This window comes from Mesorhizobium sp. M0184, assembly GCF_040322215.1.
GTDB lineage: Bacteria > Pseudomonadota > Alphaproteobacteria > Rhizobiales > Rhizobiaceae > Mesorhizobium.
Genome location: NZ_JAMYSZ010000030.1, coordinates 1 through 53,811, shown reverse-complemented (window position 1 = coordinate 53,811; position 53,811 = coordinate 1). Strand labels below are relative to the sequence as shown.

58 protein-coding genes and 1 pseudogene (1 of these 59 only partly in view) are annotated in these 53,811 nt (G+C 63.3%); 30 read left to right on the top strand and 29 right to left on the bottom strand.

Annotated elements, in window-relative coordinates; translation table 11 throughout:
- Positions 1-66, bottom strand: partial view of a 16S rRNA (cytidine(1402)-2'-O)-methyltransferase gene (rsmI, locus tag NKJ23_RS27570; protein WP_352683704.1) — the 5' end (the start) only. The gene continues 861 nt to the left of window position 1, outside the view; the window shows 66 of its 927 coding nt (coding positions 1-66); its start codon is at positions 64-66; its stop codon lies beyond the left edge, outside the window.
- Positions 67-241: 175 nt separating this feature from the next.
- Here rsmI and NKJ23_RS27565 point away from each other — a divergent pair, with 175 nt between their 5' ends.
- Both NKJ23_RS27565 and NKJ23_RS27560 read left to right on the top strand, forming a co-directional pair.
- Positions 242-427: a hypothetical protein gene (locus NKJ23_RS27565; RefSeq protein ID WP_352683702.1), complete on the top strand. Its 186-nt coding sequence runs from the start codon at positions 242-244 to the stop codon at positions 425-427.
- A 7-nt stretch (positions 428-434) separates the two neighbouring features.
- Positions 435-620 carry a hypothetical protein gene (locus NKJ23_RS27560; RefSeq protein WP_023678976.1) on the top strand — a complete coding sequence of 62 codons (186 nt, stop codon included), beginning with the start codon at positions 435-437 and terminating at the stop codon, positions 618-620.
- A gap of 70 nt (positions 621-690) precedes the next feature.
- On the opposite strand, the gene NKJ23_RS27555 is transcribed toward NKJ23_RS27560, so the two are convergent.
- Genes NKJ23_RS27555 through rph form a run of 5 tightly spaced genes read right to left on the bottom strand, consistent with a single transcriptional unit; the run spans position 691 to position 4,000 of the window.
- Complete coding sequence (locus tag NKJ23_RS27555) at positions 691-1,014, bottom strand: low molecular weight protein tyrosine phosphatase family protein (RefSeq protein WP_352683700.1); 324 nt, start codon at positions 1,012-1,014, stop codon at positions 691-693.
- Between the two features lie 4 nt (positions 1,015-1,018).
- Complete coding sequence (hemW, locus tag NKJ23_RS27550; RefSeq protein WP_352683698.1) at positions 1,019-2,182, bottom strand: radical SAM family heme chaperone HemW; 1,164 nt, start codon at positions 2,180-2,182, stop codon at positions 1,019-1,021.
- On the bottom strand, positions 2,179-2,841 hold the full coding sequence (rdgB, locus tag NKJ23_RS27545) for an RdgB/HAM1 family non-canonical purine NTP pyrophosphatase (RefSeq protein WP_352683697.1): 663 nt from the start codon (positions 2,839-2,841) through the stop codon (positions 2,179-2,181). Before rdgB ends, hemW begins: the two co-directional genes overlap by 4 nt.
- Entirely contained in the window at positions 2,841-3,251 is a 411-nt protein-coding gene (locus NKJ23_RS27540) for a VOC family protein (protein WP_023678980.1), read from the bottom strand. Before NKJ23_RS27540 ends, rdgB begins: the two co-directional genes overlap by 1 nt.
- Positions 3,252-3,283: 32 nt before the next feature.
- Complete coding sequence (gene rph, locus NKJ23_RS27535; protein ID WP_023678981.1) at positions 3,284-4,000, bottom strand: ribonuclease PH; 717 nt, start codon at positions 3,998-4,000, stop codon at positions 3,284-3,286.
- A 146-nt stretch (positions 4,001-4,146) separates the two neighbouring features.
- Between rph and hrcA the strand changes: the two genes are divergently transcribed.
- From hrcA to NKJ23_RS27505, 6 genes are all read left to right on the top strand, one after another.
- Complete coding sequence (gene hrcA / locus NKJ23_RS27530) at positions 4,147-5,259, top strand: heat-inducible transcriptional repressor HrcA (protein WP_036239090.1); 1,113 nt, start codon at positions 4,147-4,149, stop codon at positions 5,257-5,259.
- Positions 5,260-5,295: 36 nt separating this feature from the next.
- The gene (locus NKJ23_RS27525) at positions 5,296-5,493 is read left to right on the top strand and encodes a hypothetical protein (RefSeq protein WP_023678983.1); all 198 of its coding nucleotides are present in this window, start codon (positions 5,296-5,298) and stop codon (positions 5,491-5,493) included.
- Between the two features lie 99 nt (positions 5,494-5,592).
- Complete coding sequence (locus tag NKJ23_RS27520) at positions 5,593-6,948, top strand: PQQ-dependent sugar dehydrogenase (protein WP_352683695.1); 1,356 nt, start codon at positions 5,593-5,595, stop codon at positions 6,946-6,948.
- A gap of 87 nt (positions 6,949-7,035) precedes the next feature.
- Complete coding sequence (locus NKJ23_RS27515) at positions 7,036-7,653, top strand: LysE family translocator (protein ID WP_352683692.1); 618 nt, start codon at positions 7,036-7,038, stop codon at positions 7,651-7,653.
- Positions 7,654-7,819: 166 nt separating this feature from the next.
- On the top strand, positions 7,820-8,800 hold the full coding sequence (gene cysK / locus NKJ23_RS27510) for a cysteine synthase A (RefSeq protein ID WP_352683689.1): 981 nt from the start codon (positions 7,820-7,822) through the stop codon (positions 8,798-8,800).
- Positions 8,801-8,975: 175 nt separating this feature from the next.
- Positions 8,976-9,599, top strand: a complete 624-nt coding sequence (locus tag NKJ23_RS27505) for a glutathione S-transferase family protein (protein ID WP_352683687.1) — start codon at positions 8,976-8,978, stop codon at positions 9,597-9,599.
- Between the two features lie 15 nt (positions 9,600-9,614).
- Here NKJ23_RS27505 and NKJ23_RS27500 read toward each other — a convergent pair whose 3' ends face one another.
- Both NKJ23_RS27500 and NKJ23_RS27495 read right to left on the bottom strand, forming a co-directional pair.
- Positions 9,615-10,871 (bottom strand): RNA polymerase sigma factor, encoded by a 1,257-nt coding sequence (locus NKJ23_RS27500; RefSeq protein ID WP_352683685.1) that lies wholly within the window; start codon positions 10,869-10,871, stop codon positions 9,615-9,617.
- Complete coding sequence (locus NKJ23_RS27495; protein WP_023718846.1) at positions 10,871-11,224, bottom strand: YciI family protein; 354 nt, start codon at positions 11,222-11,224, stop codon at positions 10,871-10,873. Before NKJ23_RS27495 ends, NKJ23_RS27500 begins: the two co-directional genes overlap by 1 nt.
- A gap of 258 nt (positions 11,225-11,482) precedes the next feature.
- On the opposite strand from NKJ23_RS27495, the gene NKJ23_RS27490 reads away from it, so the two are divergent.
- The 3 genes from NKJ23_RS27490 to NKJ23_RS27480 all read left to right on the top strand — a co-directional run bounded on the left by NKJ23_RS27490 (position 11,483) and on the right by NKJ23_RS27480 (position 15,079).
- Entirely contained in the window at positions 11,483-12,442 is a 960-nt protein-coding gene (locus tag NKJ23_RS27490) for a TAXI family TRAP transporter solute-binding subunit (RefSeq protein ID WP_352457892.1), read from the top strand.
- Between the two features lie 160 nt (positions 12,443-12,602).
- Positions 12,603-14,699: a TRAP transporter permease gene (locus NKJ23_RS27485; protein WP_352683683.1), complete on the top strand. Its 2,097-nt coding sequence runs from the start codon at positions 12,603-12,605 to the stop codon at positions 14,697-14,699.
- On the top strand, positions 14,696-15,079 hold the full coding sequence (locus tag NKJ23_RS27480) for a DUF1850 domain-containing protein (protein WP_352683682.1): 384 nt from the start codon (positions 14,696-14,698) through the stop codon (positions 15,077-15,079). Before NKJ23_RS27485 ends, NKJ23_RS27480 begins: the two co-directional genes overlap by 4 nt.
- Here the strand turns inward: NKJ23_RS27480 and NKJ23_RS27475 are convergent.
- The 3 genes from NKJ23_RS27475 to NKJ23_RS27465 form a co-directional block, all read right to left on the bottom strand.
- Complete coding sequence (locus NKJ23_RS27475) at positions 14,992-16,719, bottom strand: saccharopine dehydrogenase family protein (protein WP_352683680.1); 1,728 nt, start codon at positions 16,717-16,719, stop codon at positions 14,992-14,994. The two genes, NKJ23_RS27480 and NKJ23_RS27475, sit on opposite strands and share 88 nt — an antisense overlap.
- A 48-nt stretch (positions 16,720-16,767) precedes the next feature.
- On the bottom strand, positions 16,768-17,148 hold the full coding sequence (locus tag NKJ23_RS27470; protein ID WP_245274773.1) for a thiol-disulfide oxidoreductase DCC family protein: 381 nt from the start codon (positions 17,146-17,148) through the stop codon (positions 16,768-16,770).
- 257 nt (positions 17,149-17,405) lie between these two features.
- On the bottom strand, positions 17,406-17,552 hold the full coding sequence (locus tag NKJ23_RS27465) for a hypothetical protein (RefSeq protein ID WP_023718851.1): 147 nt from the start codon (positions 17,550-17,552) through the stop codon (positions 17,406-17,408).
- Between the two features lie 407 nt (positions 17,553-17,959).
- On the opposite strand from NKJ23_RS27465, the gene NKJ23_RS27460 reads away from it, so the two are divergent.
- The 3 genes from NKJ23_RS27460 (at position 17,960) to ligD (ending at position 21,948) form a co-directional block, all read left to right on the top strand.
- Positions 17,960-18,466: a YciE/YciF ferroxidase family protein gene (locus NKJ23_RS27460; RefSeq protein WP_352473615.1), complete on the top strand. Its 507-nt coding sequence runs from the start codon at positions 17,960-17,962 to the stop codon at positions 18,464-18,466.
- Positions 18,467-18,585: 119 nt separating this feature from the next.
- Positions 18,586-19,437: a non-homologous end joining protein Ku gene (gene ku / locus NKJ23_RS27455; protein WP_352683678.1), complete on the top strand. Its 852-nt coding sequence runs from the start codon at positions 18,586-18,588 to the stop codon at positions 19,435-19,437.
- Between the two features lie 9 nt (positions 19,438-19,446).
- Entirely contained in the window at positions 19,447-21,948 is a 2,502-nt protein-coding gene (gene ligD, locus NKJ23_RS27450; protein WP_352683676.1) for a DNA ligase D, read from the top strand.
- Positions 21,949-22,068: 120 nt separating this feature from the next.
- Here the strand turns inward: ligD and NKJ23_RS27445 are convergent, their stop codons facing one another.
- A complete protein-coding gene (locus NKJ23_RS27445; protein ID WP_352683674.1) occupies positions 22,069-22,743 on the bottom strand; it encodes an ArsR/SmtB family transcription factor in 675 nt (224 codons plus the stop codon).
- Between the two features lie 68 nt (positions 22,744-22,811).
- Between NKJ23_RS27445 and NKJ23_RS27440 the strand changes: the two genes are divergently transcribed.
- The 3 genes from NKJ23_RS27440 to NKJ23_RS27430 all read left to right on the top strand — a co-directional run bounded on the left by NKJ23_RS27440 (position 22,812) and on the right by NKJ23_RS27430 (position 23,797).
- On the top strand, positions 22,812-23,027 hold the full coding sequence (locus tag NKJ23_RS27440) for a DUF1127 domain-containing protein (RefSeq protein ID WP_352683672.1): 216 nt from the start codon (positions 22,812-22,814) through the stop codon (positions 23,025-23,027).
- Between the two features lie 96 nt (positions 23,028-23,123).
- Complete coding sequence (locus NKJ23_RS27435; protein ID WP_352683669.1) at positions 23,124-23,456, top strand: NIPSNAP family protein; 333 nt, start codon at positions 23,124-23,126, stop codon at positions 23,454-23,456.
- Positions 23,453-23,797: an antibiotic biosynthesis monooxygenase family protein gene (locus NKJ23_RS27430; RefSeq protein WP_352683667.1), complete on the top strand. Its 345-nt coding sequence runs from the start codon at positions 23,453-23,455 to the stop codon at positions 23,795-23,797. The genes NKJ23_RS27435 and NKJ23_RS27430 overlap by 4 nt, the downstream gene beginning before the upstream one ends.
- Before the next feature lie 6 nt (positions 23,798-23,803).
- On the opposite strand, the gene mbfA is transcribed toward NKJ23_RS27430, so the two are convergent.
- Complete coding sequence (gene mbfA, locus NKJ23_RS27425; RefSeq protein WP_352451856.1) at positions 23,804-24,787, bottom strand: iron exporter MbfA; 984 nt, start codon at positions 24,785-24,787, stop codon at positions 23,804-23,806.
- 181 nt (positions 24,788-24,968) lie between these two features.
- On the opposite strand from mbfA, the gene NKJ23_RS27420 reads away from it, so the two are divergent.
- The 3 genes from NKJ23_RS27420 (at position 24,969) to NKJ23_RS27410 (ending at position 27,214) form a co-directional block, all read left to right on the top strand.
- Positions 24,969-25,286 (top strand): hypothetical protein, encoded by a 318-nt coding sequence (locus NKJ23_RS27420; RefSeq protein ID WP_023679003.1) that lies wholly within the window; start codon positions 24,969-24,971, stop codon positions 25,284-25,286.
- A 204-nt stretch (positions 25,287-25,490) separates the two neighbouring features.
- On the top strand, positions 25,491-26,468 hold the full coding sequence (locus NKJ23_RS27415) for a threonine/serine dehydratase family protein (RefSeq protein WP_352683665.1): 978 nt from the start codon (positions 25,491-25,493) through the stop codon (positions 26,466-26,468).
- A 92-nt stretch (positions 26,469-26,560) separates the two neighbouring features.
- Positions 26,561-27,214 carry a glutathione S-transferase family protein gene (locus NKJ23_RS27410; protein ID WP_352683664.1) on the top strand — a complete coding sequence of 218 codons (654 nt, stop codon included), beginning with the start codon at positions 26,561-26,563 and terminating at the stop codon, positions 27,212-27,214.
- A 36-nt stretch (positions 27,215-27,250) separates the two neighbouring features.
- Here the strand turns inward: NKJ23_RS27410 and NKJ23_RS27405 are convergent, their stop codons facing one another.
- From NKJ23_RS27405 to NKJ23_RS27390, 4 genes are read right to left on the bottom strand one after another with little or no spacing between them, the layout of a single operon-like run.
- Complete coding sequence (locus NKJ23_RS27405; protein WP_352683746.1) at positions 27,251-28,387, bottom strand: ABC transporter permease; 1,137 nt, start codon at positions 28,385-28,387, stop codon at positions 27,251-27,253.
- A gap of 8 nt (positions 28,388-28,395) precedes the next feature.
- Entirely contained in the window at positions 28,396-29,316 is a 921-nt protein-coding gene (locus NKJ23_RS27400) for an ABC transporter ATP-binding protein (RefSeq protein ID WP_023679007.1), read from the bottom strand.
- Entirely contained in the window at positions 29,313-30,266 is a 954-nt protein-coding gene (locus NKJ23_RS27395) for an HlyD family secretion protein (RefSeq protein WP_352683662.1), read from the bottom strand. Before NKJ23_RS27395 ends, NKJ23_RS27400 begins: the two co-directional genes overlap by 4 nt.
- Entirely contained in the window at positions 30,263-30,979 is a 717-nt protein-coding gene (locus tag NKJ23_RS27390; protein WP_352473604.1) for a CerR family C-terminal domain-containing protein, read from the bottom strand. Before NKJ23_RS27390 ends, NKJ23_RS27395 begins: the two co-directional genes overlap by 4 nt.
- 88 nt (positions 30,980-31,067) lie before the next feature.
- Between NKJ23_RS27390 and NKJ23_RS27385 the strand changes: the two genes are divergently transcribed.
- Genes NKJ23_RS27385 through NKJ23_RS27375 form a run of 3 tightly spaced genes read left to right on the top strand, consistent with a single transcriptional unit; the run spans position 31,068 to position 33,318 of the window.
- Positions 31,068-31,541, top strand: coding sequence for a CYTH domain-containing protein (locus tag NKJ23_RS27385; protein ID WP_023679010.1), 474 nt, complete (start codon positions 31,068-31,070; stop codon positions 31,539-31,541).
- A complete protein-coding gene (locus NKJ23_RS27380) occupies positions 31,538-32,479 on the top strand; it encodes a CHAD domain-containing protein (protein WP_352683660.1) in 942 nt (313 codons plus the stop codon). Before NKJ23_RS27385 ends, NKJ23_RS27380 begins: the two co-directional genes overlap by 4 nt.
- Positions 32,480-32,520: 41 nt before the next feature.
- Positions 32,521-33,318 carry a C40 family peptidase gene (locus NKJ23_RS27375; protein ID WP_352539806.1) on the top strand — a complete coding sequence of 266 codons (798 nt, stop codon included), beginning with the start codon at positions 32,521-32,523 and terminating at the stop codon, positions 33,316-33,318.
- Positions 33,319-33,445: 127 nt separating this feature from the next.
- Here the strand turns inward: NKJ23_RS27375 and NKJ23_RS27370 are convergent, their stop codons facing one another.
- Positions 33,446-34,249 (bottom strand): helix-turn-helix domain-containing protein, encoded by an 804-nt coding sequence (locus NKJ23_RS27370; protein WP_352683659.1) that lies wholly within the window; start codon positions 34,247-34,249, stop codon positions 33,446-33,448.
- Positions 34,250-34,364: 115 nt separating this feature from the next.
- Here NKJ23_RS27370 and NKJ23_RS27365 point away from each other — a divergent pair, with 115 nt between their 5' ends.
- Complete coding sequence (locus NKJ23_RS27365) at positions 34,365-35,225, top strand: SMP-30/gluconolactonase/LRE family protein (protein ID WP_352683657.1); 861 nt, start codon at positions 34,365-34,367, stop codon at positions 35,223-35,225.
- 15 nt (positions 35,226-35,240) lie between these two features.
- Here NKJ23_RS27365 and NKJ23_RS34745 read toward each other — a convergent pair.
- From NKJ23_RS34745 to NKJ23_RS27355, 3 genes and pseudogenes are all read right to left on the bottom strand, one after another.
- Positions 35,241-35,488, bottom strand: a pseudogene (locus tag NKJ23_RS34745) (sodium-independent anion transporter); the annotation flags it as partial.
- Positions 35,489-35,747: 259 nt separating this feature from the next.
- Positions 35,748-36,449, bottom strand: a complete 702-nt coding sequence (locus NKJ23_RS27360) for a phosphatase PAP2 family protein (protein WP_352683655.1) — start codon at positions 36,447-36,449, stop codon at positions 35,748-35,750.
- A gap of 14 nt (positions 36,450-36,463) precedes the next feature.
- A complete protein-coding gene (locus NKJ23_RS27355; RefSeq protein ID WP_023679017.1) occupies positions 36,464-36,802 on the bottom strand; it encodes a hypothetical protein in 339 nt (112 codons plus the stop codon).
- A 201-nt stretch (positions 36,803-37,003) separates the two neighbouring features.
- Here NKJ23_RS27355 and NKJ23_RS27350 point away from each other — a divergent pair, with 201 nt between their 5' ends.
- Positions 37,004-38,995: a PhoX family protein gene (locus NKJ23_RS27350; protein WP_352683653.1), complete on the top strand. Its 1,992-nt coding sequence runs from the start codon at positions 37,004-37,006 to the stop codon at positions 38,993-38,995.
- A 101-nt stretch (positions 38,996-39,096) separates the two neighbouring features.
- Here NKJ23_RS27350 and NKJ23_RS27345 read toward each other — a convergent pair whose 3' ends face one another.
- The 4 genes from NKJ23_RS27345 to NKJ23_RS27330 form a co-directional block, all read right to left on the bottom strand.
- Positions 39,097-39,777: a GNAT family N-acetyltransferase gene (locus NKJ23_RS27345; protein ID WP_352683651.1), complete on the bottom strand. Its 681-nt coding sequence runs from the start codon at positions 39,775-39,777 to the stop codon at positions 39,097-39,099.
- Positions 39,774-40,265: a MarR family winged helix-turn-helix transcriptional regulator gene (locus NKJ23_RS27340; protein WP_352683649.1), complete on the bottom strand. Its 492-nt coding sequence runs from the start codon at positions 40,263-40,265 to the stop codon at positions 39,774-39,776. The genes NKJ23_RS27345 and NKJ23_RS27340 overlap by 4 nt, the downstream gene beginning before the upstream one ends.
- 166 nt (positions 40,266-40,431) lie before the next feature.
- Positions 40,432-41,193: an ABC transporter permease gene (locus tag NKJ23_RS27335; RefSeq protein WP_352472853.1), complete on the bottom strand. Its 762-nt coding sequence runs from the start codon at positions 41,191-41,193 to the stop codon at positions 40,432-40,434.
- A gap of 14 nt (positions 41,194-41,207) precedes the next feature.
- Positions 41,208-42,134, bottom strand: coding sequence for an ABC transporter ATP-binding protein (locus tag NKJ23_RS27330; RefSeq protein WP_352472842.1), 927 nt, complete (start codon positions 42,132-42,134; stop codon positions 41,208-41,210).
- Between the two features lie 262 nt (positions 42,135-42,396).
- On the opposite strand from NKJ23_RS27330, the gene NKJ23_RS27325 reads away from it, so the two are divergent.
- From NKJ23_RS27325 to NKJ23_RS27315, 3 genes are all read left to right on the top strand, one after another.
- Positions 42,397-43,770 carry a cytochrome ubiquinol oxidase subunit I gene (locus NKJ23_RS27325; protein WP_352683648.1) on the top strand — a complete coding sequence of 458 codons (1,374 nt, stop codon included), beginning with the start codon at positions 42,397-42,399 and terminating at the stop codon, positions 43,768-43,770.
- Positions 43,767-44,771, top strand: coding sequence for a cytochrome d ubiquinol oxidase subunit II (locus NKJ23_RS27320; RefSeq protein WP_352683647.1), 1,005 nt, complete (start codon positions 43,767-43,769; stop codon positions 44,769-44,771). Before NKJ23_RS27325 ends, NKJ23_RS27320 begins: the two co-directional genes overlap by 4 nt.
- Before the next feature lie 102 nt (positions 44,772-44,873).
- Entirely contained in the window at positions 44,874-47,408 is a 2,535-nt protein-coding gene (locus NKJ23_RS27315; protein WP_352683645.1) for a mechanosensitive ion channel family protein, read from the top strand.
- 196 nt (positions 47,409-47,604) lie between these two features.
- On the opposite strand, the gene msrA is transcribed toward NKJ23_RS27315, so the two are convergent.
- The 4 genes from msrA to NKJ23_RS27295 form a co-directional block, all read right to left on the bottom strand.
- Positions 47,605-48,333, bottom strand: coding sequence for a peptide-methionine (S)-S-oxide reductase MsrA (gene msrA, locus NKJ23_RS27310; protein WP_352683643.1), 729 nt, complete (start codon positions 48,331-48,333; stop codon positions 47,605-47,607).
- A gap of 77 nt (positions 48,334-48,410) precedes the next feature.
- Positions 48,411-48,725: a hypothetical protein gene (locus tag NKJ23_RS27305; protein ID WP_352683642.1), complete on the bottom strand. Its 315-nt coding sequence runs from the start codon at positions 48,723-48,725 to the stop codon at positions 48,411-48,413.
- 78 nt (positions 48,726-48,803) lie between these two features.
- Positions 48,804-49,520: a DUF1223 domain-containing protein gene (locus tag NKJ23_RS27300; protein WP_502898865.1), complete on the bottom strand. Its 717-nt coding sequence runs from the start codon at positions 49,518-49,520 to the stop codon at positions 48,804-48,806.
- A gap of 352 nt (positions 49,521-49,872) precedes the next feature.
- Positions 49,873-50,937: a TadE/TadG family type IV pilus assembly protein gene (locus NKJ23_RS27295; protein WP_352683640.1), complete on the bottom strand. Its 1,065-nt coding sequence runs from the start codon at positions 50,935-50,937 to the stop codon at positions 49,873-49,875.
- A gap of 158 nt (positions 50,938-51,095) precedes the next feature.
- Between NKJ23_RS27295 and lepA the strand changes: the two genes are divergently transcribed.
- Positions 51,096-52,901 (top strand): translation elongation factor 4, encoded by a 1,806-nt coding sequence (gene lepA, locus NKJ23_RS27290; protein WP_352683638.1) that lies wholly within the window; start codon positions 51,096-51,098, stop codon positions 52,899-52,901.
- Positions 52,902-53,158: 257 nt separating this feature from the next.
- Entirely contained in the window at positions 53,159-53,806 is a 648-nt protein-coding gene (locus NKJ23_RS27285; RefSeq protein ID WP_352683636.1) for a hypothetical protein, read from the top strand.
- Positions 53,807-53,811: the final 5 nt, after the last annotated feature.

The window sequence follows — 53,811 nt, the reverse complement described above, 5'->3', positions numbered from 1 at the left end:
GAGCGGCCGGGCGGCGATTTCGGTCTGCCCGACCACATAACTGCGTTTGGCCGATTCGCCGGTCACCTGCACAACTCCGTTCGACCCTGTTTGGCACGGCTCACGCTTGGTTGCAAAAGCCTGGGTTGCAAAGGCCTTGGTTCCAAAGGGATGCCGACGTGAACCGGCCGCCATGCCTTCGCCACAGTAGGGAACGAAACCGTTGCCGGCGAATTTTACCCCTGATCTCGGGAGGAGCAGGATGAACAGCCTGACGATACAGGACGTTTTCGAACCCTACTATGCCGGCCGCAAACGCTTCGCCGCGCCATGCGACAAGAGCCGGCCTGCCGACGCCGCAGATGGCAGAGCCAAGAAGCCGCTTGCACGCCAGCGATCGGCAGAGAGCAAGCCCGCAAACGAAACCGACCGCACGATGGAGCACTGACCGGACGATGCCCAATCGCTTCGACATTTTCATCACCCGCCTCGAAACAAAAAGCGCCCGCGATGGCGCAGCGTCACATTCCACAGACGACCAGCACCACGCCTCACGCGACAAAAGCGAGATCAAGCCGGCCCGTTCCGGAGAGACCAGCGAAAAAGATCGCGCCAAACACCGCCACAAGCACGAGGCTTGACCCCGCAAACCTTAGCGATCGGTCGAGACAGTTCTCGAAGCGCGGTTGCGAATGCTCCGCGATGTATCATTCAACCCAGATACTTCGAGACACGCGCCTCCAGCAGGCCCACCAGAGCCGGGTCCATGAATGCATAGTCGTCGGGAATATCGAGGCAGATTACTCGAGCCTTTTTCAGGCTTGTCTTGAATTTCTGCTGCAGTTTGGCGCGGTGCGTTTTTCCCATCACGAAGATGATGTCGGCCCAGGCGACGAGTTCATGCGTCAACGGAATGTCGGCATCGTGATTAGTGCCGGCCGAAGCGACCTCGATGTCCCGCCGCTTGGAAAACACCTGCTCCGCCGTCGGGCTGCGCAAGCGATTCTGGCTGCAGACGAAGAGAACGTTCTTCAACGTGCTATCTGGCCAAATCCGCCACGACCGCATCGAGCACGATCATGCCGGCCGGCGTGGCGCGCAGGCGGGCATTGCCGATCGGCGCCACCAGGCCTTCGTCCTGCAGCACCGACAGCCGTGCCGTCGACAGGCCGCGCCCTGAAAATGCCTCGTAGCGGGAAAGGTCGATGCCTTCCGCCAGCCTCAGCCCCATCAGCAGGAACTCGTCGGCCTCTTCCGACCGCGTCAGGACCTCGCCGCCGGTAATGCCATGGCCCTTGGCCTCGACCAGATTGGCCCAGGTCTCCGGCATTTTCTCGGCGATCGTCACCACGCGGCGGCCATTTTCGACGAACCGGCCATGCGCGCCGGGACCGACGCCGACATATTCGCCATAACGCCAGTAGGTGAGATTGTGCCGGCTTTCGGCGCCGGGCCTGGCGTGGTTGGAAATCTCGTAGGCCGGCAGTCCGCGCGCGGTGGTGATCTCCTGCGTCAACGCGTAGAGATCGGCGGCAAGCTCATTGTCTGGAATGATGAATTTCCTTGCCGCATGCAGTGCATGGAACGGCGTGCCTTCCTCGATGGTCAGCTGATAGAGCGACAGATGGTCTGCGGCGTGGCCGATCGCCTGCTCGAGCTCCGCCTGCCACGCTTCCGGCGTCTGACCGGGCCGCGCGTAGATCAGGTCGAACGACAGCCGTGGGAATATCTCGCGCGCCAGGCCGATCGCATGCAGTGCCTCATCGACATTGTGCAAACGGCCGAGGAAGCGCAGATCCTTGTCGTGCAGCGCCTGCACGCCAAGCGATACCCGGTTGACGCCGGCCGCGCGATAGCCGCGAAAGCGCTCGGCCTCAACGGAGGAGGGATTGGCCTCCAGCGTCACCTCGATGCCATCAGGCACCGTCCAGTTCTTCGCCACTGCATCCAGCACCGCCGCCACGGTCTGCGGTTTCATCAGCGATGGCGTGCCGCCGCCAAGAAAGATACTGGTCACCTCGCGCGGCCCAGTGCGGCCGCGCATCGTCGCCAGCTCGGTCTCGAAGGCGCGGGCAAAACGCTCCTGGTCGACCGGCTGGTGGCGGACATGGCTGTTGAAGTCGCAATAGGGGCATTTGGCCGCGCAGAATGGCCAGTGGACATAGACGCCGAAACCGGGGCTGCGGTCGAGCAGCATGGTCATGCGCCGGCCAATCGGGCTTGCGCGAATTTCTGGAAGGCGCGGGCACGGTGCGACAATGCGGTTGGCTGGCCGGGCTTCCAGCCATGCTTTTCCTCCGCGCTCATCTCGCCGAAGGTCTTTTCGAACCCATCGGGCAAGAACACCGGATCGTAGCCGAAGCCGAGCTCGCCGCGCGGCGGCCATACCAGCGTGCCCTCGACCTCACCGCGAAAATATTCCGCCTGGCCATCGGGGAAGGCCAGGCAGATGACCGCGACAAAGCGGCCCTTGCGCTGGGCAGGCGTGATCGCGCCAACTTCTTGCAAGGCCACTTCCGTGCGCTGCATGGCCATGCCGAAGTCGCGGGAGCCGTCCGGCGTCTCGGCCCAGTTGGCGGTGTAGACGCCGGGTGCGCCGTCGAGCGCATCGACACACAGGCCGGAATCGTCCGACAGCGCCGGCAATCCAGTGGCCTTGGCGGCGGCCAAGGCTTTTATGAGGGCGTTCTGCTCGAAAGTGGTGCCGGTCTCGTCCGGCTCCGGCAAGCCGTATTCCTTTGCAGACTTCGCTTCTATGCCGAATGGCGCCATCAGATCGGCGAATTCCCGCAATTTACCGGCGTTATGGCTGGCGACGACGATCTTGTGCCCGTCAAGCGAATGAACAGTTGGCGAATGCATCAGATGCCCCAGATTCTTGGCTCGGCGAATTCGATCGAATTGCCCGATGGGTCGCGAATATAGATCGAGCGGCCGCCCTGCGGCCATTCGAACTCGCTTTCGATGGCGATTTTCTTCGCCTCAAGATGCGCTTTCCAGCGTGGGATTTCATCCGCGCTTGCGGCGAAGCAAAGATGGCCCTGGCCGACCGCGCCATGCGGCGGTACTTTGAGCTTGGCGTCGGCCGGCGGCGGCACTTTGGTCGCCTCGGCATTGAACATAAGCAGCACGCTGTCGCCGCAGCGGAAGAAGAGATGCCTGCCATCGACCTTGCCGAGCAGATCGAGCCCGAGCACGCCCGAATAGAACCGTTCCGCGGCAGCAAGGTCCGTCACGTAGAGTGCTGATTCCAGGATTGCAGAAGGAGTCACAGGATCGCCAATCTCATCAATATTGACCGCAGCTAAGCCACCGCCATTTGCTGCAAGCTGACCAGGCGCTGAATACCTTTCTTGGCGAGCCCCATCAGCGCCGCGAACTGCTCTTCCGAGAACGGCTCGCCCTCGGCCGTGCCTTGGATCTCGACGATGCCGCCCTTGCCGGTCATGACGAAATTGGCGTCGGTGCCGGCCGAGGAATCCTCGATATAGTCGAGGTCGATGACCGGCTGGCCATCATGGATGCCGCAGGAGATCGCCGCAACGTGATCCTTCAGCACCTTGCCCAGGCTCGCCATCTGGCGGGTTTCCATCCAGCGCAGGCAGTCGTAGAGCGCCACCCAGCCGCCGGTGATCGAAGCGGTGCGCGTGCCGCCGTCGGCCTGGATCACGTCGCAGTCGACGGTGATCTGCTGCTCGCCGAGCGCCTGCAGATCGACCACGGCGCGCAGGGAGCGGCCGATCAGCCGCTGGATTTCCAGCGTGCGGCCGCCTTGTTTGCCGGCCGAAGCCTCGCGGCGCATGCGCTCGCCGGTCGAACGCGGCAGCATGCCGTATTCCGCCGTCACCCAGCCCTTGCCGGAGTTGCGCATCCAGCCCGGCACCTTTTCCTCCAGGCTGGCCGTACACAGCACATGCGTGTCGCCGAACTTCACCAGGCACGAGCCTTCCGCATGCTTGGAGACGCCGCGCTCGAAGGAGATGGGGCGCATTTCGTCGAATTGGCGTTTGGAAGGGCGCATTCAGGCTTCTTTCTTTCTTCGGAATCTTGGCCGGGGAATCTTGGCCGGCTTGTAGCCGCACGGGGCGTGAGGCGCAAAGGAAAATGGACCGGTTGCGCCGACACCGCGGAAGTCTATATCTTCGGGGCGGAGGTTTTTGGCTCGAAATGACAAAGGCAGTCGATCCCGGTTTGCAGTCGCACGTGCTCCCGTCGCACGCGCTGCAATCGCCCGCGCTTCAATCGCTCGACATGCGTTCGCGCGACATCTTCCGGCGCATCGTCGATTCCTATCTGAGGGATGGCGAGCCGGTCGGTTCGCGCAGCCTGTCGCGCATCCTGCCGTCGTCGCTGTCGCCGGCCACCATCCGCAACGTGATGAGCGACCTTGAGCATCTCGGCCTGATCTATGCGCCGCACATTTCGGCTGGCCGGCTGCCGACCCAGGCAGGCCTGCGCTTCTTCGTCGATGCTTTCATGGAACTTGGTGACCTCTCCGACGAGGAGCGCCGCACCATCGAGGCCCAGGTGCGCGCCTCCGGCTCGGGCGCGACGCTGGAGCATATGCTGACCGAGGCCAGCCAGATGCTGTCCGGCATGTCGCGCGGCGCCGGCCTCGTGCTCGCCGCCAAGAATGAGGTGGCGCTTAAGCACATCGAATTCATCCAGCTCGAGCCGACCAAGGCGCTGGCAGTGCTGGTCTCGCAGAACGGCGACGTCGAAAATCGCGTCATCGATCTGCCCGCCGGCATCACCATCTCGCAATTGCACGAAGCCTCCAACTTCCTCAACGCCCATATCCGCGGTCGCACCCTGGCCGAGGCGCGGGTCGAGATCGCCCGCATCAAGGAAGAGACCAGGGCAGCCCTCGACACGCTGTCGCAGGATCTGGTCGAGAAGGGCCTGGCGGTCTGGGCAGGCGCTGAAAGCGGCGTGCCTGGGCGGCTTATCGTGCGCGGCCGCGCCAATCTCCTCGAAAACGTCACTGCCCAGGCCGACATAGAATTGCTGCGGCATCTGTTTGAGGATCTGGAGACGCAGGATGGGCTGATCCAGCTTCTCGACCTCGCCGAGGCAGGCCCAGGCGTGCGCATATTCATCGGTTCGGAAAACAAGCTGTTTTCGCTGTCTGGCTCCTCGCTGGTGGTGGCACCCTATCGCGACAAGGACGCGCGCGTCGTCGGTGCGCTCGGCGTCATCGGGCCGACGCGGCTGAATTATGCGCGCATAGTACCGATGGTCGACTATACCGCGCAGCTGATTTCGCGCATGCTGAGCTAGGAGCCGCCGCGGGCCTGCCGCAAGGAGGAGAAAAGAATGGCGCTGGAATCGTTCAAGGCCCAGATCAGTCTGCTGCTCGAAGAAATGATCAACCAGCCAGAGGATCAGCACGAGGTGCAAGAGCAGTTGCGCGAGAAGCTGCAAGAGATGCGGGCGATGGGTTTGCCGCTGCCGGCCGATCTGGTCGCGCTGGAAAAGCGCCTCGACGACGACTTTTACGCCTCTGGCAACTGAACGGGTTCGGCTTCAAATCCTCGTGTGCTGGACGGCCGCTTGGAACGATCAATACCTGATGCCGTTTGCCCTGTTCGAGGCGAATCCCGGAGGACGTTGATGATCCGATCTGGCGGCTTTGCGGCCGTTGCCGCTGCCCTCCTTGTTGCGACACCGGCAGCCGCCCAGCAGGCGGACCAGAATGTGCTCAAAGGCGAAGCCGCGTTTGGCGATTGGCACGCCGACAGGCCTGGCGTCCGACGCCTGATTGGGCCGCGAGACATGCCGGCAGCCGACCCCGCCCAATCCGCTTCGAACGGCGCCGGCGTGGCGGAACGGCCCGAAAGCGCCAAGCCAGAATTGCCGTCGGGCTTTTCGGCTGAAATGATCGCATCCGGCATCGTCAATCCACGTGTCGTGCGCGTCGCTCCGAATGGCGACCTGTTTGTTGCCAACAGCCATGCCGACCAAATACGCGTCTATCGTCTCGCCGAGGGCAGCGCCAAGCCCATCGAGAAAGCGATCTTCGCCAAGGGGCTCAATTATCCCTACGGCATCGCCTTCTATCCGCCAGGAGACAAACCGCAATGGGTTTATGTCGCGAACAGCGACAGCATCGTCCGCTTCCCCTATCGCGATGGCGACCTGAAGACATCCGGCAAACCAGAAACCATTGTCGCCCAAATCCCGTCGGGTGGTCACACGACCCGCGACATCGCCTTCTCGCAGGACGGCAAAACGCTTTATTTGTCGGTTGGCTCCGCCTCGAACGTCGCCGAGGATATAGGCAAGGAGCCGGATAGCGGCCTCGACGCCTGGGCCAAATCAAAGCCGCTCGGGGCGGCCTGGGGCTCCGAGGACGGCCGTGCCGATGTGCTCGCCTTTGACCCGGATGGGAAAAATCCCCGAACTGTCGCCACCGGCCTGCGCAACTGTACGGGCATGACCGTGCAGCCCGCCACCGGCGCATTGTGGTGCGTCGTCAATGAGCGCGACGAACTCGGCGACAATGTGCCGTTCGAATTTGCAACAGCGGTCAAGGACGGCGGATTCTATGGTTGGCCTTGGTACTACATCGGCAATAACGAGGATCCGCGCCATCAGGGCGAGCGGCCAGACCTCGCCGGCAAGGCCACTGTCCCCGATGTATTGATGCAGGCGCATTCGGCGCCGATGAATATAGCCTTCTACGACGGCAAGAACTTCCCGGCGGATTACCAGGGTGACGCCTTCGTCACCATGCATGGTTCGTGGAACCGTGGCGCCAGGACCGGCTACAAGGTGGTGAGGCTCAAATTCAGGGATGGCAAGCCGACAGGCGAATATGAGGACTTCATGACCGGCTTCGTCATCTCGAACGACGCCGTCTGGGGCCGCCCGGTCGGTGTCGCGATGGCCAGGGACGGCTCGCTGATCGTCACCGAGGACGGCAACGGCACCATCTGGCGCATTACCTACGAAGACGGCCGCTCCTGAACGGCGGTGTCGCCTGCTGCGCTGGCGCAATCGAATCCGGGCCGAGGGAATTCACCCAACGTCAACATTGTGCGACAAGCGCGAATCATGACACTCACCGGATTTCTCGCCTATAGCGCCGCCCTCGGCATCGCCGCGGCCATCCCCGGCCCCGGCGTCACCGCGCTCGTTGCGCGTGCGCTGGGTTCCGGCTTCCGCTCGTCGCTGGCCATGTCGTTCGGGCTGATGCTCGGCGACCTGACCTATCTCACTGCCGTGGTGCTCGGCCTGGCTTTCGTCGCACAAACTTTCGGCATAGTCTTCCTGGCCATCAAATGGCTGGGCGTCGCCTACCTCGCCTTTCTTGGCTGGCGTTTCTGGACGAGCGGCATCACGCCGGAGGCGGTGGAGGCGAAGAAAGGCAAGGGTGGCTTGGCATCCAGCTTTGTAGCCGGCCTTGCCGTCACGCTCGGCAATCCGAAGACGATGATCTTCTATCTTGCCATCACCCCGACCATCGTCGATCTGAAGACGATCACGCTGGCCGATTACGGCATCCTCGTCGCGCTCACCATCGTCGTCCTGCTCGTGGTGCTGGTGCCCTATCTGGCGCTGGCGGCCAAGGCGCGCTGGTTCCTGAAGTCGCCGCGGGCGCTGAGGGTACTCAACCGCACCGCCGCGGGCTTCATGGTCGGTGCGGCGGCGGCAATTGCCGCCCGCCAATAGATCTCTTTCGCCAATCCGCCCAAGGATTGCCACGCCTTGCAAGGGCGGGGGTACTCAGCACGAACTTCACTCGGATATTTTTCGGTCGACAGCCTATCTTGCGCGGCGGATGGCTCTATCCTAGGCCCCGCCCGACTCTTGCCGCTTGACCTCTGGGAGGAAATCAATGAACAAGCCCGCCACCCCCGCACACGTGCCCGGCCGCGGCCGCATCTACAATTCGATCACCGAGACGATCGGCGACACGCCGTTGGTGCGGCTCGACAAATTCGCCAGGGAGAAGGGTGTCGTCGCCAATCTCCTGGCCAAGCTGGAATTCTTCAATCCGATCGCCTCGGTCAAGGACCGCATCGGCGTGTCGATGATCGAGGCGCTGGAGGCTTCGGGGAGGATCACACCCGGCAAAACCACGCTGATCGAGCCGACCTCGGGCAATACCGGCATTGCCCTCGCCTTTGCCGCCGCTGCCAAGGGCTACAAGCTGATCCTGACCATGCCGGAAACCATGTCGGTCGAGCGCCGCAAGATGCTGGCGCTGCTCGGTGCCGAACTGGTGCTGACCGAAGGGCCGAAAGGCATGAAAGGCGCCATCGCCAAGGCCGACGAGCTGGCGGCAACGCTGCCCGACGCCGTCATCCCGCAACAATTCGAGAACCCTGCCAATCCGGAAATCCATCGCCGCACCACGGCCGAGGAAATCTGGAACGACACCCATGGCGAAGTCGATATCTTCGTTGCCGGCATCGGGACCGGCGGCACCATCACCGGCGTCGGCCAGGTGCTGAAGAAGCGTAAGCCCTCGGTGCATGTCGTCGCCGTCGAACCGGAAGCCTCGCCGGTGCTGTCGGGCGGCCAGCCAGGCCCGCACAAGATCCAGGGCATTGGCGCCGGCTTCGCGCCAAAAATCCTCGACACGACGATCTATGACGAGATCGTCAAGGTCTCGAACGAGGATTCGGTTGCCAATGCACGGCTCGTCGCTCGGCTCGAAGGTGTGCCGGTCGGCATCTCGTCGGGGGCCGCCCTGCAAGCGGCGATCGTCGTCGGCTCGCGGCCCGAGAACAAGGGCAAGAACCTCGTCGTCGTCATCCCCTCCTTCGCCGAGCGCTATCTCTCGACGATCCTGTTCGAGGGATTGGGCGCTTAGACACGAGCGTTTTTGACCGGTCAGTAGCGATCCTTCGCGATGCCCCTCCGACATCAAATGCTCTGTATCACGCGTCGGCATGGACCGCTGAAAAACCACCTGTGGCGGGCGTCGTTCGCTTGAGCGGCGGGTCACTTCCGTATCAATCGTCGCTGCCCGGCAGGTGGAGGACCTTATGTACAAGCTCTATACGCGTGCCAATACTGGCGGCTTTGTCGTCGAGGCGGCGCTCGCTTTGGCGGGCGTGCCTTTCGACCAGATCGACGTTCCGAAGGGCCGACCCGACCAGGCCTTTCTTGATATCAGCCCCTTGAACCAGGTGCCGGTCCTGATCTTGCCGGACGGACGCTCGATGACCGAATCGGCGGCGATCTGCATCCTGCTGGCCGAGCGCCACCCCGAAGCAGGACTGGCGCCCGCAGCAAGTTCGGCTGACCGTGCCGACTTCCTGCGCTGGATGTTTTTCATGTCCTCCGTCATCTATTCGGCTGACCTGCGGTTCTTCTACGCTCATCGCTACACGACCGATCCCCGCGGCGTGGACGCTGTCAAACAGGCGGCGGTCTCGGAAATGGATCGCAGCTTCGCCATTCTCGATGCCGCCCTCGCAGGCCATGACTGGCTGGCCGGCGACCGGCTCTCGCTGGCCGACATCTATCTCGTCATGTTGGTGGCCTGGCATCCGGAGGTCGCGAAGGTTCCAACCGCTTGGCCGAATATCGAACGCCTGTGGGCCAATTTGCGGGAACATCGGGTGATAAAGAGGCTGAATGCTTCCCACGACATGTGGCCGGCCTAAGCACTCCGCCTTGTCTCAGTGTCTTTCCGCGCGGCCGAGCCCTGCCCGTCGTTCCTGCAGGAACCGGCGCACGGCCGGATCGCGTTCGAGGCCGATAGCCCGGTCATAGGCCTCGCTCGCTTGTGGAACTTTGCCGAGTCTGGCCAGCAGGCCCGCGCGGGCGGCCCAGTAAGGTTGATAGTCATACAGCCGCTTGTCGTCGCCAAGCTCATCAAGTGCACTCAATCCTGCCGAAGCGCCTTCGGCCTCGGCAATAGCCACCGCGCGGTTGATCGAAACCACCGGCGAGCCGGCAATCACCGACAGCGCGTCATAGAGCTCCTTGATCGCGACCCAGTCGGTACAACCGGTCAGCCGTCGTGTCGTATGGGCGGACTGCACGGCGGCCTCGAGTTGGTAGCGGCCGACAACGCTCTTGGCCGCGGCGTGCCTGAGCAGCGTCTCCGCTTCATCGATCATTGTATCGTCCCACAGTACAAGATCCTGCTCGGCCAGCGGTACATAATCGCCCGCCGCGTTGCGCCGCGCTGCACGCCGCGCCTCGGCGAACAGCATCAGCGCCAGCAGGCCGAGCGCTTCCGGTTCGTCTGGCATTAACGTGGCCAGCAGACGGCCGAGCCAGATGCCTTCGGTCGCGAGATTGCGGCGCCGCGTTTCGGTGCCGGCCGGGTCGGACCAGCCTTCGGCAAATGCCGCGTAGATCGCTTCCAGAACGGTGCCCAGCCGCTCGCCGAGCTCGGCCCGCTCCGGCACGCGGAACGGAATGCCTGTCTCGCGTATTCGCGTCTTGGCGCGCACCAGGCGCTGGCTCATCGTGGCTGGCGAGACAAGAAAAGCCGAGGCGATGGTCGCTGCGTCGAAGCCCAGGACCGTCTGCAGGATCAGCGGTGCTCGCACGCCGGCCTCAATCGCGGGATGGGCGCAGGCAAACATGAGCCTGAGCCGCTCGTCCGGCAGGTCTTCCTCGGCCATGCGCGCCTCCATCTCCTCGGCGATCAGTCTGAGGTGGTCGCGGCCCGCCTCGCGTGTCAGCCGCCGTCTGACCGCGTCGACACGGCGCTTGCGTGCCACCGCCAGCAGCCAGGCTTCCGGCTTGTCGGGCACGCCGGCCTGTGGCCAACGCTCGAGCGCCGCTGCAAAGGCATCGGCCAATGCGTCCTCGGCAGCGGCCACGTCGCGCGTGCGTGCGGCGAGATAGGCGACCAGCTTGCCATAGCTTTGCCGGGCGGCCGCTTCCGCCGCCGCCCGCGCAGTATCGGGCAATTCCGGCATCACATGGTGAGTTCCCAGATCGGCCGCACCTCTACCGTGCCGGTGCTGGCGCCCGGGCAGCGCGCCGCCCAGGCAATGGCGGCGTCGACGTCCTCCGCTTCGATCATATAGAAGCCGGCAAGCTGCTCCTTGGTGTCGGCATAGGGGCCGTCGAGCACGTTGGTCTTGCCATTGGCCATCCGCACCGAGGTAGCGGATTGCGTCGGCTTCAGCCGGTCGCCGGCGAGCCAGGCGCCGGATTTCTTCAACGCTTCGGTGTAGGCGACGTACGCGCTCGACATCTGTGTCACCGCATCTGCTGGCGCGGCTGCCATCCCCGCTTCGTTTCCATAGATCAAAAGCATGTATCGCATGGTCTTCTCCCGTTTCTCGAAGGCCGCATCGTTGCGAGCCGGACTTATGTCGCGCGGCCCTGCCGGATTTCGACGAGCGCTGGAAAAATCTTTCTGCCGCGATGCGACCTCGCGCAAGCGCCAACGTGTTGCGGTACTGCTTAGCCGTTCGTCTAATCGCTGCTATTGCGGGTTGGCATTTCCCGCCCGCTGTCTAAACTCGCTTCGCTTCGTGCCGCCGAGGAGGGCACGGCGGCGAATTTTCAGGGAGGAAATCGCATGCTCAATTTCAGGACGAAATTTGTTGCAGCCGGCGTGCTGGCGCTGTCGCTTGGCCTTGGCGCGGTATCGGTCAAGGCGCAGGAATTCATCAACGTGCTGACTGGCGGCACGTCGGGCGTCTACTATCCGCTCGGCGTCGCGCTGTCGGAAATCTATGGCAAGGGCATCGAAGGCGCGCGCACCCAGGTACAGGCGACGAAGGCGTCGGTCGAAAATCTCAATCTCTTGCAACAGGGCAAGGGCGAGATTGCTTTCGCGCTGGGCGATTCCGTAAAGCTGGCCGCTGAAGGCAATACCGAAGCCGGCTTCCCAGGCAAGCTCGACAAGCTGCGCGGCATTGCCGCCATCTATCCCAACTACATCCAGATCGTCGCCAGCAAGGAATCCGGCATCAAGACGCTTGCCGACCTCAAGGGCAAGAGCCTGTCGGTCGGCGCGCCGGCCTCGGGCACCGAGCTCAACGCCCGCACGATATTCGCCGCTGCCGGGCTGAAATACGAAGACCTCGGGCGGATCGAATATCTGCCCTTCGCCGAATCGGTGGAGCTGATCAAGAACCGCCAGCTTGACGCCACGCTGCAATCGGCTGGCCTTGGGGTCGCGTCGATCCGTGACCTCGCCACCTCGGTGCCGGTCAACATCGTTGCCGTGCCGGCGGAGGACGTCGCCAAGATCGGCTCGCCCTATCTTTCCGTGGTCATCCCCAAGGGCACCTACGAGGGCCAGACCGAGGATGTTGCGACCGCCGCCGTCGGCAATTTCCTGATCACCAGCGCCGATGTCTCCGACGAGACCGCCTACCAGATGACGAAACTGCTGTTCGAGCATCTCGACCAGCTCACCGCTGCCCACGCCGCCGCCAAGGCGATCGACCCGGCCAAGGCGCTCGACGGCATGCCGGTGCCGCTGCATCCAGGCGCCGAGAGGTATTACAAGGAAAAGGGATTGGTGAAGTAAGGAGCCATCCCTCCCCTTGAGGAGAAGGTGAACAGCTGCCGAAGGCGAATGGACGGGTAGGGTCGGTTGAGGCCGCGCACTGCCGCACCGACCCCACCCGCCTCGCTTCGCTCGGCACCCTCCCCTCGAGGAGGGGACCGCCCCGCCAGGAACCCCGCTAATGACCGTAATCCCGACCGTTCTTTCCCCCACAGCGGAAGCTCCTGTCGAAGGATTGCCGCCTGGCTTCGGCGAAGGCATCGGCGGCAAGGCGGCTTTTTTTATCGCCATCGCCTTCTCCATCTTCCAAATCTACATCGCCGCCTATGGCAGCCTGCCGAGCCAGGTCATACGCGCCATGCATGTCGGCTTCCTGCTGCTGCTCGGCTTTGCCCTAATCGCCAATCTGCGCGCCAAAAGCGTCCCGGCGAAAGCAGTGTTCTGGACGCTCGGCCTGCTTGGTTTCGCCACCGGTCTGTACAATTGGGTGTTCTATGCCGACCTCATCCGCCGCTCCGGCTTTCTCACCACGCCTGACCTGATCGTCGGCGCGGTGCTGGTCGTGCTGGTCTTCGAGGCGGCGCGGCGGTTAATGGGGCTGCCGCTTGCCGTCATTGCCTTCATCTTTCTCGCCTACGCATTTGCCGGCAATCATCTGCCGCCGCCGTTCATCCATCGCGGTTATGATTTCGCCCAGCTCGTCGACACCTTCGCCTATGGCACCGAAGGCATCTACGGCACGCCGATCTATGTCTCGGCCGCCTACATCTTCATCTTCGTCGTTTTCGCCGCCTTTCTTGAGCGCGCCGGCATGATCGCGCTGTTCAACGATTTTGCGCTTGGCCTGGTTGGCTCATGGCGCGGCGGCCCGGCGCAGGTCTGCGTGTTGTCCTCGGCGCTGATGGGCACCATTTCCGGCTCCGGTGTTGCCAATGTGGTGGCCAGCGGCCAGTTCACCATCCCGCTGATGAAGCGCTTCGGCTTCCGCTCGGCCTTCGCCGGCGCCGTCGAGGCGACCTCGTCGATGGGCGGCCAGATCATGCCGCCGGTGATGGGAGCGGTTGCCTTTATCATGGCCGAGACGCTGAACATCCCCTATGCCGCGGTGGTCAAGGCGGCGATTATCCCGGCGCTGCTCTATTTCGGCGCCTGTTTCTGGCAGGTGCACCTGGAGGCCGGCAAGGCCGGCCTGCACGGCATGGCCAAGGCCGACCTGCCCAATCCGTGGGATGCGGTGAGACAACATTGGCCGCTGGTACTGCCTCTCGCAGCACTGATCTACCTGCTGTTTGCCGGCTACACACCGGTCTTCGCCGGCACCATGGGCCTGGCGCTGACCATTGTGCTTATCCTCGGCACGCCGCTGGCGGCATCGATCGGGCCGCTCGCCTTCCGTGTCGTCTTCTGGCTGGCGCTCGGGCTTGCCGCGGCTTCCTTCATGAAATTCGGCGTCAACATCCTCAGCCTGGTCATCGCCGTGCTGGTCGCCGCCTGCCTCACCTTCAAGGGCGGGCGCGAGACGCTGCGCATATGCGTGGATTCCCTTGCCGAAGGAGCAAAGAACGCGCTGCCGGTCGGCATTGCCTGCGCCATTGTCGGCATCGTCATCGGCACGTTGACGCTTACCGGCATCGCCTCGACCTTCATCGGCTGGATCATCTCGATCGGCGAGAACAATCTGTTCCTGTCGCTGCTTTTGACCATGCTCACCTGCCTGGTGCTCGGCATGGGCATACCGACCATTCCCAACTACATCATCACTTCGTCGCTGGCCGGGCCAGCGCTGCTGTCGCTCGGCGTGCCGTTGGTGGTCAGCCATATGTTCGTCTTCTATTTCGGCATCATGGCCGATCTCACCCCGCCTGTGGCGCTGGCCGCCTTCGCCGCCGCGCCGATGGCCAAGGAAAGCGGCCTCAAGATCGGCATCCAGGCCACCAAGCTTGCCATTGCCGGCTTCGTTGTGCCGTTCATGGCGGTCTATACCCCGGCGCTGATGCTGCAGGACCCCGGCCCGATCGCCGCCCAGTTCGGCTATCCCGTCGAGGTCGCCTATATCGTCATCAAAGCCTGCATGGGTATCGTCCTGTGGGGCGCCGCGGCCGTCGGATTTCTCGCCCGGCGCATGGCCTGGTGGGAACGCCTCGTCGCCTTCGCCGCCGGCGTGCTGCTGGTTGCGGCGCTGCCGCTCACCGACGAGACGGGCTGGGCGCTGTCCCTTGCCTGGATCGGCTGGCACTGCTGGCGCGCGCGGCAGGCTTCGCTGGCTAATTCAGCATGAGCCTCTGCATCGTCGCGGCCGGCAAGACGGTGACGCTCGCGGTCGCTGCCTTCACGCTCTCCTGGGTGCATTCGGTGGAGAAGACCCAGTGGCAGGAAGACTGGAAGGTGCTGCCGTCCGGCCTGCAGCTGGTCGAGGCCCGCATCAAGGGATCGGGCGCCGGCATGGAGCCGCCGCAAGGCTCGGTGCTGCGCGACGGTTGGTGGGTCTATGCGCCCCAGGTCGGGCCACAGCGACGCCTGGTGCTCGCCGCCTCGGGCGCGACGGGTCAAGGCTGGACGCTGTGCACGGCTCAGGACTGCCGCGAACTTGGCAAGGTGGCAGGCGGCACGATCTCGCTTGAGCCGTGCGGGCCGGAGGGCTCCAGCCAGCCGCGGTAACAGGCGATCATACCGGCAAGCGGATGCGATATCTCGACATGGAAGCGGAAGCGGCCATCCTCCACCGTTTCGTAAGAAGTCGAGCGTGGACAGAGCCACATCGGCAGCGGCAGGCCGAAAAAGCTCCAGCGGCGCAAGACCAGCGCCAGCCGGCCGTCTTCGGCAACCAGCGCCATCGCGAAGGTCAGCGGGCCGAAGCGTTCGCACAGCAAGCGCTGCGATCGACCCCGGCCTGCGGACTGTAGGCTCGAAAAACTGTGCTTGCCGAATGTCCGGGTCCAGGTCTCGCCGTCCTTGTCGGTGTCGAAGCGGACATGAACCGGGATGTCCTCGCTTGCCCCGGGGAAGCCGACCGTCCAGGCCATTAGCCGGCCAAGAACATTGCGCCCGCGTTCGACGCGCGCGCGGCCTGCGGCCGTGATCGTACGGTCATGCATTGACCGAATTGCCTCGGGAAGGCCTTGCCAGGCGGCACCGAGCAGCTCGGCATAAAGCGGCTTGTCCTCGTCCGCCGCCCCGTTCCTGAAGCCGGTGTAGATTGTCCGCCCGGCGGACAGGGCTTCATAATCCCGGAGCTCCAAATCGCGCACCCCCGCTCGTGCGCCCGGCGCGGGCTGATGTCCGGCCAGCGCTTTGCGGGCCAGTGCTTCGACCGCCATCGACGGGATCAGCGGCCCGTCATTGCCCTCGGCCAAGAGATGCCACGAGCGCTTGACGATGGCGCCCGCCCGGTCCGATCCCTCCACCTCGACGAACATGCCGCCGCGATGCTCGCCCCAGCGCAGCCGGTTCGTTGCCTGATGCATCAGCGGCGCCAGTGGCGAAAGCGAACCGATCAATCCGGCGCGCACCAGCCAGGCGAGGCCGATCAGGGCGCGGTGCAGCACCTCGGGTACCGGCCCGGCTCCCATCCAGATGGTCCTCGCCTCCGGCCAAAGCGCGGCCAAGGCGCGCAGGTCCGGAACGTCGACCAGAGAAAACAGCGCGTTTCGAAGCGGCAGCCGGCCCGGCGGCGCGATAGTGTAGCGCAGCTGCTCGGTAAACGGACGGCCTTGTTCGGGACGGCCATTGCGAACAAGCCGCACCGGCCGACCGGCATAACCGGCGATAGCCCGGATGACGTTCCCGCCGACGCCGGCAAAGGGCGAAGGCGCGATGCCGCCGCGAATGCCGTCGACCCGCGTCAGGTCCGAAGACAGGCGACGCACCACCGCCGCCGTCAGCACCGGAAAGCTCGAGACGCCGGACAGCACGAAGACGCCGGCGTTTCGCGCCGCCTCGTCGAACGCAGAGACACCGGCGACGAAATCCGAGCCGTCGGCTAGATCGAGATAGTTGATGCGCCGGGCGATGCAGGCCTCGATCAGGCGATAGCGTCCCTCGCCATAGGCCTGGAACGGACCGCTCGCGTCGACTACAATATCAGGCTCAAATGCAGCGAGTTGCGCGGCGAGATCGCCGTCACGGTCGAACAGTGCCGGCACCAGCTTGGCTGCTGTCGGGGCGCGCTTCTTGCAATACGCGTCAGCCTTGGCGAGCGAGCGCCCGGCGACAAAGAGGATCAGATGCGGCTCGCCCTCCAAAAGCTCGACGGTGCGACCGCCAAAGGTGCCATAGCCGCCGACGACAAGAACCTTCATCCGTAGTCCCCCAGAATGCCCCTCCCGCTCCCGGCCACGGCAACGAATCTAGCCGATCAATCTTGCCCTCACCTCGGCAGAAGGGATTTCGCAATTGTCCTTCTTGCCGAACAGGGCGTAGCGGTTCTTTGCGATGCGGTCGTAGAGCCAGTCGCGAAGCGGGCGCGGCAACAGCAGCAGTATCCGCGCCGCCCGCCACGGCCAGCCGAGTTCGGCCATGACGGCAACGAAACTGTCCAGGCGGGTGAAAGCCGCGCCATCGACGATGACGAGATTGGTCTCGTAGCGATCCGTCCGCAGCCCGTATTTCTTGAACAGCATCTCGCCGAAAGGCGACTGCGCCGTTACAAAATGGAAGCGGCCCTTGCGGTCGAGCTTCACCACCATGCGCACAAAGCCCGAGCACAACACGCAAATACCGTCGAACACGATCAACGGGCGACTTGCACCGAATTTTGGCGGCTCAGGAGAATGGTTCGGCTTGACGATCACGTGACGCCCGGCAGCTGGTGTCAGGCGACACTAGGCCTGCCGGCGGCTGGATCAAAGCCCGGAATGCTAGAGGCTTGGCGTTGTCGCACGCCGTCTGTCGGTCAGCGCAGGGCGCTCGGCGCGATAGGTCGTTGACCGATTGTCGGCGTCGGGCCGGCAGATACGGCTGTCGTGACGGCTCTCCGTGGTCATCATCAGTGCACGCTGATCCCAAGCGTGTTGCCACGGCGCGCGCAGGCGGGGCCTGGGCCGCGCATATAATAGCGCTCAGGCCGATAGGTCGGCGCGACGAATTCGCGGATGGCGGCGGCATAGCCGGCGATTTGATTCCAGAAGCTCATTTTACTCGGTCCCTGTCCCGTTTCGGATGTCCCTTCCGAATTGCGGGGATCATAGCGTCCAGGCGTGAATAGTCGGTGAACGCGATGTTAATCTCTGGTCGAAAATGCCTTTGTTCATGGCTGGAATGCGGCTGATTCGCGGTGTTTCCATGCAGTCCGTCGGCATTTCGTCCAGTGTGACTTTTGCATCACATATGTTTCGCCTGAATGTCGCAGAGGCGCGGTTTTGTTTCAGGTTTTGCCGGACCGCGAAATTTCCGTGCACGCGGCCGGAAAACCAGGAACCGGCCCGTCAGCCGCACGTTGATTTCCCAGTGCCGGGACGAACCGGCTCCGCAGGCTGTGGTGCTCGGGTGGGCCGCAGCCAAAAAATCCGAAACTGCAAGAGCAATGGAAAGGCAAAGGCCATGGGTTTCTTTTCGAAGGATATCAAAACCCTCGACGACCTCTTCGTGCACACGCTGCGCGACATCTATTACGCTGAAAAACAGATCGAGAAATCGCTGCCGAAGATGATCGACAAGGCGAGTGATCCACAGCTGAAAGCCGGCTTTGAGAAACATCTCGCTCAGACCAAGGGTCATATCCAGCGTGTCGAGCAGGTGTTCGAATTGCACGGCGTGAAGGCCAAGCAGGTCGACTGCCCGGCCATCGACGGCATTCTCGAAGAAGCCGACGACGTCAGCGGCGACATCGCCGACAAGGAGGTCCTCGACGCTGCGCTGATCGCCTCCGCCCAGGCGGTCGAGCATTATGAGATGACCCGTTACGGCACCCTGATTGCTTGGGCCAAGCAACTGGGCCGCAGCGACTGCGCCAATGTGTTGGCCAACAACCTCAAGGAGGAGCAGGCAACCGACCGCAAGCTTACCGAAATAGCGGAAAGCAAGGTCAACCTGCAAGCCGCCGAGTAGGGCAGTGAGCGAGAACAAGGCAAGGCTGGGTTGAAAGCCCGGACTTGCCTTTTGCGCCGCCGGAACCGGAACGGACTTTGCCCGTTCTCGGTTGAACATTGTCGCGCAGGGAGTTTGTCATGGCGCCGCGCCCGGCCTGGAGAGGGTATCTCAAGCTTTCGCTGGTCACTTGCGCCGTCGAACTGACCAATGTCGTCACCCAGGCCGAGAAAGTCTCGTTCCGCGTGCTCAACCGCAAGACCGGCAATACCGTCAAGCGCGTCTATGTCGATTCGGCAAGCGGCAAGCCGCTCGATGAAGGCGACGAGATCAAGGGCTACGAGATCGGCGACGGCGACTTCGTCCAAATCGAGGAGGAGGAGATCGAAGCCGTGCAGATCGAATCCTCGCATACGATGAGCCTCGATGGTTTCATCGAAAAATCCTCGATCCAGCAGATCTATCTCGATGCGCCCTATTATGTGACGCCTGCGGACGAGGTCTCGGAAGAGGCCTTCGCCGTCATCCGCGACGCCATGGCCGCCAAGAAGACGGCGGGGCTAGCCCGCATTGTGCTCTATCGCCGCGAACGTCCGGTGGTCATCGAGCCGTTGGGCAAGGGTCTGCTGCTGACGACCCTGCGCTATGGCGATACGGTTCGCGGGCCCGAGATAGTGTTCGGCGACATCAAGACGGTGAAGACCGACGCCGAGATGATCAGGCTGGCCGAACACATCGTCGATGAGAAACAGGCGACGTTCGATCCTTCCGAATTCGAGGACAAATACGAAAATGCCCTGATCGAGCTGGTCCGCGCCAAGAAGGCCGGCAAGAAGGCACCGAAGACCAAGGCGGAACCACGGCCCTCCAACGTCGTCAACCTCTTCGATGCGCTGAAGAAGAGCCTTTCGTCGGAAGCCGGTGCGCCGGCAAAGACCGGACGCCCGGCAAAAGGCGCCAAGTCCAAAGCCGCCCGGCGCAAATCTGCTTAGGATCCGCCCATGGCCAGCCTCGAGCAGTATCACGCCAAGCGCAATTTCAAGAAGACGGCCGAACCAGCCGGCAAGGTTACGCGCGGCAAGAAAGCCGTGCCGGGTGGCATCTTCGTCATCCACAAGCATGCCGCCACCAGGCTCCACTACGACCTTCGTCTCGAGCATGGTGGCGTGCTGTGGAGCTGGGCCGTGACGCGAGGCCCGAGCCTCGACCCGCACGAAAAGCGGCTCGCCGTGCATGTCGAGGACCACCCGATCGACTATGCGCCGTTTGAAGGCACCATCCCGAAGGACCAATATGGCGGCGGCTCGGTCATTGTCTGGGATGAGGGAACTTGGGTCCCCGATGGCGACCCGGCAAAGGCGATGAAGAAAGGCCATATCAGTTTCGAACTGCATGGCCACAAATTGCATGGCGCATGGCATCTGGTGCGGCTGAAGCCGCGTCCGGGCGAAAAGCGTGACAACTGGTTGCTGATCAAATCCGACGATGCCGCCGCGCGTCCGGGCGAGGACATTTTGCAGGAGGCGCCGCAATCGGTGAAATCCGGCCTGACCATCGAGGAGGTCGGCGAAGGCAAGACCGCCGACGGCAAGAAGCCAAGGGTCTGGCAGTCCGACAGGCCGGCTACCGGCAAGAAGGCAGTCGCGGCAAGGCGGCTCGAATTCATCGAACCGGCGCTCGCAACGCTGGAGCGGGACGCGCCGCCCGGCAAGGACTGGCTGCATGAGGTGAAGTTCGACGGCTATCGCATGCAGTCGCAGCTTGCCGGCACCGAGGTGCGGCTTTTGACGCGCGCCGGCCTCGACTGGACCGACAAATTCGGTGGCGCAATTGTCGCGGCACTTGGCGGCCTGAAATGTACCGATGCGATCATCGACGGCGAAATCGTCGTGCTGGCGGATAACGGCGTCTCGTCATTCTCGCTGCTGCAGCAAGATCTGTCGGCGGGCCGCACGGATCGTTTCATCTACTACGTTTTCGACCTGTTGCGTCTCAACGGTGAGGATATCCGTTCCGAGCCGCTGGTCGAGCGCAAGGAAAGGCTGCGCACTTTGCTCGCCGGACAGGCCGAGGATCAGGCCGTGCGCTTCAGCGACCACTTTGCCGAGCCCGGCAAGATCATGCTGGAGCATGCTTGCCGGCTGGGGCTCGAAGGCGTCGTCTCCAAGCGTGCCGATGCGCCCTACCGCAGCGGTCGTGTTCCCTCGTGGGTGAAGTCGAAATGCACGGCGCGCCAGGAATTCGTCATCGGCGGCTATATGCCGTCGGACAAGACCGGGCGCGGCCTGCGCTCGCTGCTGGTCGGCTATCACGAGGGCGGCAAGCTGCGCTATGCCGGCCGCGTCGGCACCGGCTTCACGGCCAAAAGCACCAACGAGTTGAAGAAGAGGCTTGATGCGCTAAAGACGACGTCCTCGCCCTTCGACAGGGCGGTGCCAAGGGGCAAGGGGCTGGTCTGGGTCAAGCCCGAACTTGTCGGCGAGGTGGAGTTTCGCAGTTGGACGTCGGACCGTATAATACGCCACGCGTCGTTCCAGGGACTGCGCGAGGACAAGCCGGCGGAGGAAGTCGTGCAGGAGAAACCGAAAGCACACTCAGCGCCGGCAGAGCAGCCCAAGGCAAAGCCCGCCAAACCCGCCGGGACGGCGAAAACGTCGGTTACGCTGTCTCGCCCGGACAAGCTTCTGTGGCCGCAGGAGAAGGTATCGAAGCAGGATCTGGTCGATCATTATGCGCTTGTCTGGCCGCGCATGAAGCAGTTCATCGTCAATCGGCCGCTCAGCTTGGTGCGGGCGCCGGACGGCGTCGGCGGCCCACGCTTTTTCCAGAAGCATGCCTCAGCGGGCATGAGTGAAAAAATAGCCGTGATGAAGGATCCGACGGACGGCGAGGAAATCCTGTTCATCCGCGATTTCGACGGTGTCGTGGCCCTGGTGCAGCTCGGCGTCGTCGAGATCCACATCTGGGGCTCGACCACGGACGAACTGGAAAAACCCGACCAGATCATCTTCGATCTCGATCCCGACGAGGGCGTCGACGTGAAGGCGGTGCGTGCCGCGGCGCTCGATATCCGCAGCCGGCTCGACGAACTGTCCCTGCCGAATTTCGTCAAGACCTCGGGCGGCAAGGGCTATCATGTCGTCGTGCCGCTGAAGCCGTCGGGGGATTGGGACGAGGTCAAAGGCTTCGCCCATGAGTTCGCCCGAGCGCTCGAACAGGCCGCGCCCGACCGCTACACGGCGACGCTGTCGAAGAGGGCGCGCACCGGCAAGATTTTCGTCGATTATCTGCGCAACGGCCGCGGCGCCACCACGGTTGCGCCCTATTCGTCGCGCGCCAAAAAGGGAGCCACGGTATCGATGCCAGTGACCTGGGCGGAGATCGAGGCCGGATTGCCGCCGAACGCCTTTCCGATCGGCGACAAGACGACGCTGAAGCGGCTCGGGCAAGCCGATCCCTGGGCGGATTTTTTCAAGCAGGCCAAGCCGCTCAAGCGCGGCTAATGCATGTCGCGCAAAAATGTGCAGCGGTTTGCGACAACGACATGCTTCAAAACAAAAAAGATAGAGCGGTTCGGCGTTTCCGTGAAACGACGAGCCGTTCTAGTGCGTCGAAGCGAGCCGTCAGGCGAGAAACGTCTTCTCGAACGCCTGCTTGCCTGTCGGCGAGAAAATCACCGCACGGCTGTCCTTCTCGCGCCGCGCCCATTTCTCGGCGAGGATCTTGTCGAGAATGGCGGCGCCCAGCGTGCCGGCGAGGTGCGAGCGCCTCACGCTCCAGTCGAGGCAGGCGCGGCACACCGGTCGCCGCGCTTTGGTATGGATGTCGATGCCGATCGCGGCGAAATGCGAGTCGGCCGACGGCCCAAGCTGGATCACCTTGTCATCGCGCACGAGCACTTGTCGAGCCACAAGACGGTCCAGCATCGCCACCGCCTGCTCGCCGGCGAGGTGATCGTAGCAGACCCGCGCCACGCGCATGGCCGCGTCGCGTGGGCCAGGCCGCACTCGTTGCGGCCCGACCGCAGCGGCAACACCTGTGATCGCCTCGATCATGCCTGCTACCTGCGGACCGGCGAGGCCGTAGTAGCGATGCCGTCCCTGGCTTGCCAGCGTCAGCAGCCCGCCTTCCATCAGCTTCGACAGATGCGAGCTCGCTGTCGGAAGCGACACGCCGGCCTCGAGTGCCAGTTCGCTCGCCGTCAGTGCCGTGCCGCCCATCAGTGCGGACAGCATGTTTGCCCGCGCCGGATCGCCCACCAGGCTGGCAATGCGGGCTATGTCAGGTCCTTCGCGCATGGTTCGTTCCTCATCGAAGCATCCTCGTCAGAAAAGCATTAGTCTCGATGCAAATCAAGGAGACAACGATGCCTGCAAGGACCATTCTCGGCGCCGCGCCTGCTCGCCGGCCGTTCCCGTTCATTGTCTTGCGCCGCTTGCGGCTGCGGCTCCTGAAGCGGTGGTACGACCGTCATTTGCAGCGTCTCGACCTCGCCGAAATCGACGATCATCTGCTGCGTGACCTTGGCCTGACACCTGAAGACGTCCGCCGCGAATGCGCGAAATCGTTCTGGCAGGCATGATCAGCGAGGGATTTGCCTAGCATATCGATCTTCGGAACGTTTCGATCCGGCTCGAACTGTGACCGCAAGAAAACATCGACCGCCAAGGAGGCGAAAATGACCATCACCTGCTTCATCCGCTACGAGATCGATCCGTTCGGCAAGGCGGCGTTCGAGGAATATGCACGCAATTGGGGGCAGGCGATCCCGCGTTGCGGCGCCGATCTGATCGGCTATTTCGCGCCGCACGAAGGCTCGGCCACCAGGGCTTATGCCGCCTACAACATCGACAGTCTTGCGGCCTACGAAGCCTACCGCGCCCGGCTCGCCGCCGATCCCGCCGGCAAGGCGAACTACGAGTTCGCCCGACGGGAAAAATTCATTCTGAAGGAGGACCGCATCTTCCTCAAGCTGGCCTCCGGGCCGCATGCTCCTTTGGTGAAGCCATGATCGCCGTCATCTTCGAGGTCGAGCCGGCGGCGGGCAAGCGCGATGCCTATCTCGGCATCGCCGCCGACCTGCGCCCACTGCTCGACGGCATCGACGGTTTCCTGTCGATCGAGCGCTTCCAGAGCCTTGCCGATCCGAACCGCATCCTGTCGCTGTCCTTCTGGCGCGACGAGGACGCGGTGAAGACCTGGCGCAACACGCAGGAACATCGGCAGGCGCAGAAGGCCGGGCGCGGCGGTATCTTTGCGGACTATCGTTTGCGCATCGCCCATGTCGTGCGCGATTACTGCCTGACCGAACGCGCCGAGGCGCCTCAGGACAGCCAGGCGATGAATGGTTAAGGACTGTTAAGCATTCCCGATCAGCACCCCTGCCGCAAACACCAGCGCGCCGCCCAGCACCACCTGGAAGGCGGCGCGCCAGAATGGCGTCTGCATGTAGCGGTTCTGCACGAAGGCGATCGCCCACAGCTCGAAGAAAACCACCACGGCGGCGACAATGGTCGCCGTCCAAAAAAGCGGGATTAGATAGGGCAGCGCATGGCCGAGCCCGCCCAGCGTCGTCATGACGCCGACGGTCAGCCCGCGTTTTGCCGGCGAGCCGCGGCCCGATAATTTGCCGTCGTCGGAAGCCACCTCGGTGAAACCCATCGAGATGCCAGCGCCGATCGAGGCGGCAAGCCCGACCAGAAAGGTCTGGAACGTATCATGCGTGGCAAAGGCGGCGGCAAAGATCGGCGCCAGCGTCGACACCGAGCCATCCATCAGCCCGGCCAGCCCCGGTTGGACATAGGTCAGGATGAACTGGCGCTGCTCGGCTGCCGTTTCTTCGTCCTTGACCGCGCCCGGCACATGCTTTTGCTCCAGCCGCTGCGCCAGTGTCTCGTGGCCCTGTTCTGCGATCGCCAGGTCGTCGAGCAGCTTTCGCGTCGACGCATCGCCTGTGCGTTTGGCCGCCTCGATATAGAACAGGTAGGCCTGCCGCTCCATGGCCTCGGCTTGGCTGCGCACATGATCGATGCCGAGCGGCCTCACCAGCCAGTCCGGCTTGCGTTCGTAATAGCCCTTCACATGTTCGCGCCGGATCAGCGGTATGCGCTCGCCGAAACGCTTGCGGTAAAGCTCGATCAGCGAATCGCGATGGCCGTCCTCCTCCTCCGCCATCTCCTCGAACACCTTGGCCGATTGCGGAAAGCTCTCCGCCAGCCCGTCGGCATAGGCGCGATAGATGCGCCCGTCATCCTCCTCGGAGGAGATGGCGAGCGCCAGGATCTCCTGTTCCGAGAGCGATTCAAAGGGACGGCGGCCGAAGCCGAAAACGCGGGAAAGCATGAGAAATTCACCCTAGTTTAGAATAGTTCTAAACTATGACCTCGCACGTCGCCGGTCAATCGTGTGCGCTCCACTCATGCTCAAAAGGTACAGGCTTCAAAATCCCGAACACATCGCCGTTGCTATCGGCAAACGTTCACTTATATAACCGAATCTCAACCAAGACAAAGGAACGCCGCAGATGCCGGAAAAACAGCAGCTGTTTGATCCCAAACCGGTTCTCGACCTTATCGCTAATATTGAGGCGGATCTGCAGCGCCTGAAAGGCCTGGTCGAGCAGCAGGTCGAAAAATTTGATCCCGCCAATCCGCACAACAAGGCTCCCGACGGCAAGTTGACCGAGGAGGGCGTCGAGTGCTGCTATCGGCTGTTCGACGAGGGCAAGTCGCGCTATTCGGTCGCCCAACAGATGAAGATCTCCTTCGCCGCCGCCACCCACCGCTTCAACACCTGGCGCAAGATGGGCGGCCCCAAACGGCAAAAGACGCTGTTGGGGTGAAGAGCGGCAGGCTATGCCGGTCAATCGACAACGATTTGTCGACTGAAGCGACGAATGCATGGCAGAGGGCCGAGGAGGCGGTGGGACAGTCACGCCCCACTCTCCTGCCTCCAAGGACGAATTGTAACGGTCACATTTTTTCATTGGTGCGCCGCCTCCCTTTCCGTGCAGCATAGGCGGTCTCATCTCTTGCAGGACCTAGCCATGACCATCCCTCCCGGCATCGCCGATATTCACAGCGCAGCAGTGCGATTGTCCGGACTGATCGTCGAAACGCCGCTGATCGAATCGCCGGAGTTGAACAATCGCTTCGGCGCCAGGATCCTGTTCAAGCCGGAGACGTTGCAGCGCACCGGCTCGTTCAAGTTCCGCGGTGCATACAACAAGCTCTCCTCGCTCTCGGCGGAAGAACGCGCCCGCGGCGTCGTCGCCTTCTCGTCGGGTAATCACGCGCAAGGCGTCGCCGCCGCGGCGGCGATGTTCGGCGTCAAGGCCGTAATCGCCATGCCTACCGACGCGCCGGCGATGAAGGTCGGCAATGTCAGGAAGATGGGCGCCGAAGTGATCACCTTCGACCGGGTCCGCGACGATCGCACTGCCGTCGTCCGTTCTTACGTGGAAAAGGGCATGGTCCTGGTGCCGCCTTACGACGATCCGGCCATCATCGCCGGCCAGGGCACGGTCGGCCTCGAATTGATGCGCCAAGCAAGAGCACTTGGCGTCAGCCTCGATGCGGTAGTGGTTCCCTGCGGCGGCGGCGGGTTGAGCAGCGGCATTTCGATCGCGGCCAAGGACGCCTCGCCGGGCACCGCCGTCTGGGCCGTGGAACCCGAGCATTTCGACGACAGACGCCGGTCGCTGATCAAAGGCGCCAGGGTGTCGAACGCGCCCGGCCACACCTCGATCTGCGATGCCCTTCTCGTCGCCGAGCCGGGTGCGATCACTTTCGAGATTAACCGCGAGAATCTCGCGGGCGCCATCGCCGTTTCCGACAAGGCGGTGGCACAGGCGATGCGCGATGCGATGGCTTGCTTGAAGCTGGTGGTCGAACCTGGCGGTTGCGTCGGCTTGGCCGCGCTGTCGTCAGGCGAGATCGACCTTGCCGGCAAATGCATTGCCGTGGTGCTCTCCGGCGGCAATGTCGATCTCAGCACCTATGCCGAGATCATTGCTGCCGGCTAGGATAGCAACCAGTTCCAGCTCATGTGCCGATTCGAGGTGCTCAAGCGTCCGTTGTACCCGGTCGAACCGGTACCCTTCAAAGACTGAGATCAATGAAACTGTTCTTCAGCCGCAATCCCAATCCTCGCCTCGCGGTCGCGGTGGCACGGTATCTCAACGCCAAGGTCGAGTTTGAATTCGCCTCTCCCTTCGCTCCGGGCCAGGCCGAGCGATTTCGCCCGCTCAATCCAAATCTTTCATTGCCCATCCTTATAGGTTCGGGAAAAAGCCTCTGGGAGGCCGACGCCATAGCCTGTCGGCTTTCGCGCGATATGCATTCGGATTTCTGGCGCGCTGGCGACGACGAGCCCGAGATGATCCGATGGCTGAGTTGGGGGAAAGAGAACTTCGCAAGAGCCTGCGATGTCGTGCATTTCGAACGCGGGACCAAACAGCGCTATGGGCTCGGCCCGATAGATCAGGCGCGGGTTGAGGAGGGCCTGAGCGACTTCCGCACGGCCGCTGCCATACTTGATGCCGAGCTTTCTGAGCGCGAATGGCTGGTCGGCGCTTCGGTTTCCTATCCCGACTTTCGAATGGCGACGTTTCTGCCCTTCAACGATGTCGCCCGATTGCCGCTCGATGACTATCCCTCTGTCAGTCGCTGGTATCTTCAACTCGAAGAAATCGACGCCTGGCGCGATCCCTTCGAAGGGCTCAATGCGCCTGAGTTGACACCGGTCCCGGGCCAGGCCAAGTCCGTGTGAATCTCGATCATTTGCAAAAGCGGATCGAGTTCGACCCTAATCCAGCGTCCGGCGGAACCGCACCAGCGCAATACCGGCGAACAGGGCCACGAACACCACCAGCCAGCCGATTTCCGTTGCCACCGCCGGCAGTTCGGCGCCCTTCAGCATCACCGCGCGGATGATGCGCAGGAAATGCGTCAGCGGCAGCACCTCGCCAAAGACCTGCGCCCAGTCCGGCATGCCGCGATAGGGGAACATGAAGCCGGACAGCATGATCGACGGCAAGAAGAAGAAGAAGGTGAGCTGCAGGGCCTGCATTTCCGTGCGGGCGATCGTCGAGATCGTGTAGCCGAGCAGCACCAGCGCCAAGACGAAGATAAGGACCGCCGTCAACAGCAGCGACATCGACCCGGTGAAGGGGATGGCAAACAGAAGCTTCGAGGCTGCCAGCACCACCAGCACCTGCACGGCGCCGACCGCCAGATAGGGCAGCACCTTGCCCAGCATGATCTCGAGCGGACTTGACGGCATCGCCAGAAGGTTCTCCATCGTGCCGCGCTCGGTCTCGCGCGTCAGCGCGATCGAGGTCATCATCACCATCGTCATCTGCAGGATGACGCCGAGCAGGCCGGGCACGATGTTGTATTGGGAGACGGCTTCCGGATTGTAGCGCCGGTGCACCACCACCTGGAGCTGGCCCCGGGCAGCTTCGGCCGCCGTCTCCTGCATGCCGCGTGCCCTGAGCAGCGCCTGGTTGGCAACGGTGCCGAGCGTCGAGATGGCGCCGCTGGCGACGGCCGGGTCGGTCGCATCCGCCTCGATCAGAATCTGCGGGCTGTCGCCGCGCTCGACCCGCCGGGCAAAATCGGCGGGAATGGTGACGACGAAGGCGACGTCGCCGCGCGCCATCAGGAATTCGGCTTCGACGGCACTTTGCGCGACGTGGTCGAAGCGGTAATAGCCGGTGGTCTGCAGTGCCGAAACCATGGCTCGTGTGTAAGGATCGCTGCTCATCGCCACCAGCGCTGCCGGCAGGCTCTTCGGATCGTTGTTGATGGCATAGCCGAACAGCACCAGCTGCATCAACGGCACGCCGAGCATCATGGCGAAGGTGATGCGGTCGCGCCGCATCTGGATGAACTCCTTGATCAGCAGCGCGCCTAGCCTGGCGAACGAAAAGATGCTGTTTATCCCATTTTTCATCCCATGTTGTCCTTCGAACCGGACATGAACTGGATGAACACATCCTCCAGGCTGGTCTCGCCGGGCGTCACCGTAACGCCCTCGTGCTCTTTCTCGACATCGGCGAGCGCTGCCTGAAGTGCCGTCCTGTCGGAGCCGACGACATGCAGCGTCGCGCCGAACGGCGCCACCTGGTCGACGCCGGGGCGGCCATGAAGTGCGGCAGCGACCTGATCGAGCCGCGGCCCTTGCAGGACGAAGGTGGTCAACCCGGCATTCCTCACCACGTCCTCGACCGTGCCGGTGGCCAGCATCTTGCCGTAGGAGATGTAGCTGATGCGATGGCAGCGCTCGGCCTCATCCATGTAATGGGTGGAGACCAGCACGGTCAGGCCGCCGCTCGCCAGCCGGTGGATCTCGTCCCAGAATTCGCGTCGCGCTTTCGGGTCGACGCCCGCCGTCGGTTCATCGAGCAGCAGCAGTTTCGGCTTGTGCATGATGCAGGCGGCCAGCGCCAGCCGCTGCTTCCAGCCGCCGGACAGGGTACCGGCCAACTGGTTCCTGCGCGATGTCAGGCCGAGCTCCTCAAGCGTCTTAGCCACGTGCTCGTCGAGCGGCTTCAGCCGGTACAGCCGTGCCACGAATTCGAGATTCTCGCCGATCGTCAGATCTTCGTAGAACGAGAATCTCTGCGTCATGTAGCCGACTTCGCGTTTGATCCGCAGGCTGTCGGTGCGGATGTCGAAGCCCAGAACCGTGCCTTCGCCCTCATCCGGCGTCAGCAAGCCGCACATGATGCGGATGGTCGTCGTCTTGCCCGAGCCGTTCGGCCCGAGGAAGCCGACGATCTCGCCCTCGGCCACAGCCATAGTCACATGGTCGACGACGGTCTTGTCGCCGAAGCGCTTGACCAGGCCGTGCACGTCGATGACGTTCATTTTCCGATGTCCGCCAGATCGACGTCGACGATCTGCCCGGGCTGCAATGCGCTGGCGTCGCCCTCCGGCCGCGCTTCGACCAGATAGACCAGCTTTTGCCGGGTCTCGAGCGAGTAGATCACCGGCGGCGTGAATTCCGGATCCGGCGACACGTAGCTGACGCGAGCCTTCACGCCCGATCCGCAACCGTCGCAATGGACGTTGAGCAGCGTGCCGACATCGACCGAGGAGAACGCGCTTTCCGGCACATAGACGCTGAGCTTCACCGCGCCATCCGGCAGTATCGAGATGACCGGCGCGGTCGGCCCGGCCGTGTCGCCGGGATAGCGGATGACATCGTTGACCCGGCCGGGCGAGGGCGCCGTCAGCACGCGCTTCGACAGCCGCCACTGCGCTTGCTCCAGCGCCGATTGCGCCTGCCTGACCTGATTGTCGGCGGCCTTGATCGTCTCGGGCCGTGCCGGCAGGCCACCGACGGCGAGATTGGCCTCCGCCTGGCCGACCTGTGCGTTGGCCGTCTCCAGCGTCGCGGAAGCCGTGTCGTAGTCGGCCTGTGTGCCGGTGCCGCGTTTGAACAGATCGCTGGCGCGGATGTAACGGCGTTTGGCGTCGGCGGCTTGCGCCTTGGCCATGTCGACCTGCGCCTTAAGCACCGCGATCTCTTCCGGCCGCTTGCCGACCTGCAGGTCGGCGAGTTGCGCCTGGGCCTGCGCAAGGGCCGCCTCGGCTTGCGCGATGGCGATCTTGGCGTCGGCGTTTTCCAGCGTCACCACCGGCGTGCCGGGCGCGACGCGGTCGCCGCGCTTGACCACAATCGTCTCGACCTGCGCCACCTCGATCGGCGCGAGCAGGACGTAGTCGCCCTCGACGTAGCCGACGGCGAGCGGTGCTCCCGGCGCGCAGGCGCTGAAAAGCTGGGCGGCAAGCGGCAAAGAACAGAGCAGGCTCATGATCCACGATCCTTTCGGGCAGCCAAATCGCGCCGAGCCAAAATCGCGCTGAGATTATCCGTCACCACCGCCGCGATCTTTCCGGCCTCGTCATTGCCGATCTCGCGCCAGCCCATGCGGCGCATAACCGCCTCGCGGCCGATGCGGAAATAGACGACCTGGCCAATCAGCGTGAACACGGTGAGTTTTGTGCGCTCGCTCTCGGCCGGCTCGCCCGTCGCCTGTTCCCAGATCAGGCAGAGCCGGTTATGCGCCGGTTCGAACACGCCGTCATAGATACGGTCGAGCGCCGCGGTAGGATGCGACAGCTCGCGCAGGACGAACTGTACAATCTCGCCGGCTTCCGGCCTTGCCGCGATGAAGGCGACCATCCGCTCCAGTGCGACGGCTAAATGTGCCCGCGCGGCCTCGGTGTCCGCCAATGCCGCGACCGGCGCCTGCAGATTGCCGATCGCCTGGCCGGCAACGGTCTGGATGGTGTCGACGATGTAGTCGGCCGCCGCGTTGCGGAGCCCTTCCTTGCCGCCGAAATGATAGGCGATCGAGCCGATATTGGCCTTGGCCTCCGCCGCGATCTGGCGCGTCGAGGTGCCGTCGAAACCTTGCCGTCCGAACAGTTTCAACGCCGCGCGGACAAGTGCCGCCCGCGTCATATCGGCGGCGGTCTTGGGCGCCTCATGAGGAAGGCCGCTGGCGCTGGGCGATTTGATCATGGCCAATAATTTAATCAATCGAATGATTAAAGTCAAGTGCGGTCAAGCGGCTTGCCAACTCTGGCCGTGCGCGCTTTAGTGCCTAGCCATGGGCAAGGAAATCGAGCGTAAGTTCCTGGTCTCAGGTGAGGAATGGCGGGCAATGGTCGAGGCGGACATTCATATCCGTCAATTCTATCTAGTCGCCGAACCCAGCCGCACGGTGCGTGTGCGCATCAGCAACGATGCGGCCGCCAAGCTGACGCTCAAGTTCGGCAGCCAGGCACGCGAGCGCGATGAATTCGAATATCCGGTACCTTTGGCGGAGGCGCAGGAGATGCAGGCCTTTGCCATCGGACATGTCATCGAGAAGACACGCCACCATGTTAGACACCGCGGCTATCGCTACGAAGTCGATGTCTTCGGCGGGACGCTTGCGGGGTTGGTGATCGCCGAGCTCGAGACGCCGGATGATGTACAGGACGAAATGCTGCCACATTGGCTCGGCCGTGAAGTCACCGGCGAGCCAAGATTTTACAACGCGTCGCTCGCCCTTGGGGGGATTCCGGAGATCGTCGCATGAGCTTTCGTATCGATCCGCGCATGTCGCTGACCGGAGAGGTCAGGCGCATCCTCGCCGAGGAGATCGGCAAGGCGCTTGTCCATCTGGACGCCGCGCGTGACAGGCCCGAACAGGGGCTGCACAAATGCCGCAAACGGCTGAAGAACGTCCGCGCCTTGCTGCGCCTTGTCCGTTCCGGAGACGAAACATTCTGCGTGACGGAGAATCAGTGCTACCGCCAGGTGGCGGCCCTGCTTGCCGGCCCGCGCGAGGCGACCGCACTGGTGGAAACAATCGACCGGCTGGCGGCAAGCTTTTCCGAGCAAAGTGCCGGCGATGGCCTCGGTGCCGTGCGTGACAGGCTCGTCGCGCGCCAGCATGAACTGCATGGCGGAGCAGGCCTCGATGCTGCGATAGGCGCGGCGATTTCCGTTTGCGAGAAAGGTGTCGCCCGGATCGACAAGCTCGCTCTGCCCGACCAGCCGGAGCAGGCTGCCGACGTGCTCGCCGAAGGCGCGCGCACCACTTTGCGTCGCGCCAGGAAAGCGCTGGATAAGGCGGCTTCGCGCGGCGAAGCCGATGACTTTCACGATCTGCGCAAGGCGGCCAAGACGCATGGCATGCACCTGTCGCTGCTCGGCAGGCTGTGGCCGACGCCGATCAAGACGCGGCGCAAGGCCGTCGACGAGTTGGGCGAGCGGCTTGGCGAGCTGCACGATGTGTTCGTCATGCGCGCGCTTCTAGATGCCGAGGACCAGCCGCTCGGTCCTGCTGAAGAGACGCGGTTGCTTGCCAAGCTGCTGAAGCGTTCGGAAAAGAGCCTGAAAAAGACCTGCCTCGCCGAGGCGGTCGAGCTTTTCGGCGACAGCCCGAAGCGCTCGACGAGGAAGCTCGCCCGTAAGGCGCGCGAAGATCTCACAGTTGCGCACGAAGACGCCGGCACGCCTGGCGTGGGCTGATCATGGTCTAACTTGCCGCCCTGTGGTAATCGCCGTCTGGCATGACCGAGCCCGGCGACACGCTTCTGGACCGACTTGGCCGCTGGCTTGCCGGCCGGCTGCAGGAGGAATCGTCCGGCTACGAGCCTTACACGCCGTCGGACGCCGAAACGTTGCGCCGCACGCTCGAGCCCGGCGACATCCTGCTCATCGAAGGCAACCAGAAGATCTCGGCGGCGATCAAATACCTCACCCAGTCGACCTGGTCGCATGCCGCCTTCTATATCGGCGATGCATTGCCGGAGCCGGAGGACGGATCGGAGCGGCGGCGCCTGATCGAGGTCACGCTCGGCGATGGCTGCATCGCCGTGCCGCTGTCGCGCTATCGCAGCTACAACACCCGCATCTGCCGGGCGAGTGGCCTGGCTCCGGACGATCGCGAAGCGGTCGTCGCGTTCATGATCGGCAGGCTCGGTCTCAGATACGATCTCAGGAACATATTCGACATGCTGCGCTACTTCTTGCCGACGCCGCCGGTGCCGGTGCGCTGGCGCCGCCGCATGCTGGCTTTCGGTTCCGGCGACCCGACGCGCGCCATCTGCTCGTCGCTGATCGCCGAGGCGTACGGCCTGATCCGCTACCCGATCCTGCCGGAGATTACCCGGGCGCCTGGCCGTGCCTCGGCCCAGTCGAGCTATTCGCGCAGGGAAATCCTGCACATCCGCCATCACTCGCTCTACACGCCGCGCGATTTCGACCTGTCGCCCTATTTCCGTATTGTCAAGCCGACGCTGGAATACGGCTTCGACTACCGGCAGATGGTCTGGGATGACAAGGTGGCGAACAAGACCGCCGAATAGCCGCTCGATCTTGTGTTTGAGCAGGGGACCCTCTGAGAACCGGTTTGCGGCCGATACTCAGGGGGTAAGAAGCTCAGTCAGACTGGCTGCCGCCAACAGCCCGGACTCGGTCGTTCTGCATTTTGACCTAGGCCGGCAGACGTCGTCCGTTTGCGGCAGCCGCAACTCGATCGTCGGTCCGTGCGCCTGCGTCGCGCGGATGCGGCCCGATCGGCATGATCACCGGGAACGGCGTTGCGCCGAACGCAAACGTCCATTTGTAGCCGACCAGTCGGTCTTCAGGCGTCGTGTGCTGGTCGTGATGAGCAAGCAATTTGGCGCGCTCCGCCAATTCCTCCGCCTCGCGCCTGACCATTTCCGCCGTTTCCGGCCGCATCCGCCTGGAGAAGCTGACGAACGTCGACTCGCGCTCAAGATGGGTGATGGCCCAGCCGATGAAATTCTTGTTGGTCGTCTCGAACAGCGGCCGCAATGGCCCCTCGAAATTCCACTGGATCGGCGCCTCGATCAGCAGCCTTGCCGACAGGCCGCGACCGAGCGCGACCAGGCCGAGTTCCTCGAGCTCGCGCAGATAGAGGAACATCGAAGCCTCGCTCAGCCCTTGTGAGCGCATGATGCCTTCGGGCGTGAATTTCTCGGAAAGCATGACAAAGACGAACAGCAGTGCCGACCGCCCGGCGAGCTTGCGCTCGATCTCCGGCGCGATCTGGTTGGCGGGTCCTGGTCCTCTGTTCATAGAGCCGAGCACGTTCTCCAACTCTACGCCGGCGGCAGTGCAGATCTCCATCAGCCGGTCGAGCTTGCAGTTGCGCTCGTGGAAGATGCGCTTCACCGTCGGCTCGGAAACACCCATCCGCTCGGCAAGGACGCGATAGGTGATGCCCTTTGCCTTAAGCGTCCGCTTCAGCGCTTCGAAGATCAGGCCGTTCATGGGATGCACCTCTTTCGCACGATTTGGTATCAGCCTTCGGTACTAGTCCTGATAGCTCTTCCCGAAAAGTATCGAAAAGCCTAGCTCTCCGCCAGTCCATTACAGGAGACTAGCCATGAAGAGCCTCTTCACCTCGATACTTCTCGCCCTGGTCGGCATCACCGCCGCGCCGGCAGTTCAGGCCGCTGAACTGTGGCGCACCGGCGGCCTCGAGCAGCCTGAATCGGCGCTGTTCGACGCCGCCGGCCAGCGCGTTATCGTCTCGAACATCGTCGGCAATCCCGGCGAAGCCGACGGCAACGGCTATCTGTCGATCCTGTCGATGGACGGCAAGCTCGTCACGCAACACTGGACCGACGGCATGGACGCGCCCAAGGGCATGGCGATTGTCGGCGGCAAACTCTACGTCGCCGACCTCACCCATGTGCGCGTCGTCGACCTCGCAAGCGGCAAGCTAACATCGACGATCGACGTGCCGAACGCGGTCTTTCTCAACGACATGACCGCCGACGCGTCCGGCAAGATCTACGTCACGGATATGCTTGCCGATACGATCTATCGCATCGACCGCGACCGGCCCGAACTGTTCGTCAGGGATGCGGCGCTTGCTTCGCCGAATGGCATCTTCGCCGATGGCGGCCGGCTGATCGTCGCTTCCTGGGGCAAGGGCATCAAGCCCGACTTCAGCACCGCGGAGCCGGGCGGCCTGCTCTCGGTCGATCTTGCTACCAAGGCCGTTTCGCCACTGCCTGGCGCGGAAAAGTTTGCCAACCTCGATGGCGTCGTTGCCATCGGCGGCAGCATCTACGCCACTGCCTATATGACCGGCACGCTCTACCGCTACAAAGCCGGCGGCACGCCGCAAGCGGTTGCGACGTTCAAGCCGGGCAGCGCCGACATCGGCACCGACGGCAGGTCGACAATCTTCGTGCCGCTGATGAACGAGGGCGAGGTCTCAGCGTTAGGCCTCGACTAAGCCGGCGTTGCCAGCTCAGGCGACGGGCGCGGCTCTCCTCAGCTGCGCCCGCGCATCCGTGGTCGAGGCGCGTAAGTCACCAGCGGCCGCTTGACGCCGTGGTTGATCAGCATGCGGCGTATCCTGGGCTGAAGCGCCTGATATAATGAAGCGAACGCCGGCGCGGCTCGCTTGTGGGCCGCGCCCCCGATGACATTGGCTGCCGTCGAATCGAAGATCGGCACCGCCGAACAGTCGAGGATGAAGTTCCTGCGCTGGCGTGGTCGGCGACGTCTTCCTGTACCAAGGATTGATGGTCTGCCTCCAAACATGCAGCACTCTTTGCCAGCCGATGCGCTGTCATGCTACAAACCTCGGCATCGTTTGGCGGGACATCCACTGCGATCCCGATTGCACAGGCACGACTTCAAAAGGATGAGCGGGTGAAGATATTCAAAGCGTTGGCGACCTCGACAGCCTTGCTGTCGATGGTTTTCCTGCTGGCAGGCTGCGGTCATGGCCTGATCAACAGGCTGATTTGAGTCAGGTGCCGTCGGCCCGCCCAAGCCATCGCTGCAGGAACCGTGCCGCAAGCCAGCACAGCATCGCCCAGGCAAAGCCGGCGCACCAGCCGGCCAATACGTCGGACGGCCAGTGGACGCCGAGATAGATGCGGCTGATGCCGACCACCACCGTCGTCAGCACCGCCAGCCCGAGTACATAGATTTTCGTTGTGCGCCCGGGCAAAAACCGCGCCGCCATGCTGCCCAGCGTCAAATACGTCACCGCCGATAGCATGGCGTGGCCGCTCGGAAACGAAAGCGATGCCACATCGGCGAGATGCGAGACCAGATCAGGGCGCGGCCGGTCGATATCGAATTTCAGCACGCTTGACAGGAGCTGGCCGCCCGCTACCGCGACGAACATGAGAAGCGCCGCGCCTGGCCTGCGGATAAGAAGCAGATAGACGATCATTGCTGCCGTGATCAGCAGCAGTACGCTGGCGCTGCCGAGGCTGGTGATGTCGCGCATCGTCCCTTCCAGCCACGCCGGTCCGATCGGATTGTCGGGCTGGCCGGCCTTGCGGAAGGCAAGCAGGATTTCGGTGTCGAAGGCATGCGGCGTGGTGGCCCGCGCCAGCTCCATCAGCTCCTCGAACCCCCACAGCCCGCCGGCAATGACCAGCCCGGCCAGCAGAACCGGGAACTCCAGCCAGTTGGGCAGTCTGCTTGCAATCTTCTTCATCGGCCCGATCGCAGTTACAGCCTTTGCAGATAGGGCCCGAGCGTGATCAGCGCCACAGCTGCGATGGCAAGCACGATGCCGGTTGCCTGCAAGGCATTGACGCGCTCGCCGAAGAAGACCAGCGCCACCACATTCACCGACACCAGCTGGATCACCGCCGACAGGCTGAACGACACCGACATGCCGAATTCACGGATCAGCCTCAGCATGATCAGATTGCCCAGCGAGTAGAGCGCCAACGTCAGCACGATCTTGCCGAGGCTCGGCGCCAGCCCCCACTGTTTTGCGGCCATCGCCGCCAGCAGGAAGATCACCGTCGAGACGCAGAGCTGCCCAAGTCCCCAGAAACTCACTTTTGTTCCTCCCGATGCGGTCCCTACCGCCTGCCGCAGCTCTTGTTTCCGAAGCGCCGGTCGCGGTCAAGCGGGGCCGATGTTGGATACGAAATCGCAGGTGGCAATTTAGCCGGCATGTCATCAAACTGTGACCTGCCGGTAATACCGGATTGGCCAGGCAACACGCTCCAGCAATCCATCCAGCCAGAGGCAGGCCCTATGACCGAACATCGCACCCCTGACGCCCATTTCCGCACCAGCCTGCTCGAGGAAAACGATGGGCCAGGAGCCAATCTCACCGGCAACCGCACCATGGGTGAGATCATCGCCGCGCGGTTCTCACGCCGCGGCTTCCTCAAGGGTTCGCTTGCCGTCTCGGCCATAGCCGCTACCGTCAGCCCGCTGGCGCTGATCACCTCCGACAACGCCCGCGCCGCCGAAGGCTCCGCCTTCGCTTTCGACGAGCTCGAGGCCGGCATCGACGACAAGCATCACGTCGCACCTGGCTATGACGCCGACGTGCTGCTGCGCTGGGGCGATCCGCTGTTCGCCGATTCGCCGGGATTCGATCCGACAAAACAGTCGGCGGAAGCCCAGGCCAGACAATTCGGCTACAACAACGACTATGTCGGTTATATCCCGATCGACGGCTCGGCCGAGCACGGCCTGCTGGTCGTCAATCACGAATACACCAATCCGCACCTGATGTTTCCGGGCCTCGTCACCATCGTCGATGGCAAAGCCAAGCAGGCGCCCCTCAGCAAGGAGCAAGTCGATGTCGAGATGGCCGCGCATGGCGGCACTATCGTCGAGATACGCAAGGTATCAGGCAAATGGCAGGTCGTTCGCGACGGCAAGCTCAACCGCCGCATCACCTCCAACACCGAGATCGCGCTCTCCGGCCCGGTCGCCGGCCACGACCGCGTCAAGACCAGCGCCGATCCGACCGGCACGAAGGTCATCGGCACCATCAACAATTGCGCCGGCGGCGTCACGCCGTGGGGCACCTATGTCATGGCCGAGGAGAACATCCACGGCTATTTCTCGGGCGAGCTGCCGCAGGGCCACAAGGAGGCGGCCAATTACAAGCGCCTCGGCATTCCCGAAGGTGCCTATGAATGGGCAGCGCATTACGACCGTTTCGACATCGGCAAGGAGCCTAACGAGCCGAACCGCTTCGGCTGGATCGTCGAGGTCGACGTCCAGGATCCGACTTCGGTGCCGAGGAAGCGCACCGCCATGGGCCGCTTGAAGCATGAGGGCGCCGAATCGATCGTCGCCCAGGATGGCCGTGTCGTCTTCTATCTCGGCGACGACGAGCGCTTCGACTATGTCTATAAGTTCGTCGCCACAGGCAAGTTCGATCCGGACAACCGCGCCGCCAACATGGATTTGCTCGACGACGGCACCTTGCATGTCGCCAAGTTTGCCGACGACGGTTCGGTCGAATGGCTGCCGATCGTCTTCGGCCAAGGGCCGCTGACGGCGGAGAACGGCTTTGCCAGCCAGGCCGACGTGCTGATCGAGACGCGCCGCGCCGCCGACCTGCTCGGCGCCACCAAGATGGACCGCCCGGAAGACATCCAGCCCAATGCCGCCAACGGCAAGGTCTATGTCATGCTGACCAACAATTCGAAGCGCAAGGCCGACCAGGTCGACGCTGCCAACCCGCGTGCCGAAAATGCCTTTGGCCACATCATCGAGATCGTCGAGGACGGCGGTGATTTCACCGCGACAAAGGGCAGGTGGGAAATCCTGCTGAAATGCGGCGATCCCGCTGTGGCCGACGTCGGCGCCACCTTCTCGACCGCAACCACCGCCAATGGCTGGTTCGGCATGCCGGACAATTGCACGGTAGATACGGCTGGCCGCCTCTGGGTCGCCACCGACGGCCAAGGCCCGAAAGCCACCGGCCGCACCGATGGTTTGTGGGCTGTCGATACGGAGGGGACGGCACGGGCGACATCAAAGCTGTTCTTCCGCGTGCCGATCGGCGCCGAAATGTGCGGTCCCCTGTTTGCGCCGGACGACCAGACCGCCTTCGTTGCGGTCCAGCATCCGGGCGACGGCGGCGAGGACTGGGAGGCTTTCGGCCGTCCGTCCTACTATGAGGATTTGTCGACGCGCTGGCCCGACTTCAAGCCGGACATGCCGGTGCGCCCGGCGGTCGTTGCCATCACCAGGCAAGGCGGCGGCAAGATCGCGGTCTGACACGCAGCAAGGTCTTGCAGTCTCAAGGAAGGATTTCGGCGGTACGAAATCCTTCCTTCCGATACGGGATGCATCCATGCTGCGCATCATGCGCCGACTAATCATTCGGTGCGCTGAACCACGGCCACATTCATTGTGCTTCGCAACCTGAAGCCGATGGACTCGTATAACGCTATGGCCGCGGCGTTGCTGGCATAGGCGTGGAGATAGGGAACTTCGCCGCGCGCCACTATCCGGTTTGCCACGAATAGGGACAGCAGCTTTCCTAGGCCACCGCCGCGAAATTCCGGATGTGAGCACACCCCGCTGAGTTCAGTATAGCCAGGTCGCTTCATGCGCTCGCCGGCCATTGCCGCAAGCCTGCCCTCGATCTTCACACCCCAAAAATCGCCCAGGCTCAAGGCTTCGAGCGTGAATGGGCCAGGCTTGGTGAGCAATGCCAGGGCGAGCATCTCAGCAGCATCGTCTCGGGTCAGACGATGCACGCGCGGGTCGGAGACGATCTGCAATGGCTGCTCGGCGATCATCTGAACCCCGGCTGCGGTCGAAGTCGCGGAAAGCCCCGTGGGCAGAGCAATCGCGTCCGCTTGAAGCAGGATCACACTCTCGCCCGGGGGGACAAGGTTTTCGAGCGCCCGCAGGCTTTCCGGGTCGTCCGCACCAGTGGCGGCGAAAGGGACGATCGACGGCCGATATCGCATGGCGAGGTTGTCACCCTCCGCGAAGGCCCGATGTCGCGTCTGAAGCGCGCTCCAGATAGGGCGGTCGAGCAGATGTCTCATTGCGCGGCACCCTCAGGCTTATTTACACGACGGTCGAGAGGGGCAGCGGCGAGGCCGTCCTCGATGGCAGCCAGCTGCTCAAGAAGCGGCCCCGAAAAACCTGCGCACAAATCCGCGACCACGTTCTCGATGCAAGGCCAGACGTCGCGCTTTGCGACATCGACCAGCCGCCGCCCGTCCCGAGTAAGCGAGACGATCCTGCGCCGCTGGTCATCGGTCGACGGACTGACTTCGAGCAGTCCCAATGCGGCCAGAAGCGAGACGCTTCGCGTTACGCCTGGCTGCGCGATGCCAAGGGATTGCGCCAGTTCCCCGACCGACAGCGGACCCAGCCTGTCGAGCGCGGCCAGCAGCGGGTATTGGCTCGCCTGAACCGGGACATCCAGCCTGTCGAGCAGGCGCTGCGCCTCCGCTTGCAGTTGCTCGCCTATACGCTTCAGCCTGCTGCCCAGGCACAGAAAGCCAAGCGATCGTATGACGTCTTCCATAGGCCAATTCATCCCCATGAACATCGATAACATGATATATAACAATGCATGAAAAGCAAGATCGAGGCATTCAAGCGCGGGCTCCAGGCATCGGGCGCAGGCCTATCGCCTTCGGCAAGGAAAGGTCGATCGGTCAGGCTGCTTCGCCTGGACGAGGCCCGTTCGATCAGTTGCGCAGCCGGTAGCCGGTCCTGAAGATCCAGGCGACGATCGTTATGCAGATGAGCAGGAAGACCACCGTCATGCCGAGGCTGACGCCGACCGAAACGTCGGACTTGCCGTAGAAGCTCCAGCGGAACCCACTGACCAGGTAGACCACCGGGTTGAACAGCGTCACCGTGCGCCAGATGCCGGGCAGCATGTTGATCGAATAGAAGCTGCCGCCGAGGAAGGTCAGCGGCGTGATGATCAGCAGCGGCACCAGCTGCAGCTGCTCGAAGCTCTTCGCCCAGATGCCGATGATAAAGCCGAACAGGCTGAAGGTCACCGCCGTCAGCACCAGGAAGGCGAGCATCCAGAACGGATGCTCGATCGTCAGCGGCACGAACAGGGAGGCCGTCGCCAGGATGATCAGGCCAAGCACGATCGACTTTGTCGCCGCGCCCCCGACATAGGCGATGACGATCTCCAGATAGGACACCGGCGCGGACAGCAATTCGTAGATCGAGCCGACGAATTTCGGAAAATAGATGGCGAAAGAGGCGTTGGAGATCGATTGCGTCAGCAGCGACAGCATGATCAGCCCCGGTACGATGAAGGCGCCGTAGCTGATGCCGTCGATCTCGGTGATGCGCGAGCCGATGGCCGAACCGAAGACGACGAAATAGAGCGACGTCGAAATCACCGGCGAAACGATGCTCTGCAGCACAGTGCGAAGGGCGCGCGCCATCTCCACCCGATAGATCGCCCATACCGCATGAAGATTCATGGCCGCGCGCAGGTTCATGCCGGTTTCCTCACCAGATTGACGAAGATCTCCTCGAGCGAGCTGTTTTCGGTATCGATGTCGCGGAACTGGATGCCGGCCGCCTCGAGCTCGCGGATCAGCGAGGCGACGCCCGGCCGTTCGCTCTGGTTGTCATAAGTATAGGTCAGCTGTCCGCCATCCGGCGAAAGCTCCAGCGCGTAGTGCGAAAAAGCATCGGGAACGGTGGCCAGGGGACTGCGCAGTTCCAGCACAAGCCGTTTGCGGCCAAGCTTGCGCATCAGCTCGGCCTTGTCCTCCACCAGCACGATCTCGCCGCGGTTGATGACGCCGACGCGGTCGGCCATCGCCTCGGCTTCTTCGATGTAATGCGTGGTCAGGATGATGGTGACGCCGTCTTCGCGCAGCCGGCGCACCATCGCCCACATGTCCTGGCGCAGCTCGACGTCGACGCCTGCCGTCGGTTCGTCGAGGAACAGGATGCGCGGTTCGTGCGACAGCGCCTTGGCAATCATCAGCCGGCGCTTCATGCCGCCGGACAGCGTGATCGCCTTGGCGTCCTTCTTGTCCCAGAGCGACAGGTCGCGCAGCACCTTTTCGACGAACGCCTTGTCCGCCGGCTTGCCGAACAGGCCGCGGCTGTAGTTGACCGTCGCCCACACGCTCTCGAAGGCGTCGATGGTCAGTTCCTGCGGCACCAGCCCGATCAGACTGCGCGCGGCGCGGTAGTCGCGGTTGATGTCATGGCCGTCGACGGTGACGGAACCCGACGAGCGGTTGACGATGCCGCAGACGATCGAGATCAGCGTTGTCTTGCCGGCGCCATTCGGCCCGAGCAGCGCAAAGATCTCGCCGCGCACGATGTCGAGATTGATCTCCTTCAGCGCCTTGAAGCCGGTGGCGTAGGTCTTGGTGACCCCGGAAATCGAGATGATCGGCTGCATGGCTGAAAACGACTGCTTGAAACAGAGTTGTTGATTTAATCCGCTGAATGTCGGTCCGCAAATCCGGATGTCAATGGCGCTCCCGACAGTTCTGGACATCGAGGTTCGCCGGAATAGGCAACACCTGCCCGGTCGTCCAGCCAAATTCCACGCAAAAGCAGATTAACCGCACTGCGGCGTTCCGCCTCGCGGCGGGACGCCGCTTTGACCGTCCGGTGCATCAAGCCTATCCTTCAACAAACAAGCAGCAGCCGGAGCCGCCATGGACCCGCTCATTCTGTCGCGCATACAGTTCGGCGCGAACATCTCGTTCCACATCCTGTTCCCGGCGATCACCATCGCGCTCGGCTGGGTGCTGCTGTTCTTCAAGCTCCGCTACAACGCGACAAACGATTCCGCCTGGATGCGCGCGTATTTCACCTGGGTTAAGGTATTCGCGCTGTCCTTCGCCATGGGCGTGGTTTCCGGCGTCACCATGAGTTTTCAGTTCGGCACCAACTGGCCGGGCTATATGGAGACGGTCGGCAACATTGCCGGCCCGCTGCTGGCCTACGAAATCCTGACCGCCTTCTTCCTCGAGGCGGCGTTCCTCGGCATCATGCTGTTCGGCTTCCGCCGCGTCTCGAACCGTGTCCATACACTGGCGACGGTGCTGGTGGCCGGCGGCACCACCTTGTCCGCCTTCTGGATCATCGCGCTCAATTCGTGGATGCAGACACCGGCCGGTTTCGAGATGCGCGATGGTGTTGCGCATGCCACCGACTGGTGGGCCGTTGTCTTCAACCCGTCCATGCCCTACCGGCTCGTCCATATGCTGCTTGCTTCGGGGCTGACCGTCTCGTTCCTGATCGCCGGCCTGTCGGCGCTGCGCTATCTCTACGGCGATCGCTCGGAATCGATGTGGAAGGCCTTGCGCACCGGCGTCTTCACCGCCGCTATCCTGATTCCCATCCAGATCTTTGCCGGCGACCAGCACGGCCTCAACACGCTGGAACACCAGCCGCAGAAGATCGCCGCCATGGAAGCCAACTGGAACACCGGTCCCAACGTGCCGTTGGTGCTGTTTGCTCTTCCCGATGAAGCGGCCAAGGAGAACAAGTTCGAGCTCACCATTCCGGATGGCGCCAGCCTCATCCTCAGGCACAGCGCCGGCGGCATCGTGCCGGGTCTGAACGATTATGCCGGCAACCATCCGCCGGTATTTCCGGTGTTCTGGGGCTTTCGCATCATGGTCGGCACCGGCCTCCTGATGCTCGCCGTCTCCTGGTCGGCGGCCTTCTTCCTCAAGCGCCGCCACGGCCTGCCCAAGCCGCTGGCGCTTGTCATGGTGCCGATGGCGCTGTCCGGCTGGCTGGCGACGCTGGCCGGCTGGTACACCACCGAGATCGGCCGCCAGCCCTGGCTGGTCACCGGCGTGCTGCGTACCGCCGATGCTGTCGGGCCGGTCGCCGGCAGCCATGTCGCGCTGTCGCTCGCGGTCTATCTCATCCTCTACGTGCTGCTCTTGATCGCCTATCTCGGCGTGTTGGTGCATCTGGCATTGAAGGCGGCGAAGGATGGTGACACCTCGCCGCTACCGGGCGTCATGAACAGGCCGCTGTCGCAGCCGGTTGCGCAACCAGGAGAAACATCATGAGCGTCGACTGGCCGACCCTGCTGCCTCTGATCTTCGCCGGGCTGATGGGCCTCGCCATCCTGATCTACGTCATCCTCGACGGCTTCGATCTCGGCATCGGCATCCTGTTCGCCGCAGCCGAAGACACCGAACAGGATACGATGATCGCCGCCATCGGCCCGTTCTGGGACGCCAACGAGACCTGGCTGGTGCTGGCGGTCGGCCTGCTGCTGGTCGCCTTTCCATTGGCGCACGGCACCATCCTGACGGCGCTCTACATTCCGGTCTTCGTGCTGCTGGTCGGCTTGATCCTGCGCGGCGTCGCATTTGATTTCCGCGCCAAGGTGCCGGCCGGCAGGAAGCACCGCTGGAACCGCATCTTTTTCCTCGGCTCGGTCATCGCGTCGCTGGCGCAAGGTTATATGCTCGGCGTCTATGTGCTCGGCCTCGACGTCGGCCCTGGCGGCGTCGCTTTCGGCGCGCTGGTGGCGCTCTGCCTTGCCGCGGCCTACACGGCGATGGGAGCGGCCTGGGTCATCTATAAGACCGAAGGCGATCTGCAGAAGAAGGCGGTGCTGTGGCTGCGCACGGCGTTGGTGCTGACCGCGCTCGGCATGGTCGCGGTATCGCTGGCCACGCCCTTTGCCAGCGCGCGCATCTTCGACAAATGGTTCGTCTGGCCGGCCATGCTCTATTTGTCGCCACTGCCGATCCTGTCGGCAGTGCTGTTCCTGTGGCTGTGGCGCCAGACCTTCCATCTACCGAAACCCGGCGACCGCCACGCGCTGCTCCCGTTCCTGACATTGGCCGCGATCTTCACGCTCGGCTTTGCCGGCCTCGCCTGGTCGTTCTACCCCTTCGTGGTTCCCGACCGGCTGACCATCTGGCAGGCTGCTTCGGCACCCGAAAGCCTGGCCGTCATCCTGGTCGGGACGGTCGTCGTGCTGCCGATCATCATCTTCTATTCGTTCTTTGCCTACCGGGTGTTCGCCGGCAAGGCGACGGATCTGACCTATGACTGACCGGCATCGCCGTCGCAGCCTGAAACAGAATATTCATCTTCAAGCGGAATAACCTTCTCTGGCCGGCCCAGCAGAATCGCCGGCAAGAAGAAGGGCAACAGAATGACCCCCTTTTCTGCGGCAGGACAGGATCGGCTGCTGCTTTTGCTGATCCGGACGGTCGCGCTGATCGGCGCACTCGCGCTTGCTGGCCTGCTGCCGTCCATGCCGCAGGCGCATGCCCAGGACGCGGCCAACTGGACGGGCGTGTGGGACACGAAGTGGCGCGGCGGCGGCGCCCAGATCAAGTTCGAGCAGACGGGCACTGACGTAAAGGGCGTGTACCCGCTTTATAACGGCCGTATCGAGGCCAAGGCCGAAGGCGACAAGCTTGTCGGCCACTGGTTCGAAGGCGACCGCCAGGGCGCCTTCACCTTCGTCCAATCGCCTGACGGCGGCAGCTTCATGGGCCGCTTCGATGCCGCCACCGCCGAATGGTGGACAGGCGTGCGCGTCAGCGCCGTCGAGGATGTCCGTGTCGACCAGTCGAGCCCGATGAGCACCATGCGCTCGTTCCTGCAGACGATGAACGAGAGCGGCGCCGACAACGTGCCGCGCGCCACCGGCGGCGGCATGGGTCTTGCCGGTCTGGCAGCGGGTCTCGTCGACGTCACCGAGGCCGACCGCGGCGGCCTCAACATGCCCGATTACACCAAGCTTCTGTTCACCGTCATCGACAACGCGACGTTCCGTCTGTGGAGCCTGCCGCATGATGCGATTTCCGGAGACGAGGTGACGGCGACGCTGCCGCAATACGGCACCAGGATCTCCTTCGCCGTCACTTTTCGTCGCAAGAATGGCGGCTGGTTCATCGTCGGGCCGCCACTTGCCCAGCTCCAGGCCAAGCTCGCCGAATTCCAGGAAGCGCGTGGCGAAGCCGTCGACATGGTCGACGATCCGAGCAGGCTCGCCTCGCCGCGCGACACGTTCAAGGTGCTGTTGAGCGGCCTCACCGAAGCCGGCGACCCGGCCCAGGCGGCGCTCGACCTGCGCAACTACAGTCAGGCGGTGCGTGGCGACGAGGCGTTCCTGCTCGAGCGCTATCTCAAAAAGGTCATCGACCGCATCGGCTACGTCTATTGGCAGGAGATCCCCGACGATCCGAAGAGCAACACCCCCTTCGTCTATTTCGAGCATGCCGCCGGCAACATCGTCATCGGCCCGGTCGAGACTGAGAAGGGCAAGATCTGGCAGTTCACGCCCGAGACGCTCGCCCACATCCGCGCGCTCTACGCCGATGTCGAAGACGTGCCGGTGGCCCCGGAATTCGCCGCCTTCGCCAGCACCGACCCGTTCTTCATCGCCCGTGGCCTCGCCCGCGAGATCAGCCCCGGCCTGCTCACCCGCGCCGGCCCGATGGAGCGCTGGCAATGGTCGATGCTCGGCCTTGCCGCACTGGCCGGCATCATCTTCGGCTTCATCGCCAATGCGCTGATTTACTTGTTTGTGCGAAGGACGGACAGCCCGGCCTTCTTCCGCATTGTCGAATGGGCGGTGCGCTCGATCGTGCTTGGCTTCTTCCTGCTGTTGACGCTGCGCCCGCTCGGTCTGCCGCAAGTGGTCGCCGCCCCGGTCAAGGCAATCGCCTGGAGCCTGGTCGTGATTGGCGCCGTGCCGGTGGTCTGGCACCTGATCGGCAAGGTCGCCGACCATTACCGTGGACTGTGGCAGGTGCCCGGCTATCACGACACGCTGATTTCGCTGTCCACCGGCGTGGCGCGCGTCGCCGTGCTGGTCGTCGCCTTCCTGCTGCTGGCCGAAGTGCTCGCCATCCCCTACGAAGGCGTCATTGCCGGTCTCGGTATCGGCGGTCTGGCGGTGGCGCTGGCCGCGCAGCCGACGCTGCAGAACTTCCTCTCCGGCCTGACGCTCTATGCCGATCGGCCGGTCAGCGTCGGCGACTTCTGCAAGTTCGGCGACCAGTCCGGCACGATCGAGCATATCGGCATGCGCTCCACCCGCATCCGGTCGCTCGACCGCACGATCATCTCGGTGCCAAACTCGGATTTCGCCGGCATGCAGATCGAGAACTACGCGCATCGCGACCGCACCCGGTTCGCGACGACGCTGCAGCTGCGCTACGAAACGACGCCCGATCAGCTACGTTACGTCCTGGCCGAGCTGCGCAAGCTGCTGATTGCCCATCCGCGCGTCATCGATGAGCCGTGCCGAGTGCGCTTTGCCGGCTTTGGCGCCTATTCGCTCGACATCGACGTGTTCACCTACGTCAAAACCGCCGACGTGGCCGAGTTCCAAGCCATCCGCGAGGACATCCTGCTGTCCATGATCAACATCATGGACGATGCCGGCGCGCAGTTCGCCTTCCCTTCGTCACTGGAATACAGAGCCACCGACCTTCCGGTCGACGACGAAAAACGCATCGCCGCGGAGAAAAGGGTCAGCGATTGGCGCGAGACGGAAAACCTGCCTTTCCCCGACTTCAGCCAGATCGACAAATTCGCCCTCAACAACACACTTGCCTACCCGCCTGAGGGCTCGGCGCATTATCGCGAGACAGAGCCCGATCCGGACTCGGCCGAGGCAAAGGCGACGCTGGAGAAGGTGCGCTGGAGCCTGCCTTGGAAAAAGGGGGACTAGTGCGAAGCGCGGAAACTGCTGATCTCCCCCCTTGAGGGGGAGATGTCGCTGAAAGCGACAGAGGGGGGTCGCCGCGCGTGGAGTGCCAACTTCGTCTTCCTCGATATGCCGGACCGCGTCGCGCCAACCGAACCGACCCCCTCTGGCCTGCCGGCCATCTCCCCCTCAAGGGGGGAGATCAGCAGGCCCCAAAAGCTCAGCTCTTGTTGGCGGCCAGCACCAGCACCGGCTTTTCGCGGTAGAGGTTGGGGAACAGCCGCTTCAGGTTCTCGACCTTGGGCAAATCGTTGTAGACGATATAGGGGTAGGTCGGGTTGAGCGTCAGAAAGTCCTGGTGATAGTCCTCGGCCGGATAGAAGGTCTTGCCGGTCTCCAGCGTCGTCACGATCGGCTTGGGAAACACCTTGGCCTTGTCGAGCTGGGCGATGTAGCTTTCGGCGATCTTTTTCTGCGTGTCGTTTTCGGCAAAGATCGTCGAACGGTACTGGGTGCCGCTGTCCGGACCCTGGTAGTTCAATTGCGTCGGGTTGTGCGCCACCGAGAAATACACCTGCAGCAGATGGCCGTAGGTCACCTTGGACGGCTCGTAGGTGATCTCGACGGATTCGGCATGGCCCGTCCGGCTGGTGCCGACCATTTCATAGACGGCCGTGTCCTTGTCGCCGCCGGCATAGCCGGAAACGGCGCTGGTGACGCCCTTGACGTGCTGGTACACGCCTTGCACACCCCAGAAGCAGCCGCCGGCGAAGACCGCCTTTTCGGTGCCGGCGGTGGCCTTCTCGTCCATTGCCGGCGGCGGGATCACCACCGCGTCTTCGGCCGAGACTGCCGGCGTCTGCCAGAATACGGCCGCGGCGGCCGTGAGGATGAGCGCGGCAAGTGCTGCTTTTGCGAAAATCGACGATCGTTTCACGACTCCGGTCATGTCTGATCTCCCATGATGCTGGTTTGGATTATACGACGGATAGGTCCGCCGGGCTCTCACATTGCTGTGCGCATCGCCTATTTGGCCGGAGCCATGGCATCGCAGGCCTTGGTCGCCTCTGTCTTCTTCATGGCGTCCGTCTCGGCGGCGGCCTTGTTCATGCAGTCGACCTTCATCGGATCGTCCGCCTTCATCGCAGTCGTGGCCATCGCGTCAGCCGCCATGGCGCCGGCCGGCTTCATGGCGTCCGTTGCCGGCTTCATGGCGTTTGTCGCCATCGCCGGCTTCATCGCATCTTCGGCCCGCGCCGGGCCTCCGGCGAACAGCGCCGTCGAGCAAAGTGCGAAGGCGAGTGCCGCCAGGGTCGGGCGATTGGTCAAACGATTGGTCATGATGATCTCCTAGGGTTCTGGCAGGGTTGATCGCATGCGGCGGCGCCGCTGCGCGTTGTGAAAATTTCGGCAGGGTTTCTAGTTGGTAGCGGCAGCAAGGATCGGCCCGCCGCCCGGCACCTGCACCAGCACCGCTGTGCTGAGGCCGCCCGTCGCCGCCGGCAGCGGCAGTGCGGTGGCGTCGCCGGTCCAACTGCCCAGCCTGGTCAGCGAATGCACGACATTGGCGTGCGGCAGCGTGCGGCCGGTGTTTTCGCCGCGCGCCACCGGCACCTCGACGATGCCCTTGCCGTAACGCACCAGCCAGACGTCGGCCTTGCCGCCGGGCACCGGACCGGCGCCGATGCTGACCTTTCCGCCGGCGAGCGACAGCGAAGGTCCGTCACCGTGGCCGCCGCTCGAAATCAGCTGCTCGATCTCGCCCGGCCTGGCGCCGACGGCATCGGCCCTGCCATTGACCACCACTTGCGGCGTGAACGGGCCGGAACGGCCGAGCGACGGTTCATAGCGGACCTGGCGCTGCGTGAATTCTTCTTTGCCGAATGTGTCCTTCCAGCCGAGATAGTCCCAGTAGGTGACGTTGAAGGACAGCGCCAGCACGCCGGGCCGGTCCTTGACCTTGATCAGATTGGCGTTGGCCGGCGGGCAGGACGAGCAGCCCTGGCTGGTGAACAGCTCTACGACGGTCAGCGTCTGTCCGGCGGCCGCGCTGGTTGCCGACAGCACAGTCGCGGAAAACAGTGCCGCGGCGAGCCCCATCAGGGCTGTGCTGCGTTTCGCTGTCGATCCGGGCATCGCATTTCTCCTGCGCAGACATCGTGTCATGTCCACACTTCGCCGCCGACACACGGTTCGTTACATCATCACCGCTTCGTGATCGTCCGCAGCTCTCCCTTCTCCCCTTGTGGGAGAAGGTGGATCGGCGCGAAGCGCCGAGACGGTTGAGGGGTGCTGGAAGAAATGAGGCGTTGGCGTTCCCTGGAACACCCCTCATCCGACCGAGCTTCGCTCGGCCACCTTCTCCCACAGGGGGGCGAAGGGAAGACGGTCGCTCGCAACCAACACGCCACCCGGTGTGACCGGGCGGCGGTGTGATGGACGGGCAGCCTAAGCGGGCCGATATGCCCTCGCACTCAGCTGCGGCGGCCTATTGTGTCAACAGCGTTTCCGATGCCCGCTGATTGAAGGCGCACTTGCCGGTTACTGTGTAGAAAAAGTCCGCGTTGGAATCGGTGATGGTCGGAGATGTCGGTACCGACGATCCCCCGTCTTCCCACGCTTGTGTGCTGGTCTGGCCGCACGGCACCAGCGTAAAGATATCGACCGTTTGGCCACTGGCGATCTCGACGCCGTTCGCGTAGAGGCGGTTCGATGTTGCCGGATCGTTCGATTTGAGCACCGTTGGATTGCCTGACGGGACATCCATCTGCAGATATAGCTGGTCCATCTGGCTGACGTCGATCACCGCGCCGGCACCGGTCGCGGGATACATTGTGTTGACACAGGTGGTCGCGTATTTCCTGCCGTATGAGTCGGTCTGGACGATCGTGGTGCTAGGCAAGCCGTAGAAGCTGAGCACCGTGGTGGTCGTACACACCTGCTGTTGGACCATAGTGATCGTCGCTCCGTTGATGGTGGAGACGGTCGCCGTGCCATAGCCTTTCGGATCGCCATAACCGTTGTATGTGTAGGTGATCTTCATCAGCTTGTTGGCCACCGTGTCCCCGAATTTGGTGCCGTAGAGCGTCATTGTCTTGCCCCACCAGCCCGAGATCTTGGTCACCTTGAACGTGGCTTGCACCAATGCCGGCCGCTTTGTCACTGCCGACGCAACGCCGACCTGCACCGTGTTGATCCTGGCGATCTGCATGAAATTCGTCGGCATGGCAAAGCCGGCCGAAGCCTTGATGCTGGCGGCGCCGTCGGGGGCGACGACGAAGCTGTCGAGCTTGGCCGTGCCTTGCCCGCCATTGGCCAGGTATGCCTCCTGCAGTTTTACCTGGCGGTCCGCCAGTGAGGTGTCCGTCGCAAGCGTCGTGATCGACAGCGACGCTGCATCGAGGGCGTTCTGCATCGATGCCCTGGTTGAAACCGCAGAGGTATAGTCGATGGAAAAACCCAATGCGGCAACCATCGGGATAAGCAAGATGGCGAGCAATGGCGCGAACGAGCCGCTCACCGATTTGAGAAATTTGCGTGCTGACAACGGCATTCCGATCCCCCCGAAACGGCGATAGACCGGTGGCTACCACGCCGGGCGCGAACTATGCTCTAATCTCATGGATCAAAGTTTAACGACTTTGCCGCCCCGCCGCCGCACCCGCGCCCCGCCGCTTGCCGATGTAGCGTGCCCCTGCTAAAGCGCGCCGCATGACCACGCCGATCAAAAACATCCGCAACTTCTCCATCGTTGCCCATATCGACCATGGCAAATCCACGCTTGCCGACCGGCTGATCCAGTCGACCGGCGGGCTGGAGCTGCGCGACATGAAGGAGCAGGTGCTGGACTCGATGGACATCGAGCGCGAGCGCGGCATCACCATCAAGGCGCAGACGGTGCGGCTGAAATACCGCGCCAACAATGGACAGGATTATGTCCTCAACCTGATCGACACGCCCGGCCATGTCGACTTCGCCTATGAAGTGTCGCGCTCGCTCGCCGCCTGCGAAGGTTCGCTGCTGGTCGTCGACGCCTCGCAAGGCGTCGAGGCGCAGACGCTGGCCAATGTCTACCAGGCGATCGACAACAACCACGAGATCGTCGTGGTGCTGAACAAGGTCGACCTGCCCGCCGCCGAGCCCGAGCGCATCCGCGAACAGGTCGAGGAGGTGATCGGCATCGATGCCTCCAACGCCGTGCTGATCTCGGCCAAGACCGGGCTTGGCATTCCCGACGTGCTGGAAGCCATCGTCAACGATCTGCCGCCGCCGCGCGAGGGCGACATCACGGCCCCGCTGAAGGCGATGCTGGTCGACAGCTGGTACGACGCCTATCTCGGCGTCATCGTGCTGGTCCGCATCATCGACGGCGTGCTGAAGAAGGGCCAGACCATCCGCATGATGGGCACCGGCGCCAGATACCTGGTCGAGCGCACCGGCGTCTTTACGCCCGCCCGCATCAATGTCGACGAGCTCGGCCCCGGCGAGTTCGGTTTCTTCACCGGCTCGATCAAGGAGGTTGCCGACACCCGCGTCGGCGACACCATCACCGAGGACAAGCGGCCGACGGCGCAAGCCCTGCCCGGCTTCAAGCCGGCACAGCCGGTGGTGTTCTGCGGCCTGTTCCCGGTCGACGCCGCCGATTTCGAGGATCTGCGCGCCGCTGTCGGCAAGCTGCGCCTCAATGACGCGTCCTTCTCCTTTGAAATGGAAACCAGCGCCGCACTCGGCTTCGGCTATCGCTGCGGCTTCCTCGGCCTGCTGCATCTCGAAATCATCCAGGAGCGGCTGGAGCGCGAATTCAATCTCGACCTCATCGCCACCGCACCTAGCGTCGTCTACCGCCTGCTGTTGAACGATGGCACGATCAAGGAACTGCACAACCCAGCCGACATGCCCGACGTCGTCAAGATTGCGGCTATCGAGGAGCCATGGATCCGCGCCACCATCCTCACCCCCGACGACTATCTCGGCGGTATCCTGAAGCTCTGCCAGGACCGGCGCGGCATCCAGGCCGATCTCTCCTATGTCGGCAAACGCGCCATGCTGATCTACGATCTGCCGCTCAACGAGGTGGTCTTCGACTTCTACGACCGGCTGAAGTCGATCTCCAAGGGCTACGCCTCCTTCGACTATCACCTCACCGACTACAAGGAAGGCGACCTGGTCAAGATGTCGATCCTGGTCAACGAGGAGCCGGTCGATGCGCTGTCGATGCTGGTCCACCGTACGGCGGCGGAAAAGCGCGGCCGCCAGATGTGCGAGAAGCTGAAGGAGCTGATCCCGCACCATCTGTTCAAGATCCCGATCCAGGCGGCGATCGGCGGCAAGGTCATCGCCCGCGAGACCATCTCGGCGCTGCGCAAGGACGTCACCGCCAAGTGCTACGGCGGCGACGTCTCGCGCAAGCGCAAGCTGCTCGACAAGCAGAAAGAGGGCAAGAAGCGGATGCGCCAGTTCGGCAAAGTGGATATCCCGCAGGAAGCGTTTATCCAGGCCTTGAAGATGGGGGATTGAGAAGCCGGTTGGCGCGCACAGCGCGCCAAGCCATCGATCCAGTGAATCGATGGCAGGCTTCGAAAGCGGGGGAGCTGCCGGAGGCAGCGGGCCCCCCGCCAGCGCGGCGCTGAAGCTGCATGGTGGAGATTGGGCAGAAGCGTGCGACAGGTTAGCAAGCTGGATACGCGCCGGCATTGCGACCCTTCAGGACAGCGGACCATCATTGGAGAATGTCCCGCCTTGAAGTATCCTTGCGGCTTCGGGGGAGACATCACATGCGCTCCACTCTGGACCTCGTCGCCGCGATCGGCCTCGCCATCGGCGGCGCTTTCGGACTCGCTGGTACCTTCGTGGAGAGCGCCGCTCTTCGCGAAACACTCTGGACGATTGACGGCGTGGCGCTGGTGGTGGCGGCCGCGCTGTTGACGATGAAATATCAGCGGCTGGGCAATGACTGCGTGGCGGCCGGATTTCTGAGCTTCGTGGCGGGCGAGAGCCTGCTGCTCTCCGGCAATGCGGCGGGGCTTGAGGCCAGCGTGCCCTCCTATGTCGGCGGTATCTCGCTTTGGGCGGCGGCGCTGATCATGGTCAGCGCGCCGAAAACCTTCGCGCTGTGGATGCGGCTCACGGCTGTCGTGGCCGCCTTGCTGTTTGTTGCGTCGGCGGGCCTGATCCTCTGGGGCGCGCCGTTGCTGCCGAGCCTCGGAGCCGCTGCCCGCCGCCGGATATCCCTTCCTGGTGCTCACATTCATCGGCTGGATCTGGACGCTGCTGAAGCCCGGGCGTTGAGCCCGGTCGGACCGCCCCCTCTCCGGCCGCTTCGCGGCCACCTCTCCCCACTTCGTGCTAGGCGATTCACACATTTCGAAGCGCCCATCCATGGGCGATGGACAGGAAGTGCTGCAATCCGTGTCGGAAGGTGATGGGT

What these genes read in the sequence shown, in the direction of transcription:
- NKJ23_RS27565 (WP_352683702.1), top strand. Translation starts at nt 242, where the DNA reads ATGAACAGCCTGACGATACAGGACGTTTTCGAACCCTACTATGCCGGC.
- NKJ23_RS27560 (WP_023678976.1), top strand. Translation starts at nt 435, where the DNA reads ATGCCCAATCGCTTCGACATTTTCATCACCCGCCTCGAAACAAAAAGC.
- hemW (WP_352683698.1), bottom strand. Translation starts at nt 2,182, where the DNA reads ATGACCATGCTGCTCGACCGCAGCCCCGGTTTCGGCGTCTATGTCCAC.
- rdgB (WP_352683697.1), bottom strand. Translation starts at nt 2,841, where the DNA reads ATGCATTCGCCAACTGTTCATTCGCTTGACGGGCACAAGATCGTCGTC.
- rph (WP_023678981.1), bottom strand. Translation starts at nt 4,000, where the DNA reads ATGCGCCCTTCCAAACGCCAATTCGACGAAATGCGCCCCATCTCCTTC.
- hrcA (WP_036239090.1), top strand. Translation starts at nt 4,147, where the DNA reads ATGACAAAGGCAGTCGATCCCGGTTTGCAGTCGCACGTGCTCCCGTCG.
- NKJ23_RS27525 (WP_023678983.1), top strand. Translation starts at nt 5,296, where the DNA reads ATGGCGCTGGAATCGTTCAAGGCCCAGATCAGTCTGCTGCTCGAAGAA.
- NKJ23_RS27520 (WP_352683695.1), top strand. Translation starts at nt 5,593, where the DNA reads ATGATCCGATCTGGCGGCTTTGCGGCCGTTGCCGCTGCCCTCCTTGTT.
- NKJ23_RS27515 (WP_352683692.1), top strand. Translation starts at nt 7,036, where the DNA reads ATGACACTCACCGGATTTCTCGCCTATAGCGCCGCCCTCGGCATCGCC.
- cysK (WP_352683689.1), top strand. Translation starts at nt 7,820, where the DNA reads ATGAACAAGCCCGCCACCCCCGCACACGTGCCCGGCCGCGGCCGCATC.
- NKJ23_RS27505 (WP_352683687.1), top strand. Translation starts at nt 8,976, where the DNA reads ATGTACAAGCTCTATACGCGTGCCAATACTGGCGGCTTTGTCGTCGAG.
- NKJ23_RS27500 (WP_352683685.1), bottom strand. Translation starts at nt 10,871, where the DNA reads ATGCCGGAATTGCCCGATACTGCGCGGGCGGCGGCGGAAGCGGCCGCC.
- NKJ23_RS27495 (WP_023718846.1), bottom strand. Translation starts at nt 11,224, where the DNA reads ATGCGATACATGCTTTTGATCTATGGAAACGAAGCGGGGATGGCAGCC.
- NKJ23_RS27490 (WP_352457892.1), top strand. Translation starts at nt 11,483, where the DNA reads ATGCTCAATTTCAGGACGAAATTTGTTGCAGCCGGCGTGCTGGCGCTG.
- NKJ23_RS27485 (WP_352683683.1), top strand. Translation starts at nt 12,603, where the DNA reads ATGACCGTAATCCCGACCGTTCTTTCCCCCACAGCGGAAGCTCCTGTC.
- NKJ23_RS27480 (WP_352683682.1), top strand. Translation starts at nt 14,696, where the DNA reads ATGAGCCTCTGCATCGTCGCGGCCGGCAAGACGGTGACGCTCGCGGTC.
- NKJ23_RS27475 (WP_352683680.1), bottom strand. Translation starts at nt 16,719, where the DNA reads ATGAAGGTTCTTGTCGTCGGCGGCTATGGCACCTTTGGCGGTCGCACC.
- NKJ23_RS27465 (WP_023718851.1), bottom strand. Translation starts at nt 17,552, where the DNA reads ATGAGCTTCTGGAATCAAATCGCCGGCTATGCCGCCGCCATCCGCGAA.
- NKJ23_RS27460 (WP_352473615.1), top strand. Translation starts at nt 17,960, where the DNA reads ATGGGTTTCTTTTCGAAGGATATCAAAACCCTCGACGACCTCTTCGTG.
- ku (WP_352683678.1), top strand. Translation starts at nt 18,586, where the DNA reads ATGGCGCCGCGCCCGGCCTGGAGAGGGTATCTCAAGCTTTCGCTGGTC.
- ligD (WP_352683676.1), top strand. Translation starts at nt 19,447, where the DNA reads ATGGCCAGCCTCGAGCAGTATCACGCCAAGCGCAATTTCAAGAAGACG.
- NKJ23_RS27445 (WP_352683674.1), bottom strand. Translation starts at nt 22,743, where the DNA reads ATGCGCGAAGGACCTGACATAGCCCGCATTGCCAGCCTGGTGGGCGAT.
- NKJ23_RS27440 (WP_352683672.1), top strand. Translation starts at nt 22,812, where the DNA reads ATGCCTGCAAGGACCATTCTCGGCGCCGCGCCTGCTCGCCGGCCGTTC.
- NKJ23_RS27435 (WP_352683669.1), top strand. Translation starts at nt 23,124, where the DNA reads ATGACCATCACCTGCTTCATCCGCTACGAGATCGATCCGTTCGGCAAG.
- NKJ23_RS27430 (WP_352683667.1), top strand. Translation starts at nt 23,453, where the DNA reads ATGATCGCCGTCATCTTCGAGGTCGAGCCGGCGGCGGGCAAGCGCGAT.
- mbfA (WP_352451856.1), bottom strand. Translation starts at nt 24,787, where the DNA reads ATGCTTTCCCGCGTTTTCGGCTTCGGCCGCCGTCCCTTTGAATCGCTC.
- NKJ23_RS27420 (WP_023679003.1), top strand. Translation starts at nt 24,969, where the DNA reads ATGCCGGAAAAACAGCAGCTGTTTGATCCCAAACCGGTTCTCGACCTT.
- NKJ23_RS27415 (WP_352683665.1), top strand. Translation starts at nt 25,491, where the DNA reads ATGACCATCCCTCCCGGCATCGCCGATATTCACAGCGCAGCAGTGCGA.
- NKJ23_RS27410 (WP_352683664.1), top strand. Translation starts at nt 26,561, where the DNA reads ATGAAACTGTTCTTCAGCCGCAATCCCAATCCTCGCCTCGCGGTCGCG.
- NKJ23_RS27400 (WP_023679007.1), bottom strand. Translation starts at nt 29,316, where the DNA reads ATGAACGTCATCGACGTGCACGGCCTGGTCAAGCGCTTCGGCGACAAG.
- NKJ23_RS27395 (WP_352683662.1), bottom strand. Translation starts at nt 30,266, where the DNA reads ATGAGCCTGCTCTGTTCTTTGCCGCTTGCCGCCCAGCTTTTCAGCGCC.
- NKJ23_RS27390 (WP_352473604.1), bottom strand. Translation starts at nt 30,979, where the DNA reads ATGATCAAATCGCCCAGCGCCAGCGGCCTTCCTCATGAGGCGCCCAAG.
- NKJ23_RS27385 (WP_023679010.1), top strand. Translation starts at nt 31,068, where the DNA reads ATGGGCAAGGAAATCGAGCGTAAGTTCCTGGTCTCAGGTGAGGAATGG.
- NKJ23_RS27380 (WP_352683660.1), top strand. Translation starts at nt 31,538, where the DNA reads ATGAGCTTTCGTATCGATCCGCGCATGTCGCTGACCGGAGAGGTCAGG.
- NKJ23_RS27375 (WP_352539806.1), top strand. Translation starts at nt 32,521, where the DNA reads ATGACCGAGCCCGGCGACACGCTTCTGGACCGACTTGGCCGCTGGCTT.
- NKJ23_RS27370 (WP_352683659.1), bottom strand. Translation starts at nt 34,249, where the DNA reads ATGAACGGCCTGATCTTCGAAGCGCTGAAGCGGACGCTTAAGGCAAAG.
- NKJ23_RS27365 (WP_352683657.1), top strand. Translation starts at nt 34,365, where the DNA reads ATGAAGAGCCTCTTCACCTCGATACTTCTCGCCCTGGTCGGCATCACC.
- NKJ23_RS27360 (WP_352683655.1), bottom strand. Translation starts at nt 36,449, where the DNA reads ATGAAGAAGATTGCAAGCAGACTGCCCAACTGGCTGGAGTTCCCGGTT.
- NKJ23_RS27350 (WP_352683653.1), top strand. Translation starts at nt 37,004, where the DNA reads ATGACCGAACATCGCACCCCTGACGCCCATTTCCGCACCAGCCTGCTC.
- NKJ23_RS27345 (WP_352683651.1), bottom strand. Translation starts at nt 39,777, where the DNA reads ATGAGACATCTGCTCGACCGCCCTATCTGGAGCGCGCTTCAGACGCGA.
- NKJ23_RS27340 (WP_352683649.1), bottom strand. Translation starts at nt 40,265, where the DNA reads ATGGAAGACGTCATACGATCGCTTGGCTTTCTGTGCCTGGGCAGCAGG.
- NKJ23_RS27335 (WP_352472853.1), bottom strand. Translation starts at nt 41,193, where the DNA reads ATGAATCTTCATGCGGTATGGGCGATCTATCGGGTGGAGATGGCGCGC.
- NKJ23_RS27330 (WP_352472842.1), bottom strand. Translation starts at nt 42,134, where the DNA reads ATGCAGCCGATCATCTCGATTTCCGGGGTCACCAAGACCTACGCCACC.
- NKJ23_RS27325 (WP_352683648.1), top strand. Translation starts at nt 42,397, where the DNA reads ATGGACCCGCTCATTCTGTCGCGCATACAGTTCGGCGCGAACATCTCG.
- NKJ23_RS27320 (WP_352683647.1), top strand. Translation starts at nt 43,767, where the DNA reads ATGAGCGTCGACTGGCCGACCCTGCTGCCTCTGATCTTCGCCGGGCTG.
- NKJ23_RS27315 (WP_352683645.1), top strand. Translation starts at nt 44,874, where the DNA reads ATGACCCCCTTTTCTGCGGCAGGACAGGATCGGCTGCTGCTTTTGCTG.
- msrA (WP_352683643.1), bottom strand. Translation starts at nt 48,333, where the DNA reads ATGACCGGAGTCGTGAAACGATCGTCGATTTTCGCAAAAGCAGCACTT.
- NKJ23_RS27305 (WP_352683642.1), bottom strand. Translation starts at nt 48,725, where the DNA reads ATGACCAATCGTTTGACCAATCGCCCGACCCTGGCGGCACTCGCCTTC.
- NKJ23_RS27300 (WP_502898865.1), bottom strand. Translation starts at nt 49,520, where the DNA reads ATGCCCGGATCGACAGCGAAACGCAGCACAGCCCTGATGGGGCTCGCC.
- NKJ23_RS27295 (WP_352683640.1), bottom strand. Translation starts at nt 50,937, where the DNA reads ATGCCGTTGTCAGCACGCAAATTTCTCAAATCGGTGAGCGGCTCGTTC.
- lepA (WP_352683638.1), top strand. Translation starts at nt 51,096, where the DNA reads ATGACCACGCCGATCAAAAACATCCGCAACTTCTCCATCGTTGCCCAT.
- NKJ23_RS27285 (WP_352683636.1), top strand. Translation starts at nt 53,159, where the DNA reads ATGCGCTCCACTCTGGACCTCGTCGCCGCGATCGGCCTCGCCATCGGC.